The 55,906-nt window shown below is 62.4% G+C and carries 63 protein-coding genes and 1 tRNA gene (2 of these 64 cut by a window edge); 52 read left to right on the top strand and 12 right to left on the bottom strand.

All coding sequences use genetic code 11. From position 1 onward, the window contains the following. Positions 1-730 carry the 5' portion of an A/G-specific adenine glycosylase gene (locus VT84_RS03495; protein WP_082838527.1) on the bottom strand. It extends 464 nt beyond the left edge of the window, so the window shows 730 of its 1,194 coding nt (coding positions 1-730); the start codon lies at positions 728-730; its stop codon lies beyond the left edge, outside the window. Between the two features lie 103 nt (positions 731-833). Continuing rightward, positions 834-1,628, bottom strand: coding sequence for an FHA domain-containing protein (locus VT84_RS03490; protein ID WP_052553407.1), 795 nt, complete (start codon positions 1,626-1,628; stop codon positions 834-836). Positions 1,629-2,020: 392 nt separating this feature from the next. On the opposite strand from VT84_RS03490, the gene VT84_RS03485 reads away from it, so the two are divergent. Beyond that, a complete protein-coding gene (locus VT84_RS03485) occupies positions 2,021-3,391 on the top strand; it encodes an extracellular solute-binding protein (RefSeq protein WP_162271575.1) in 1,371 nt (456 codons plus the stop codon). A 250-nt stretch (positions 3,392-3,641) separates the two neighbouring features. On the opposite strand, the gene VT84_RS38055 is transcribed toward VT84_RS03485, so the two are convergent. Further along, on the bottom strand, positions 3,642-5,066 hold the full coding sequence (locus VT84_RS38055; RefSeq protein WP_157469158.1) for a hypothetical protein: 1,425 nt from the start codon (positions 5,064-5,066) through the stop codon (positions 3,642-3,644). Positions 5,067-5,444: 378 nt separating this feature from the next. Here VT84_RS38055 and VT84_RS03475 point away from each other — a divergent pair, with 378 nt between their 5' ends. Continuing rightward, entirely contained in the window at positions 5,445-8,804 is a 3,360-nt protein-coding gene (locus VT84_RS03475) for a S41 family peptidase (protein WP_082838525.1), read from the top strand. A 508-nt stretch (positions 8,805-9,312) separates the two neighbouring features. On the opposite strand, the gene VT84_RS03470 is transcribed toward VT84_RS03475, so the two are convergent. Further along, positions 9,313-9,399 (bottom strand) — tRNA-Ser (locus VT84_RS03470). Between the two features lie 167 nt (positions 9,400-9,566). Between VT84_RS03470 and VT84_RS03465 the strand changes: the two genes are divergently transcribed. Then, positions 9,567-10,796, top strand: coding sequence for a tyrosine-type recombinase/integrase (locus VT84_RS03465; RefSeq protein ID WP_082838524.1), 1,230 nt, complete (start codon positions 9,567-9,569; stop codon positions 10,794-10,796). 56 nt (positions 10,797-10,852) lie between these two features. Beyond that, the gene (locus VT84_RS03460) at positions 10,853-11,110 is read left to right on the top strand and encodes a helix-turn-helix domain-containing protein (protein ID WP_082838523.1); all 258 of its coding nucleotides are present in this window, start codon (positions 10,853-10,855) and stop codon (positions 11,108-11,110) included. Here the strand turns inward: VT84_RS03460 and VT84_RS03455 are convergent. Further along, positions 11,107-11,499, bottom strand: coding sequence for a hypothetical protein (locus VT84_RS03455; RefSeq protein WP_082838522.1), 393 nt, complete (start codon positions 11,497-11,499; stop codon positions 11,107-11,109). The genes VT84_RS03460 and VT84_RS03455 overlap by 4 nt on opposite strands. An 856-nt stretch (positions 11,500-12,355) precedes the next feature. On the opposite strand from VT84_RS03455, the gene VT84_RS03450 reads away from it, so the two are divergent. The 13 genes from VT84_RS03450 (at position 12,356) to VT84_RS03395 (ending at position 20,925) form a co-directional block, all read left to right on the top strand. Continuing rightward, positions 12,356-12,637: a hypothetical protein gene (locus VT84_RS03450; protein WP_082838521.1), complete on the top strand. Its 282-nt coding sequence runs from the start codon at positions 12,356-12,358 to the stop codon at positions 12,635-12,637. Positions 12,638-12,682: 45 nt separating this feature from the next. Further along, positions 12,683-13,030, top strand: coding sequence for a hypothetical protein (locus VT84_RS03445; protein WP_082838520.1), 348 nt, complete (start codon positions 12,683-12,685; stop codon positions 13,028-13,030). A 40-nt stretch (positions 13,031-13,070) separates the two neighbouring features. Next, a complete protein-coding gene (gene bet / locus VT84_RS03440; protein WP_082838519.1) occupies positions 13,071-14,153 on the top strand; it encodes a phage recombination protein Bet in 1,083 nt (360 codons plus the stop codon). A 75-nt stretch (positions 14,154-14,228) separates the two neighbouring features. Beyond that, entirely contained in the window at positions 14,229-15,125 is an 897-nt protein-coding gene (locus tag VT84_RS03435; protein WP_082838518.1) for a DUF6551 family protein, read from the top strand. Positions 15,126-15,174: 49 nt separating this feature from the next. After that, positions 15,175-16,101: a ParB N-terminal domain-containing protein gene (locus VT84_RS03430; RefSeq protein WP_162271574.1), complete on the top strand. Its 927-nt coding sequence runs from the start codon at positions 15,175-15,177 to the stop codon at positions 16,099-16,101. A gap of 152 nt (positions 16,102-16,253) precedes the next feature. Then, on the top strand, positions 16,254-17,072 hold the full coding sequence (locus VT84_RS39925) for a hypothetical protein (protein WP_204249710.1): 819 nt from the start codon (positions 16,254-16,256) through the stop codon (positions 17,070-17,072). A 157-nt stretch (positions 17,073-17,229) separates the two neighbouring features. Beyond that, positions 17,230-17,985: a hypothetical protein gene (locus tag VT84_RS03420; protein WP_157469156.1), complete on the top strand. Its 756-nt coding sequence runs from the start codon at positions 17,230-17,232 to the stop codon at positions 17,983-17,985. A 130-nt stretch (positions 17,986-18,115) separates the two neighbouring features. Next, a complete protein-coding gene (locus tag VT84_RS03415) occupies positions 18,116-19,135 on the top strand; it encodes a hypothetical protein (RefSeq protein WP_082838514.1) in 1,020 nt (339 codons plus the stop codon). Continuing rightward, the gene (locus VT84_RS03410) at positions 19,086-19,439 is read left to right on the top strand and encodes a DUF1064 domain-containing protein (protein ID WP_082838513.1); all 354 of its coding nucleotides are present in this window, start codon (positions 19,086-19,088) and stop codon (positions 19,437-19,439) included. Before VT84_RS03415 ends, VT84_RS03410 begins: the two co-directional genes overlap by 50 nt. A 2-nt stretch (positions 19,440-19,441) precedes the next feature. Continuing rightward, the gene (locus tag VT84_RS03405; RefSeq protein ID WP_082838512.1) at positions 19,442-19,951 is read left to right on the top strand and encodes a sigma-70 family RNA polymerase sigma factor; all 510 of its coding nucleotides are present in this window, start codon (positions 19,442-19,444) and stop codon (positions 19,949-19,951) included. Positions 19,952-20,204: 253 nt separating this feature from the next. Next, the gene (locus VT84_RS03400; protein ID WP_239465897.1) at positions 20,205-20,471 is read left to right on the top strand and encodes an HNH endonuclease; all 267 of its coding nucleotides are present in this window, start codon (positions 20,205-20,207) and stop codon (positions 20,469-20,471) included. After that, positions 20,468-20,629, top strand: a complete 162-nt coding sequence (locus tag VT84_RS38045) for a hypothetical protein (protein WP_157469155.1) — start codon at positions 20,468-20,470, stop codon at positions 20,627-20,629. The genes VT84_RS03400 and VT84_RS38045 overlap by 4 nt, the downstream gene beginning before the upstream one ends. 83 nt (positions 20,630-20,712) lie before the next feature. Further along, entirely contained in the window at positions 20,713-20,925 is a 213-nt protein-coding gene (locus VT84_RS03395) for a hypothetical protein (RefSeq protein WP_082838510.1), read from the top strand. A gap of 455 nt (positions 20,926-21,380) precedes the next feature. Here VT84_RS03395 and VT84_RS03390 read toward each other — a convergent pair whose 3' ends face one another. From VT84_RS03390 to VT84_RS03380, 3 genes are all read right to left on the bottom strand, one after another. Then, complete coding sequence (locus VT84_RS03390) at positions 21,381-21,755, bottom strand: helix-turn-helix domain-containing protein (protein ID WP_082838509.1); 375 nt, start codon at positions 21,753-21,755, stop codon at positions 21,381-21,383. Between the two features lie 56 nt (positions 21,756-21,811). After that, positions 21,812-22,285 carry a hypothetical protein gene (locus VT84_RS03385; RefSeq protein WP_082838508.1) on the bottom strand — a complete coding sequence of 158 codons (474 nt, stop codon included), beginning with the start codon at positions 22,283-22,285 and terminating at the stop codon, positions 21,812-21,814. A 562-nt stretch (positions 22,286-22,847) separates the two neighbouring features. Next, the gene (locus tag VT84_RS03380; RefSeq protein ID WP_082838507.1) at positions 22,848-23,162 is read right to left on the bottom strand and encodes a hypothetical protein; all 315 of its coding nucleotides are present in this window, start codon (positions 23,160-23,162) and stop codon (positions 22,848-22,850) included. A gap of 659 nt (positions 23,163-23,821) precedes the next feature. Here VT84_RS03380 and VT84_RS03375 point away from each other — a divergent pair. The 33 genes from VT84_RS03375 to VT84_RS03230 all read left to right on the top strand — a co-directional run bounded on the left by VT84_RS03375 (position 23,822) and on the right by VT84_RS03230 (position 49,141). Continuing rightward, positions 23,822-24,832 carry a hypothetical protein gene (locus tag VT84_RS03375; protein ID WP_082838506.1) on the top strand — a complete coding sequence of 337 codons (1,011 nt, stop codon included), beginning with the start codon at positions 23,822-23,824 and terminating at the stop codon, positions 24,830-24,832. Between the two features lie 12 nt (positions 24,833-24,844). Further along, a complete protein-coding gene (locus VT84_RS03370; RefSeq protein ID WP_082838505.1) occupies positions 24,845-25,372 on the top strand; it encodes a phage terminase small subunit P27 family in 528 nt (175 codons plus the stop codon). Positions 25,373-25,452: 80 nt separating this feature from the next. Next, positions 25,453-27,216: a terminase large subunit gene (locus VT84_RS03365; RefSeq protein ID WP_162271572.1), complete on the top strand. Its 1,764-nt coding sequence runs from the start codon at positions 25,453-25,455 to the stop codon at positions 27,214-27,216. Then, a complete protein-coding gene (locus tag VT84_RS03360; protein ID WP_082838503.1) occupies positions 27,217-28,509 on the top strand; it encodes a phage portal protein in 1,293 nt (430 codons plus the stop codon). After that, a complete protein-coding gene (locus tag VT84_RS38040) occupies positions 28,506-29,177 on the top strand; it encodes an HK97 family phage prohead protease (RefSeq protein WP_204249709.1) in 672 nt (223 codons plus the stop codon). The genes VT84_RS03360 and VT84_RS38040 overlap by 4 nt, the downstream gene beginning before the upstream one ends. Before the next feature lie 114 nt (positions 29,178-29,291). Beyond that, the gene (locus VT84_RS03350; RefSeq protein WP_082838501.1) at positions 29,292-30,680 is read left to right on the top strand and encodes a phage major capsid protein; all 1,389 of its coding nucleotides are present in this window, start codon (positions 29,292-29,294) and stop codon (positions 30,678-30,680) included. Between the two features lie 153 nt (positions 30,681-30,833). Then, a complete protein-coding gene (locus tag VT84_RS03345) occupies positions 30,834-31,163 on the top strand; it encodes a hypothetical protein (protein ID WP_157469153.1) in 330 nt (109 codons plus the stop codon). A 37-nt stretch (positions 31,164-31,200) separates the two neighbouring features. Continuing rightward, on the top strand, positions 31,201-31,479 hold the full coding sequence (locus VT84_RS03340) for a hypothetical protein (RefSeq protein WP_082838499.1): 279 nt from the start codon (positions 31,201-31,203) through the stop codon (positions 31,477-31,479). Positions 31,480-31,488: 9 nt separating this feature from the next. Next, positions 31,489-31,866 carry a hypothetical protein gene (locus VT84_RS03335; RefSeq protein ID WP_082838498.1) on the top strand — a complete coding sequence of 126 codons (378 nt, stop codon included), beginning with the start codon at positions 31,489-31,491 and terminating at the stop codon, positions 31,864-31,866. A gap of 2 nt (positions 31,867-31,868) precedes the next feature. After that, positions 31,869-33,239, top strand: coding sequence for a hypothetical protein (locus VT84_RS03330; protein WP_082838497.1), 1,371 nt, complete (start codon positions 31,869-31,871; stop codon positions 33,237-33,239). 3 nt (positions 33,240-33,242) lie between these two features. After that, positions 33,243-33,701: a hypothetical protein gene (locus VT84_RS03325; protein ID WP_157469151.1), complete on the top strand. Its 459-nt coding sequence runs from the start codon at positions 33,243-33,245 to the stop codon at positions 33,699-33,701. 3 nt (positions 33,702-33,704) lie between these two features. Further along, positions 33,705-34,196 (top strand): hypothetical protein, encoded by a 492-nt coding sequence (locus VT84_RS03320; RefSeq protein ID WP_082838495.1) that lies wholly within the window; start codon positions 33,705-33,707, stop codon positions 34,194-34,196. Beyond that, positions 34,193-34,510 (top strand): hypothetical protein, encoded by a 318-nt coding sequence (locus VT84_RS03315; protein ID WP_082838494.1) that lies wholly within the window; start codon positions 34,193-34,195, stop codon positions 34,508-34,510. The genes VT84_RS03320 and VT84_RS03315 overlap by 4 nt, the downstream gene beginning before the upstream one ends. After that, on the top strand, positions 34,507-35,073 hold the full coding sequence (locus VT84_RS03310; RefSeq protein ID WP_082838493.1) for a hypothetical protein: 567 nt from the start codon (positions 34,507-34,509) through the stop codon (positions 35,071-35,073). The genes VT84_RS03315 and VT84_RS03310 overlap by 4 nt, the downstream gene beginning before the upstream one ends. Next, positions 35,070-35,210: a hypothetical protein gene (locus tag VT84_RS38035; RefSeq protein ID WP_157469149.1), complete on the top strand. Its 141-nt coding sequence runs from the start codon at positions 35,070-35,072 to the stop codon at positions 35,208-35,210. The genes VT84_RS03310 and VT84_RS38035 overlap by 4 nt, the downstream gene beginning before the upstream one ends. Positions 35,211-35,219: 9 nt before the next feature. After that, the gene (locus tag VT84_RS03305; protein ID WP_082838492.1) at positions 35,220-35,567 is read left to right on the top strand and encodes a head-tail adaptor protein; all 348 of its coding nucleotides are present in this window, start codon (positions 35,220-35,222) and stop codon (positions 35,565-35,567) included. Between the two features lie 9 nt (positions 35,568-35,576). Further along, on the top strand, positions 35,577-36,122 hold the full coding sequence (locus tag VT84_RS03300) for an HK97-gp10 family putative phage morphogenesis protein (protein ID WP_082838491.1): 546 nt from the start codon (positions 35,577-35,579) through the stop codon (positions 36,120-36,122). Continuing rightward, complete coding sequence (locus tag VT84_RS03295) at positions 36,122-36,532, top strand: DUF3168 domain-containing protein (RefSeq protein WP_082838490.1); 411 nt, start codon at positions 36,122-36,124, stop codon at positions 36,530-36,532. Before VT84_RS03300 ends, VT84_RS03295 begins: the two co-directional genes overlap by 1 nt. 26 nt (positions 36,533-36,558) lie before the next feature. Further along, positions 36,559-36,969: a hypothetical protein gene (locus tag VT84_RS03290; RefSeq protein WP_082838489.1), complete on the top strand. Its 411-nt coding sequence runs from the start codon at positions 36,559-36,561 to the stop codon at positions 36,967-36,969. A gap of 53 nt (positions 36,970-37,022) precedes the next feature. Next, on the top strand, positions 37,023-37,352 hold the full coding sequence (locus tag VT84_RS03285; protein WP_082838488.1) for a hypothetical protein: 330 nt from the start codon (positions 37,023-37,025) through the stop codon (positions 37,350-37,352). 47 nt (positions 37,353-37,399) lie between these two features. Further along, on the top strand, positions 37,400-37,633 hold the full coding sequence (locus VT84_RS03280; protein ID WP_082838487.1) for a hypothetical protein: 234 nt from the start codon (positions 37,400-37,402) through the stop codon (positions 37,631-37,633). Beyond that, positions 37,633-39,000: a hypothetical protein gene (locus VT84_RS03275; RefSeq protein ID WP_082838486.1), complete on the top strand. Its 1,368-nt coding sequence runs from the start codon at positions 37,633-37,635 to the stop codon at positions 38,998-39,000. The genes VT84_RS03280 and VT84_RS03275 overlap by 1 nt, the downstream gene beginning before the upstream one ends. Further along, positions 39,000-39,977 (top strand): hypothetical protein, encoded by a 978-nt coding sequence (locus tag VT84_RS03270; protein WP_082838485.1) that lies wholly within the window; start codon positions 39,000-39,002, stop codon positions 39,975-39,977. The genes VT84_RS03275 and VT84_RS03270 overlap by 1 nt, the downstream gene beginning before the upstream one ends. 1 nt (position 39,978) lies before the next feature. Then, positions 39,979-41,337, top strand: a complete 1,359-nt coding sequence (locus VT84_RS03265) for a hypothetical protein (protein ID WP_082838484.1) — start codon at positions 39,979-39,981, stop codon at positions 41,335-41,337. Between the two features lie 72 nt (positions 41,338-41,409). After that, positions 41,410-43,005, top strand: coding sequence for a hypothetical protein (locus tag VT84_RS03260; protein ID WP_082838483.1), 1,596 nt, complete (start codon positions 41,410-41,412; stop codon positions 43,003-43,005). 2 nt (positions 43,006-43,007) lie between these two features. Beyond that, on the top strand, positions 43,008-43,310 hold the full coding sequence (locus VT84_RS03255) for a hypothetical protein (protein WP_082838482.1): 303 nt from the start codon (positions 43,008-43,010) through the stop codon (positions 43,308-43,310). Positions 43,311-43,394: 84 nt separating this feature from the next. Then, the gene (locus VT84_RS03250) at positions 43,395-44,246 is read left to right on the top strand and encodes a hypothetical protein (protein WP_082838481.1); all 852 of its coding nucleotides are present in this window, start codon (positions 43,395-43,397) and stop codon (positions 44,244-44,246) included. Between the two features lie 29 nt (positions 44,247-44,275). Beyond that, positions 44,276-45,046 (top strand): dATP/dGTP diphosphohydrolase domain-containing protein, encoded by a 771-nt coding sequence (locus tag VT84_RS03245; protein ID WP_082838480.1) that lies wholly within the window; start codon positions 44,276-44,278, stop codon positions 45,044-45,046. Positions 45,047-45,133: 87 nt separating this feature from the next. Next, positions 45,134-45,547 carry a GNAT family N-acetyltransferase gene (locus tag VT84_RS03240; protein ID WP_082838479.1) on the top strand — a complete coding sequence of 138 codons (414 nt, stop codon included), beginning with the start codon at positions 45,134-45,136 and terminating at the stop codon, positions 45,545-45,547. 246 nt (positions 45,548-45,793) lie between these two features. After that, positions 45,794-46,567 carry a hypothetical protein gene (locus VT84_RS38030; RefSeq protein ID WP_157469147.1) on the top strand — a complete coding sequence of 258 codons (774 nt, stop codon included), beginning with the start codon at positions 45,794-45,796 and terminating at the stop codon, positions 46,565-46,567. Beyond that, the gene (locus VT84_RS38025) at positions 46,546-47,181 is read left to right on the top strand and encodes an RNA polymerase sigma factor (protein WP_157469145.1); all 636 of its coding nucleotides are present in this window, start codon (positions 46,546-46,548) and stop codon (positions 47,179-47,181) included. Before VT84_RS38030 ends, VT84_RS38025 begins: the two co-directional genes overlap by 22 nt. Before the next feature lie 147 nt (positions 47,182-47,328). Next, complete coding sequence (locus VT84_RS38020; protein WP_157469143.1) at positions 47,329-47,544, top strand: hypothetical protein; 216 nt, start codon at positions 47,329-47,331, stop codon at positions 47,542-47,544. A gap of 607 nt (positions 47,545-48,151) precedes the next feature. Then, positions 48,152-49,141: a DUF1559 domain-containing protein gene (locus VT84_RS03230; RefSeq protein ID WP_082838477.1), complete on the top strand. Its 990-nt coding sequence runs from the start codon at positions 48,152-48,154 to the stop codon at positions 49,139-49,141. A gap of 31 nt (positions 49,142-49,172) precedes the next feature. Here the strand turns inward: VT84_RS03230 and VT84_RS03225 are convergent, their stop codons facing one another. From VT84_RS03225 to VT84_RS03215, 3 genes are all read right to left on the bottom strand, one after another. Further along, positions 49,173-50,162 carry a CoA transferase subunit A gene (locus VT84_RS03225; protein WP_052553418.1) on the bottom strand — a complete coding sequence of 330 codons (990 nt, stop codon included), beginning with the start codon at positions 50,160-50,162 and terminating at the stop codon, positions 49,173-49,175. Positions 50,163-50,293: 131 nt separating this feature from the next. Continuing rightward, a complete protein-coding gene (locus VT84_RS03220) occupies positions 50,294-50,728 on the bottom strand; it encodes a TPR end-of-group domain-containing protein (protein WP_052553420.1) in 435 nt (144 codons plus the stop codon). Positions 50,729-50,861: 133 nt separating this feature from the next. After that, positions 50,862-51,638 carry a PPC domain-containing protein gene (locus VT84_RS03215; protein WP_162271571.1) on the bottom strand — a complete coding sequence of 259 codons (777 nt, stop codon included), beginning with the start codon at positions 51,636-51,638 and terminating at the stop codon, positions 50,862-50,864. Positions 51,639-52,229: 591 nt separating this feature from the next. On the opposite strand from VT84_RS03215, the gene VT84_RS03210 reads away from it, so the two are divergent. After that, entirely contained in the window at positions 52,230-52,913 is a 684-nt protein-coding gene (locus VT84_RS03210; protein ID WP_052553425.1) for a 2OG-Fe(II) oxygenase, read from the top strand. Positions 52,914-52,939: 26 nt separating this feature from the next. Here VT84_RS03210 and VT84_RS38015 read toward each other — a convergent pair whose 3' ends face one another. Beyond that, positions 52,940-53,116, bottom strand: a complete 177-nt coding sequence (locus tag VT84_RS38015) for a hypothetical protein (RefSeq protein ID WP_157469141.1) — start codon at positions 53,114-53,116, stop codon at positions 52,940-52,942. Between the two features lie 469 nt (positions 53,117-53,585). Here VT84_RS38015 and VT84_RS03200 point away from each other — a divergent pair, with 469 nt between their 5' ends. Continuing rightward, positions 53,586-55,906 carry the 5' portion of a pilus assembly protein TadG-related protein gene (locus tag VT84_RS03200; protein ID WP_162271570.1) on the top strand. 631 nt of this gene lie beyond the right edge of the window, so the window shows 2,321 of its 2,952 coding nt (coding positions 1-2,321); it begins with the start codon at positions 53,586-53,588; its stop codon lies beyond the right edge, outside the window.

Below are 55,906 nucleotides of genomic sequence, written 5' to 3'. Positions count from 1 at the left end.
CGATGCAGTTTGCTGAAACCGGGCACGTGTCGCACGCGGGCGCGGTGGGAGTGCAGATCAGGGCGCCGAGTTCCATCAGCGACTGATTGAAGTCTCCCGCGCGCTTTTGAGGCAATACAGCCTCGGCCGCTCCCCACACCCACACTTTCCCCTCGCCCTCGCGTGGGTCTTTGCGGTAACCGAAGATCCGCGCGAGTACACGCAGGCTGTTCGCCTCGACGATCGGGAGCGGGCGGTCGAACGCCTGCGACAGCACCGCGCCGAGAATGTACCGCCCCACGCCGGGCAGCGACTCCCACACCGCGGGATCGTCGGGAAGCTGGTGATCTGCACCCGCCCCGCCTTTTTCAGATGCCGGAAGGTGGTTCGCCACCAGTTCTTTTGCGGCCGCGTGCAGGTGCCGGGCGCGCCGGTAATAGCCCAGCCCCTCCCACAACTTCAGCACCCGCTGCTCGTCGGCTGCCGCCAGCGCGCGGACGTTCGGCAGCGCGGCCATGAAGCGCTCGAAGTACGGCACCACAGCCGCGACGGTCGTTTGTTGGAGCATGACCTCGCTGATCCAAACGCGGTAGGCGTCGCGCGGGGCCGTGAGTTGGCCCGTCGCATCGCGGCGCCAGGGGAGGTCGCGTTGGTGGGCGTCGAACCAGTTGAGGAGTTTGGTGCGAAGGCCGGTGAGCGTGCGGCCGGACCAGCCTTCGGGGAGTTCCCAGTTCCGCGTTCCGCGTTCCAAGTTAGGCCGGGGGTGGAGGGAAAGCCGCACGAGTTTGAAGTGAGTAGCACTGGCGCCACTCGCTTCAAACTCGCGATGAGAAACGGTGATCGAAAACGTGAGGCTACTTGGGGCGGCGCATGTACTGGCGAAGGAGGTCGTTGGCCGCGTTCGTCATGTCTTCGCGGCTCTGGACTTTCTTCGGATCTTTCTTCTCTTCGACTTTCGAGCCTTCGCCAGTGCCCGCGAGCGGGGACGGCATCTCCATTACGGTGCTCCCTTCGGGAACGTTACCGTTGCCGTCGTCGTCCATTCCGAGCAGCATCGCCGCGATGCGGTCGTGATCGTCGTCGCTCGTCGTTTCCGAGGACGTTGTGAGCGCCGGCGATTCTTTCGAGGGGGGCTTGGGTGCCGGCGTTTCCTTCGACGGTGCGGGCTTGGTCGCCGGGACCGACTTGGGCGCGCCCGGGGCCGTTACGCCCGACTTCGCCGGGGCCGGGGTGGTGTCGCGGACCGGGGCTTTCGGGGCCGTGGCCGCGGTCGCGGCTTTCACCGCGGCGAGGGCCGCCGCCGTTTCCGCCGAACCGCCCGGCAGCGGGGTGCCATCGGTTTGAGGGGCGTTTCTCGCAATGCGCACGCGAAAGTCGAGGGGGCCAACTTGCAGCGCGGCGCCGTCCTGGATCTCGACTTCCTTCGACTGGATCAGTTCGTAGTTGACCAGGGTGCCGTTCGTGCTGCCGCAGTCCTTGACGTACACTTTCCCGTCACGGATCAGCACCGCGCAGTGAACCTTGCTGATCGCGGGACTGGCCGGGCGAAGGTGGCACTGTTGGTCACGGCCAATGAGGAACTGCGCGCCTGTGAGTGGAATCGCGCGCCCCTCGTGAGCTCCCGCCGCAACGACCAAACTCACCTTCATATTTTGTCCGCCTTCGCCGTTAGTCCGCCCGGTACGGGACGGGGGTGAAGAGCCGCGGAAGGGGGAAGCGCCAAACGGCACGACAAATGTCGTGCTCGCGTCTGTTGCTGCCGACTTGCCGTCAACCCTCGCTGGGCTACGCTCAGATTGTGCGAGCCACTACGAGTCGCTGATGGGTTTATCGGTTAACCCTGGTGGCTGTGATCGTTATTCTACGTTATTGGGCGAGTGCGATGCAACAGCCAGTTCACCCGATTCCGCGCAACCGGCACAAGTTTCACGCCGTTGCCACAATTGCGTCAATTTTGGGCCTCGCCGCGGGCATTATATCCCTAAGTGGGTGTGGTGATGCGCCGCCCACCACAAATGAGAAACCTAAACCCCACGACGGCGTGAAGTTAACGTTCAGTTGCCCGGACGCCGCGTTCGCCGGCGCGATCGAGCCGATGGTCCGCTCGTGGGAAGCGCGAACCGGCGCCAAAGTGGCGCTCACGCGCGACGCCATGACGCCGACCGATTACGCCGACCTCGCGGTCATTTCCGCGGGGCAACTCGGGGAGTGGGCCGAACCGGGGCACCTGGTGGCGCTCCCGACCAAGTTCCGCGGGGGCGATCACCCGCTCCAGTGGTTCGGGTTCCTGACGGACTCGGCCGACCGCCTCGCCGAGTGGGGCGCGAAAACCCAAGCGATCCCGCTCACCGGCGACGGTTACCTCGTGGTGTACCGGGCGGACCGGTTCGGGGATCAGGCAACCAGCCTCGATTTCGTGAACCAGTTCCGGCGCCCGCTCGCGCCGCCCGCGACGTGGCAAGAATTCGCCGCTGTCGCCGAGTTCTTCGCCAAGCGCGACAAGAAACCGAGCCTCCCGCCGCTTTCGACCGATCCCGCCCGGGCGCTCGACTTCTTTTCGCGCGTCGCGTCGTCAATGGACCGGCCCGCGTTCAGCGAAAAGGATCTGGACGGCCCGAAGAACACCGAGCGCATGGCGTTTCAGTTCGCCATGCAGACCGGCGCCCCGCGGCTCAAGGCGCCCGGCTTCGAGGCCGCCGCCGAGTGGTTCGCGGGCCTGCACGCGACGGGGGGCCTGCCCGTGGGCGGTTCGGACGATCCCGTCGCCGCACTCACCGAGAACCGGGCGGTCCTCGCGCTCGTGTCACTCGACCAACTCGCCCGGTTCCCGCGTGAGAACGGCGCCGTTCCCGCGCGGTTCGGACTGGCGAGCGTACCCGGTTCGTCCCGGTACTTCGACTCGGCGAAGAGCACGCACATCGACGTCCCGGCACCGGGCACCAACTATGTCCCGCACTTCTCCGGCGGGCGCCTCGGCGTGGTTCGCGCGCGCTGCACGACGCCCGAGGTCGCGTTCGACCTACTCGCCGAACTCGGCGGACCGGCCCGCAGTGCCGAACTGATTAGCACACCGGGGCTTGGCGCCGGACCGACCCGCAGCGCCCATTTGACCCCCGATCACATTTTGCTCTGGCTCGGCTACGGGTTCGACGCCGAGCGCTCGAAGACCCTTCAAGACGCACTGCGGCACTACGTCGGCCAAACGGTGAAGAACCCGACTTACGGGCTCCGCGGCCCGGACCGCGCGGCTCTGACCGAAGCGGGCGGAAGCGCGATCCGGAAGCTCGGTACGGGGGCCAAACCGGGCGACGTGCTGACCGAGGCGATCAATGCGTGGAACGCGATCGACGCCAAAGCTCCCGACAAGGCCACTCTCGTGCAGTGGCGCAAACGGGCGGCCGGTTTGAACTAGGTCCGCGTCGGATTGCCCGTGATAAATTGATGCGTTTGGCCCGTACCACGAACACAAAACACAAGCTTTCAACACACGAACCGCGGTGGATTGCACACGGTGAAGTGCTTGGATCTGTAGCCGTGAGCGAACTCGGGCATTTTGTGTTCCGGGGCTCGGTACTTTGGAGGTAACCGCTCGCGGGCTACACTTTGAAACGACGCGGCCCGCCGATCATTCGGCGGGCCGCGTCGTTTCAGGGGCTTACGTGTCAGTTTTTCCTATTCCACGAGTTACCGCCTTTGCGATCGCCGCCTTTCTCGCCTCCTCCTCGGTCGCTTCGATCGCTCTTCTCACCACCCTTGGGGCCGCCCGGCCCCATGCCGCTACTGCCCGGCCCAAACCCACCGGGGCCGAAGCCACCGGGGCCGAAGCCACCCGGCCCTCGTCCCGGCATTTTCGGTTCGTTACCACCGGCCACCGATCCGATGCCCCAATTCGCGGGGCGGGTGCCGTTTTCTTCGTAGTTCGCGATCTTCGCGTCGATGCTCTGTTGGCGGGTGAACCGCAGGTACTCGTCGGCGGTTATGAACCCGTCGTTGTTAAGGTCCATGTTCATGAAATCTTGGATGTCTTTGCCGGCCTTGCGCCACTCGTAGAGGCCGATCTGTCCGTCCTTGTCCGTATCGTCTTGCTCGAACCACGACGGAAGATCCTTCGGCAACTTGCCGTAGCGCATCGCGATCGGCTTCTCTTCTTCGGTTTCTCGCTTCTCGAATTGGCGCTGGTCCCCACCGCCCCAACTGTTCTCGCCACCGCCCCATCCGCCAAAACTGCCCCCGAAACCACCGGGGCCACCGCCCCAGTTGCCCGGGCCACCCGGACCCATACCGCCGGGGCCGCGCCCCGGACCGCCGCCGTTACCCGCGGACGCCGCGCGTGCCGCTTCGTTCGCGGCGTGATACTCGAGGTACTGGGCTTTCGACATGGTGCCGCTCTCGGGCAGCGGTCGGCCGCCCATGCGTTCGGTCATGTTTTTCAGGAAGTCGCGCGTTTGCGGGGGGATCGCGCCGAGATCAACGGTGTCGCCGGTGCTGTTCGTGAGTCGTTGGAGCATCGACCAGCCACGTTCGGGGTCTATTCCGCGGCCCATTCCGCCGCCGCCACCTGGCCCGCCGCCCGGCCCCATACTACCGGGGCCACCGCCCGCACCCGGGAACCCGCCACCGTTACCACGGTCGCGTCCGCCACCCGGCCCCGTGCCACCGCCAGAGCCACCCGGGAACCCACCACCGGGAAAACCTCCGCTACCGGGGAACCCGCCACCGCCCGGTCCCATGCCACCACCCTGGAATCCACCGCCTCCCGCACCGGGGAACCCGCCACCACCGCCTTGGAAGCCGCCGCCGTTACCGCGATCGCGACCTCCTCCACCGGGGCCGCCTTGGAAGCCACTACCTCCCGCGCCGGGGAAGCCCCCACCCTGGAAGCCACCGCCCCCGGCACCGGGGAACCCGCCACCGCCCCCGGCACCGGGGAACCCGCCACCGCCCGGGAAGCCGCCGCCACCGCCGTTATCCCGCCCGAAACCACCCTTTCCGCCCTTACCACCGCCGGGTTGAGCTGGTGTGGGGGTCGGGTCGAGGAGGACGATCAGACCGAGCATGCCGGAAAACGCGAGCCACTTCTTCCACATGGCGATACCCCAAAAATGGGCAGCATATGTCAATGGTGATACTAACCCTAAGTGCCCCAACAAGTCACGGGGCATTCGCGAAAGTCTCACCTTACTTTCAGAAATGAATGTGCCCGTTTTTGTGTTTGGTCAACGAGCGCAATGTGTACTTGTTAAACGCCAAAGCCGGCGCATCGGAGACAACACGCGCCACCAAATCTCGTGTGTGAGCTTGGGCGACCTCGTCCGTCATTCCTTTTTGAACCCGTCGCACCGGTCGGGTAAAGTGGATTATGAATTCCGCGTGACCGGCGCGTGAAGCCGAAAACCCGCCTCGAATCAACTGAGCGGCGTTCGGAATCTGCCAATTATCCTTCTTTTGCCAGGGCCATTTACCCCATGCGCACGCACTTCTGCGCCCCGATCTTCGGCGAAGGAAATAGAACCCGGGGACCGCGAACGGTACCCGCCCCGCGCACCCTCGTTCGGTTCCTGCTGCCGCTCGCGCTGCTCTTGTCCGCGTCGGTCGCGTCGGGCCAGGAGCCGATCCGGTTCGCCCGTACCCCCGACATCTCGCCCGACGGCAAGACGATCGCGTTCAGCTACCTCGGCGACATCTGGACCGTCGAGGCCATCGGTGGCGTCGCCCGGCCGGTCACGATGCACGAGGCCCACGACGTCAACCCGATGTTCAGCCCGGACGGGAAGTGGATCGCGTTCAGCTCGAACCGGTTCGGCCAGTACGACGTGTTCGTCGTTTCCGCGGTGGGCGGGAAGCCGAAGCGCCTCACGTTCGACCACGCGCCCGACATGGTGACGGGGTGGGCGCCGGACGGGAAGAGCGTGGTCTTCACCTCGCCGCGCTCGACCGCGTACCCGTCCAACTCTGAGTGCTTCACGGTGTCAGTGGAGAGCGGCGCCGAGCGGAAACTGAACCTGTTCGAGGCCAAAGAAGCGCACTTCTCGCCCTCCGGGAACGTGGTCGCGTTCGTGCGCGGGCCGGGCACGTGGTACCGGCGCGGGTACCGCGGGTCGAGCAACGACGACATTTGGGTGAGTGAGGTGGACGGCAAGAGTCCGCGGCGCGTCACCACGTTCGACGGGCAGGACAGTTACCCGATGTTCAGCCCGGACGCGCGGAAGCTCTACTACGTCACCGAGAACGGCAGCAGGTCCGGGTGCGCGAACCTCGTGTGCCAGCCGCTCTCGTCCGACTTCACCCCGGCGGGTCCGACCAGGCGACTCACGACGCACGAGGACGACACGGTGCGCCACGCCCGTGTTTCCGGCAACGGCGAGTGGATCGTGTACGAGTGCGGCGCGGACCTGTGGGTCGCCTACACGCAGGGCGACCGGTCCCCGCGCAAGCTCGCCATTGAAGTGAACGCCGACGACAAGTCGAACACCGAGCGCACGGTCACCCTCACCCGCGACGCGACCGAGTACGCGCTCTCGCCCGACGAGAACCACGCGGTGCTCGTGATCCACGGGCAATTGTTCCTGACGAAGATTCCCGGCGGTGGGAAATGCACGCGCCTCACCGAGCACGCATTCGCCGACAGCAACCCGACGTGGTCGCCCGACGGCAAAAAGATCCTCTTCGCCTCCGATCGCGGGGGCACCACGGACCTGTACGTGCTCGAAGCGGACGACGCCGAGCACCCCGAACTGACCAGGGCTCACAAGTTCAAAACGACCCGGCTCACGAACACCGGGTCCGAAGAGATCAGCGCGACGTTCAGCCCGAAGGGAGATCAGATCGCGTTCATCCGCGAGGGGAAGCTCTGGCTGATGAAGCCCGATGGGAGCAACCAGCGGGTGCTCGTGAGCGCCCAGAAGGTACTCGATTACGACTGGGGACCGGACGGGAAACACGTCGCGTACTGCCGGATGGATGGTTCGTTTTCGGCGGAAATTTACATCTCCGCGACCGACGGCACCGGCGCGCCCGTAAACGTGTCCCGGCACGCCACGTTCAACAGCGACGTGTCCTGGAGCCAGACGAACGGGAAGCTCGCGTTCGTGGGCCAGCGCCGGAACGCATACGGCGTTCACGTCGTCTCGCTCCAGAAGCCGCTCGCCGACGGCAGCACCCGGCCGCCCGCGGACCAGATCGACTGGGAAGACCTGCACCTCCGCGTCGAGCGCCCCACGAACATGAGCGCCGAGTACGGCACCGTCTCGCCCGACGGAACCCAGGTCGCGTTCCGCTCGCTGTCCAACGGCGACGACCTGTGGATCGTGAGCAGCAACGGCGCGCTCCTCACGCGCATGACGTCCGGCGGGCAGGTGCCGAGCTGGATCAAGTGGTCGAAGAAGACGTCGTTCGGGACGGTGTACTTCCTCAACGGGTCTGGGGAGCTGCGGTTCGTTCGCACCGGGTTCGGGTTTAACTCGACCAGTGGAGGGCCGCCCGAACCGAGCAAGGTCGCGTTCTCGGCGAAGATGACGATCAAGCGCGACGAAGAGTTCGCCGAGATGTTCGCGCAGTGCTGGCGGGCGCTCTCGGACAATTTCTACGACTCCAAGCACCACGGCGCGGACTGGTCCGCGGTGCGGAGCAAGTTTCTCCCGCTCGTTGCCCACACCGCGACCCGCGAAGACCTCTACGCGCTCGTCAGCCTGATGCTCGGCGAGCTGAACGCTTCGCACCTCGGCATCAGCGGGAAGATGCCGACGCCGGACGAGTGGACCGCGGACCTCGGGCTGATCTTCGACGACACCTACCGCGGACCGGGGCTCAAGATCACCGAAGTGCTCAAGCGCGGCCCGGCCGACAAGCGCGGGATGAACATCAAACCGGGCGACATCGTGCTCTCGATCGATCGCACGGAACTGACCAACAACGTGAACGTCTCGAAGCTGCTCAACAACAAGATCGGGGAGGGCGTGCAACTCGAAATCGCCAGTGACCCGAGAGACGCGAAGACGAAGCGCCGGATCGAGATCGTCGCGGCGAGCCGCACCCGCATTTCGCAACTCATGTACGAGCGCTGGGTGCAACAGAACGCCGACGCGGTCGCGAAAGTCAGCGACGGCAAGGTCGGCTACATCCACATCCCGAGCATGGACGAACCGGGGCTGGATACGTTCGTCCGCGCTTTGTACTCCGACCACTTCGACAAAGAGGCGCTGGTCATCGACGTGCGGTTCAACGGGGGCGGGTTCACGCACGACCAAGTGCTGAACTACCTCGCGGGGAAGGAGCACACGTTCTTCAAGCAGCGCGACGGCGGCGAGGGACTTGTACTTCGCAGTGCCGACCGGAAGTGGACGAAGCCGATGGTGGTCATGGCCAACAACCGGTCGTACTCCGACGCGGAAATCTTCCCGCACGCCTTCCGCGCTTTGGGGTTGGGTAAGGTCGTTGGTCAGGCGACCGGCGGGTTCGTGATCGGCACCGGCAGCACGCGGCTCATCGACGGCTCGTCGTTCCGGCTCCCGCGGATCGGGGTCTACACGAACAAGGGCATCAACATGGAGAAACAGGGCGTGCAGCCGGACGTGCCCGTTGAAGTCACCCCCGACGACTGGGCGAAGGGCATCGACGGCCAGTTGCTCAAGGCCGTCGACGTCGTGGCTCGGGACGTCCGGGAGTGGAAGAGGACCAAAACCGGCCTCGCGGGTACGCCCGCGCCGAGTGCGCCGCCGGCCACCGCGCCGGCTCAAGTGCCGGTCGCGCCGATGCCACACGACTCGACTCCACCTCCTGCACCCAGCAACCGGCCAACAACGCTCATTCCGATGGCGGAGGAGTAGGCGCAATCTGGTACCGGCGAACGGTCGGCACTCGCCGACGTTCCCGGCGCCACTGGCCGGCTTGCACACCGTTAGTGAGCCACTGGAGAGGCGGGTTCTCGGCGGTGGAGGAGTTGTATTAAGCACCGACCTCGGTATTGCACCGGACCGGGCAGTCTGATCAAATCTGCTTCTCGTTGCGCACCGCGTGCCGTCGCCGCGCATTTGGAGTCGCGGCCGGTGAGTTATTGTCTCCGGATTGCTCGTGTTGATGTGGCGGGCAGTCACGGGCACCCAATCGCGCTCATTTTGATTGCCCGGGATCTTATCGCCGCACGGCCCGGAAAGTGGCACGAACGTGAACCCGTCCGGGTTCCCAACAGCGCGGCACCTGGCTCGCCGATTCGTTTCTAAAACCTACCGCCCACCGAGTGAGTCCGGCAAGCGAACTGTGCTGTTCGACACCGGAAGCGACCCGAATGCGATTTGATCTCGTTCGTGCCGTGCAGTTACTCGTTGAGATTTGCAGCGGAAGGGCAGGGATTCGAACCCTGGAACACCTTTCGGTGTTGCCGGTTTTCAAGACCGGTGCAATCGACCACTCTGCCACCCTTCCAAACGCTTGAATTTCCAGCCCTTTCTACTCACATCGCGGTTTCGGCCATTTTCGCTATACTACCGTTTGTACTACCTGAAGGCTAATTCGCGGTAGTAGAGTTGCCCGTGACGGATGCGACCCGGCACGAGCGGCGACACCTGAACCCTTATAAGCAGAGGTGACGCATGTCACAGTCTAGCGGTTCGCGCGCGTCCCGAAAAGCAGTCAGCCCAAAGAAGCCTTACGCGGACTTCCCTCTGTCCCCGCACCGGTCTGGGATGTGGCAAAAGAAGATCCGCGGGAAGATCCATTACTTCGGCCGGTGGGGACAACTCGTTGACGGCGTTCTCACACGGGTCGAGGGCGACGGCTGGAAAGAGGCGCTCGCGCAATACAAGCGCGTCGCAGACGACCTCCACGCGGGCCGCACGCCGCGGGTGCGAAAGGACGGTGAACTTACCGTTGCGGACCTATGCAACCGGTTCCTCACAGCGAAGCTCCGGAAGGTCGAGGCGGGGGAGTTGAGTACCGTTTTGTTCGCCGATTACAGAACGATTACCGACCTACTTACTGAGGCGTTCGGCACTGGCCGCCCCATCGACGATCTCGCGGCCGACGACTTCGCGGATCTGCGTGCGCGCATGGCAAAGAAATGGGGGCCGGTCCGACTCGGCAACAGCATCACGCGCGTTAAGAGCGTATTCAAATTCGGGTACGAAACTGGCGCGATGGAGCGCCCCGTTCGGTACGGGCCGGAGTTCGTGAAGCCGGACAAATCCGTTCTCCGACGCCACAAAGCGAAGATGCCGGTGAAGATGTTCGAGGCGAACGAGGTCCGTTCTCTAATTGATGGGACGGATGTGGTAAAGCCCGACGCGACCATTCGTGCGATGATCCTTCTGGGCGTGAACTGTGGGTTTGGTAATACGGACTGCGCCGAGTTACCAACCGGCGCCGTGAATCTCAATACGGGATGGATCGACTTTCCGCGCCCAAAGACGGGTATCGCTCGGCGCTGTCCGCTCTGGCCTGAAACAGTTGCTGCACTTCGGACCGCATTCGCGGAGCGGCCGAAGTCGAAAAGTCCGGCGGACGCTGGGCGCGCGTTCCTCACAATGCGGGGAACACCGTTCGCTGAACAAACCGAGCGAGGCAACAAAAAAGATCTGGTCGGCGTTCGGTTCACAACCCTGATCCGCGCTCTCGGCTTACACCGCCCGCGAGTCGGCTTTTACTCGTTGCGCCACGTCTTCGAGACAATAGCCGGCGACTCAAAGGATCAGGTCGCGGTCGACATAGTAATGGGACACAGCGATCCTTCAATGGCGAGCGCGTACCGTGAACGGATTGACGACGTGCGGCTTCGTGCCGTGGCCGATCACGTCCGCGCGTGGGTGTGGCCGGCTGCCAGCTGATTGGATTTTTGTGAAGCGACCGGGTACATATCGACTCACGCCAGTGAGGATCAATCATGTTCACGGTCGCAGACCTGCAAAAGCGCTACATGGTGACCGCGAATACCGTTTTGGGTTGGATCAGAAACGGCGACTTGAAAGCTATCAACGTGGGCCGAACGGCGGCGCGGCAAAAGGCGCGGTGGCGCATCACGCAAGCCGCACTTGAAGCGTTCGAGCAGTCCCGCACCCCTTCGCCACCCCCAGCGCCTTCACCACGCCGTCGGAAGTCACCCGCCGACGTAATCGAGTTTTACAAAGTGGGTTCGCGCTAGTCTTCAAAGTCGGGCTGCACCAGAACTTTGTGGCGACAGTGCTTACACACATTGGCCGCCGCGCTGATTAGCTCATCACAATACGGGCAGTGAACCCGATCGCCGACAACCGGATAGAGCAGAAGGATTAGTAACCCGATCACGCCAAAGAGCAGCCCCAGAATCCCTCCCGCGTCAGCGCCGATAGATCGCACCCGACCCATCTGGCTGCCGATGTAGGCCGGAACCGCGAACCAAGCAATAACCAGCACGAAGATAGCTGCGTAGAGTGGATTTCCAGCAAGAGGTATCGCGATCCCAGAAATAATCGTCAGGAGGATAGAAACTAACACCATCTTTGCAATCTTAGCGCCCTTCGAGTTGTTCGATTTGCGGTCAGCCCGGCCCATCACTACACCCCAGAGCCGGTTTGCGCTGGATGTCGCGCTTTTACCGGCGCATCCACTTTTGGCAACTAAGTTGACAATTTAGGCCATACGGGTGATACTTCCTTCATCCAACTGAACGTCCGTTTAGAAGGCTCGCGACGAATCATGCCCGCCATTGCCTACGCGCTCGAAGCTCCCGCCTGTTTGGTTTTCGATGGCCGAAAAGCCGATGTTGGAGCGACAGTGTATCGCGCCCTTGCCCTACTCGCAAACAAGGGTGGATCTGCGCCCATTACGGAGATTTGCCAAGATGTGTGGAATGTGCCGGAAGTGGCCCGCCGAAGCGTTCACAGTCTCGTTCACCGAGTCAACGAAAAGCTCGACGCGGTAGGCTGTGACCTGCGCTGTGCGGTTGACGGGCCGGAAATGCGGCTCTACTGACTTTCTGTTGAATCATCGGGCTGTGTGGGCGACTGCTCTTGACGAAGCTTGATTTGGTCTGGTTCGTCGGCCGGAGGGTACCCAGACTCGCGAAGGAACTTCCTTACGGCTTTGTCAACGAGTGCTGCGCCTTCGTACCGCTCTGGTGGCGAGAGGCTTTGATTGAATGCGTTCGCGGCTGCGATGAGTTCCGCTGAAGGCCGATACGAAACCGTATTCGGGAACTCATCCTTACTTTTCCTTTTCCCCATAGTGCGCAACATCTTAAACCTCGCCTCATTGGTGTCAACTAGCTGCCAATGGCTTTCCCGGTAACGTACCTTCGGCAGAAACTTAATGAATCTTAAAGATTCTTATTGAATCTCTAAGATTCTCAACGATACTTAAAGCGTCACCGCTTCATTCAGCACGCAACGCATTAATAGGAGCATCCTCAATGGATGAATCTCTCAAGGAATCCGTGCGCAATTTGCTCAAGCGCACTGTTCGCCTGTTGAAACGCATCACGCTCATTCCGGCGGACAAGCCGGGTCAACTAATCCCCGCGCTCGCGCCGGCGGACCTTTGGCGCATGGCGCCCGCGCTCATCGACGATACGCGCAGACTCGCGGAACAGGTCGGCTACATCCCGACCGATCCCGAAGAACTCACGCAGATCGCAGGCATTGCACGCGCGATTGACGAGCAGCACGCGCCTACTTCCAGCGCCGTCGTGTAACTCCGCACTCAAACGCCCGCACCAACCAAACAGGGAACTCAACCAATGGATAAGCCACTCCCAGAACTCGGCGCCGAACCTCGCGAACTGGCGGCAGCGCCGGAACTCATGATCGACCTCGCGCTCTCGCTCGCCCCTCGGCGGCTCTGCGTTGCATCGGCGCTGCTGACACTGCTCGGCGGCTACTCGCGCGACAAGGTGCAAAGCATCTTCGCGGAGATCAAGAAGGTTCAGGCTGAACTCGCGAACCCGAACCGAGAGTTCGGCGACCTCCTCTACTCCGCTCGCGATCTCCTCGCCGCAGTCGCGAAGTTGGAGAACGCGGTGTTCACGCTCGTGATCGCACGCATCAAACACGGGCGCGCGATCGTCCCGCGCACCATGTCGGCCTGATTCAACCAACCAACCCACGAGTGACACGAGGGATTCACCAATGACGACGGCGGTTGCGAGGATCGAAGACAGCGCGTTGACGGGGGATAAGGTCGCGCTCCTCCGGCGCACGCTCTGCCCCGACCTCAATAACGACGAGATGGAACTGTTCGCGGCCGTGTGCAACCGAACGAAGCTCGATCCGTTCGCGAAGCAAATCTACGGCATGAAGCGCAAAGGCAAGCTCACCATCCAGACGGGTATCGACGGCTTCCGCGTGATCGCGGTCCGGACCGGCGAATTGGACGGACAGGAAGGGCCGTTCTGGTGCGGCAAGGATGGCGCCTGGAAGGACGTCTGGGTTGAGCAAGGTCCGCCCGTCGCGGCGAAGGTAATCGTGTGGCGCAAGGGCTGCTCGCGAGCCTTCACGGGTATCGCGAAGTTCGCCGAGTACGCGGAGTATTACAACGGGCAACTCTCCCATATGTGGGGGAAGATGTCGGCGAACCAAATCGCCAAGTGTGCCGAAGCGCTCGCGCTTCGCAAGGCGTTCCCGGCTGACCTCTCCGGACTCTACACGGAAGAGGAGATGGCGCAAGCGGGCGAACCGGATGCGCCCGTGACTCAATCGCAACCCGCGCCCGCGGCGCAGCAGCCGCAACTGCCGGCCGCGAAGACCTCCGCGCCGGCCCCTCAAACCGAGTCGGCCGACGATCGCGTTCGGCGCCAACAGAAGCTCGGCAACCCGCTCAACGATTCCCTAGCGATCAAAGAACTAGGGATGCGGAAGGGCTTCACCCTCGCGCGGATCTACGAGGGGTTGAACACGAAGTTCAAGGCCGCTTACACGCCCACAACCCCGTGGGGCGATGTAAGCAAGACGCACCGCGAGGCGGCCGTGAAGCAACTCGAAGCCATGCCAGACCTCAACAGCGCGATAGACCTCGAAACCCTCGTGAAGCGAGTTGCGACCGCGACGAAGGCGACGCCGGAGCACGTGTTCCTGAAGTACGCAATCGCGGCCGAACTTCACGAGTGCGTCACGGCGCCGGAACACATGACCAAAGACCAACTCGAAAAGGCATGCAACTCGTTCCGGGCGAAGCTCGATTCGCTCGCGGATGTGCCGGACAACGCCGAGTAGTCGTTCCCGAACAACCCGCGGGTGCGTGTACCCGCGGGACATCTTGCACCGCAACAAGAAACAGGATCTTGAATCATGGTCACGAAGAGCGTTCAGTCGACCCTGCTCGATGATGAAATCATGGTCCCCAACGGCGGCGGGACTGTCAAAAAGGTGGACGCATACGACTGGAAGACTATCGACAAGCCCGGCCGATTCACGAACCTGGATAAGCGACTCATCTCGATCGACCACGCCTACCAGCGCGACAGCGTTGTCGAGGCAAGAGTGAATCGGATCGCGGCCGAATTGTCGTGGGTGAAATTCGGAACCATTACCGTCATCCGTAGGCAGGATGGAACCTACTGGTGCATCGACGGTCAACACCGCCTGTTGGCCGCGCTCAAACGGAGCGACATCCCCCGCGTTCCGTGCATGGTGTTCAACGCCTTTAGTCGCGTGCAGGAAGCCGAAGGCTTCCTGGGGATCAACATGGACCGTGGCGCGGTCAAGATGTTCGACAAGTTCAATGGGCTGATGGCTGCCAATGACCCCGTCGCGGTCGCGATGAAAGAGATGGTCGAGGGTAGCGGCTACAAGATCGCAAAAGGTGCCGCGAACAAGACGGTTCAGTGCGTCGGGGCGATCTACTCCGCGGTGGATGCGGACGAGCGCGCGGCCTACGTCGCGTGGAAGCTCTGCGTTGACCTCTACGCCGGACAGCAGCCCCTTGATCGCGTCTTCCTGGGTCTGTTCACACTTGAGCGGGCGTTGAAAAAGCGCGATGCGACCCGCAGCCTCGACGACGTTGACAATCGGAAGATTCTTCTGAAGGCCGGTTCCATCGCAATTGACAAATCCATTCGCGACCTTTCTGCCGGTCTGGGCATCGGCGGGCGCAGGGCATACGGGGCCGGCGTCGCGAAGCTAATCAACGAAAAGCGCCGGTCTGGAAAAGTCCCTTCACTCCTCGCGGGCACCGATCATGAGTGAGACTCGAAACGTGGCCGATATTACCGTCCCGTCCAGCGCACGGGACGGCTTGAACATCCTGCATTTGGTCGGCTCGATCGAGAGGGTTGGCCTACTGCACCCGGTTGTCCTTAACACTCGGAACGAATTGATCGCGGGGCGCCGGCGGTTGGCCGCGGTCAAATCAATGGGGTGGAAGAAAGTTCCCGTTCGGGTGGTCAGGAGCCTGGATGATGCGGCGCTGGCGCTGCTCGCCGAACGCGACGAGAACACCTGCCGAGAGAGACTCACTCACGAGGAGATGATTGAGATCGGCGCTAAGCTCGAAGCCCTCGAAGGTCCGGCGGCTAAGAAACGGCAGGGCTCCCGCACGGATAAACCTTCCGGCAAATTACCGGAAGGTTCCGCCGGTGACACTCGCGATAAGGTGGCCGGGGCGCTCGGGGTCAGCGGGAAGACCTACGAGAAGATGAAACAGGTTGCTGGGGCTGCGCGGAAAGAGCCGGAGAAGTTCGGCGACTTGCCCGCGCTGATGGATACCAAGTCGGTCGATGCCGCACACCGCGCGTTGCGGGAGCGGCAGAAGCCAAATCCGGAGGCCAAAGCCGATGTGGGCGATGCAAGATCTGGAGAACCGAGTTCGGTTGCTGGAGGAACAAAACCAGATCCAGAAAGAGCAACTCGAAGTGCTCCACGAGTCGGTGGAGTTGTTGAAGCTGATCGCGTCGAGGAGCGGCAGCAAGCCGCGCCGCAAGCCGTCGAGCCGCCCGCCCCGCAACGCGATGCTGAACCCGCCCGGCCTGATCCGGCGGTAGCAGATCGGGAGCAAGATCGGCGGCAGTCGATCATTACGGCGGGCAAACTAGTTATGGAAGCGATCAAGTGGGTGAACGCGGCGAGCGAGTGCCGAAAGACCCGAACTTTGGACGTGGTGAATGGGCAACTGAATGCCGCGCTCGCGAACCTGATCGGTGAGGATTCCGGATGCGAGAGTTAGGTATCGACAACCGCTGATCGGCCTGGGGCGTGCGACGATCGCACGTCTCGCCGGGTTCGACTCCCGGCCGGCGGCCTTCCCTTTTCTTCAGTGGATGTCAGCAGCAAGCGCACGGCGTTAGGGAACCGTGCGCACTTGTCGGAGTGGAACTAGTGCCAAGCCGATTGTTGCGCGAAGGGATCTTGGATTCCGCGGCCGTTAATTCGCTCTCGCTCCCGGCAGAGGTCTTCTACCGGCGACTCATGAGCGTTGTTGACGACTTCGGACGATTCGACGGGCGCCCTGCTGTTCTCCGGGGCCGGTTGTACGCTTTGAAACTCGACACGGTACGCGAGGCAGACATTACCCGCTGGATCGCCGAGTGCGAGAAGGTCGGATTGATCTCCCTCTACACGGTCGATTCCAAACCCTACATCCTGTTCGAGAAGCTCGGCACCCCTCGCGCGAAAGAGTCCAAGTTCCCGGGACCGGGGCAGGCGGACAAGGGCGCTAAGGCCGCGCCTCAAATTACATCTGTAAACGCCTGCGAGCAGATGAAAACAGATGTACCGGATTCGTATTCGGGTACGGATTCGTATTCGGGTGCGGATTCGTTCTCTTGCTCGGAGTTGGACAAGCCAACTCGCGAGCCGGACGAACCGCCGGTGATGACGTTCCCGTGTGCCGGTTCCGGTCCGCGGGAATGGTGTCTCACTCAAAGCAAGCTCACCGAATGGTCGAACGCCTTCCCCGGCGTCGATGTGCTCGCGGAGTGCCGTAAGGCGCGCCAGTGGCTCATCGACAACCCGCGCAAGTGCAAGACGCATTCCGGCATGGCTCGCTTCCTCGGCTCTTGGCTCGGACGAGCGCAGGACAGCGGACGGGCCGCGACCTCTCGACAACCCAACCTCTTCAGTCTCGACCACGGGGGGCGGCGAGAGTCTCGCGTTCTCGCGCAAGTGGCCGAAGCGCTGTCACAGCCCCCGGAGTAATTCCCAAATGCCGAGTATCGCACAGAGTCACGCCGTCCACGGGCGGCCGTGGAAGTTCGTCACGTTCATTGCGCACGCGGACGAGATGGGTGAAGCAAAGATCACCACCGAATCGCCACCGATTCCCACGCGGTCGAATCTCGCGCCCGTCGCGAACGTGAAGAAGGCGAACGAAGTGTTCACCCCTGAGCAGTTGCTTCAACGGCTCGACGCTTACGCCGCGCGCGCCGTTCTCGATCTTCCGCTGTTTCACGATGGCCCGCCCGATGTGCCCGTTCTCGTGTATCCGCGGCGCCAGCGGAATGGGGTGCTTAAGCCCGTCGCTCAAACCCTTCAGTGCTTTGCGTGCGACGACGCCGTAGTAGCTCAGTCGGCCGCAGAGAGGGCTGGAAGGTGCGCTCCCTCGCAGGGGACGCGAACGAGTCAGAAGCGTACTGCCCGACCTGTTTTGATCGTTACGGATGGGGGGACGAAGACAATGGGGAGTGAGATTCAAAAGCAAGCGCCGCGGGCGCCGGCCAAAGTCGGAAGCGACTGGCAATCGTTGGCGGGGCGACAGGATTTCAACCCGCTCACGGCGGTTCCGCAGGAGTGTCGGCAGGCTGTCGCAAAGCTCTGGATGTGCAACGAGCATCTGTTTGCCAGTTCGCTTGCAATTTGCGCAACGATACGGGTATACCTCGAAGAACAGAAAGTCACACCAGAAGACATCGAAAGAATCGTCTCGCGGCTACTCAAACCCGACCTGCGCGCCGGGCACAAATTTGCTTCCGACGTCATCGCGGATCTATCGCGAATGGTCGGAGAGGCAGCAAAGCACAACGAATCGCTCGCGCGATTGGAAGCCATGAAACAACCGGTCGTGAACATTGCCGAAACTCTGAAGCTCGGCGACCTGTTCAGGACTGATTGAGAAACGGGGCGGGAGATGGCGAACGCGCGGCTGATGGTGGCGGCTGCGCGACGACTGGCTTGAAAGCGGCCCGGTCGGATCTCTCGCCCCGCGATTCACGCCACCAACTTACCACCGAGGACGACGAACCATGCAGCCCGAACAGCACGAAATCGACCGGCTTCACGACGACGGCAACCCGCACGTTGAGGCGTCAATTACCGTGGCGGCCGAACCGGAACCACAACAGCAGGCAGAGCCGGAGCCGGACTTCAGCGAGTACGACGCCGATACGGTCAAGCTCGTGATGGAAGCCGAACGGGAGGTCGGCACGTGCGAACGCGAGTGGAACACGCTGAAAGCGGATGCGGCCGAAGCCAAGAAGATCCTCGACGCGCGAATCTCCGATCTCCGCAAGCTGATCCGCGACCGCGAAGAGATGCGAGGTAAGCGCCCCGAAGTAACACTCCTCGACTTCATCCCGGCGCCGGAGAAGTGGCGCGAGCTACCGGTTGACTCACTCAACGTGGATAAGGGGATTCTCGCTCACCTGAGCTTCGAGCAGATTCCGAACCTGGGCGTTCTCTGGGATGAGATCACCAGTTTCAATTCGGCGGATGGTGCCCCATACGGCCTCGCGCTCGGCGACGTGGCGACGATCCGAATGGCGATCGCGGATCTTCAGGACGCAGAGAAAGGCGCGAAACCTCAAGTGGACGTGACCGAGAGCCTTTGGCGCGAGTACCCGATTGTTCGCTGGAATCGGTTCGGGATCAGCGCCAAGGACATCGAGAAGCTGGAGGCCGGCGGGGTTAAGCGCGAGTCTCAACCGATGCCGATTCGCACAGTTGGCGACCTCTCGAACTTCTCGACTCCGACCGCGAACGGGTACTCGCGGAAGTACGCGGACATCAAGGGAATCGGCGAGGCGGGCGCGGATCGGATCAGCGAAGCGGAAATGCGATTCTGGTCATGGTGGAACGCGGGCGGCGACAAAGAGTTCGCGCGGGAACGAGGGCTGATCCGTGGGGATGAGACTACCGCCGGAACTGGAAGCGATAGTGCTGGCGTCGTCAGTCCCAGCGAAGCGTTCGGCCCGCAAGGTCTCGCCTCCCCCGGTGATGCGGAGTTCAATCCGCCCGCCTCAGTCGGAAACGAGATCCCGTTCTAAGTACCGCAACTCGAAGTGTGAGGTTGACGGCGTTCAGTTCGATTCGCGCAAGGAAGCGGCGCGGTGGGGCGAACTGAGAACGCGAGAGGCGGCCGGAGCAATAGTCGCGCTCCGGCGCCAAGTCCGAATACCCATCATCGTTAACGGTACGCGGGTCTGTGCATACGTCGCGGACTTCGTGTACATCGCGGGCGGCCGGCGCGTGGTCGAGGATGTGAAATCAGCGTTCACGCGCAAGCTGCCCGTGTATCGGCTCAAAAAGAAACTGCTCGCGGCGCTGGGTGTGGAAATCAACGAGGTGTGACAGTGAACATTCCCGAACCAGACATGAAGGCGGCGTGCGATTGGTCGATGGGGTACGCGCGGAAGCGCGCACGCGGTAGCAGCGAGGTCGAGGAAGTCTTGATCGACGCGGCAACCGACGCGCTCATGTGGGCGCGCACCAACTGCAAGAACGCGACCACGTTCATCGCGCTCGCGAAGTCGGCCGTTCGGCGCTGGTTCGGGCGCGCCTTGCACCGTCACAAATTGAAGAAGAACAATCGGCCCGGCTTTGGTGGACTGCCGGAGCAGGTCGAGGGCCGCCGGGAGAAGCCGACCAAGCCCATGATGATCGAGGAGCTTCCCGACGACATCGCGTTCGTCGTCCGGCTCTACATGGTGGACGCTTACACCTGTCGTGAAATCAGCCTGCTCACCGGTCAGAGCCACGACACGGTAAACCGCAAGTTGCACCGCGCGGCAGAACTGCTTTCCCCCGGACGTCTCAAGCCGTCACGCGGGAACGGGGAAAAGCGCCTGTCCGCGGGGTGGTGAGGGCTTCAGATGGAATCGAAGGTTGAGGAGCGGGTTGCCACCGAACAGCCCGCTTGTTCGCGGTGTCCGGCGTTCATCTGGACAGAAGAGAGCATCAGAACGGGACTGTGCCACGGGTGCTGTTCTCCGGGACCAACAATCCGAATCGGGTCAGAATAGGACGTCGGAGGTGTGAGCGGGAAAGGCTGTTTGCATTATGCCTTCACGCTTCCCTGTCCTGAACACCCGACCCAAATCCGCGACTGTGGACGGCATGCGCCCCAGCGCGGCGAAACGTGGATACGACCGGCGTTGGCAGCGAACGCGGCTGCTGAAGCTGTCGCAACATCCGTTCTGCGAAGACTGCGAAATCATCGGGATTGTGAGCGCGGCGGGAGAGGTCGACCACATCGACGGCAAAGGTCCGCTCGGTGAACGTGGTCACGACCTCACGAACCTGCGCGCGCTCTGCAAGTCCTGTCACTCCAAGAAGACCGCCCGCGAAGACGGCGGGTTGGGCCACAGAAAGGCGACCACATGAGTGCAGTAGCGATGATGCCCCTTCCCCCCGACGACGGTGATAGCGATGGTGGAGTGCGGAACCCTCACCGAGTCGCTCTTAAAGAGGGTGTCCAACTCGCAACCTGTCTCGGCGTCTGGGCAATCTTCCTGTTCCTCGTGTTCTACTTCCTGCTCTGATCTGCTCATCCGCGGCGTGGTGTCGGCGAAAGTGATCGCTGACACCATCTTCCTCATCTGGCTCTTATCCCGGTGGTGAACCAATGGAATCGCGCAACGATCGAGCATCGGCACTGGCGGTGCAAGCGCTCGCAACAGTGGCAGCGGCCGAACGGGAGTTGAAGAACGAGTACGGCTCGAACCGGAAGGCGCGGCGTGCGCTCGCGGCAGCAACACGACGTGACAATCGGCGAATGGTGAAGCTCCGGAGCGAAGCGGCCCGACTCGACGAGAAGATTCGACATTTAGCTAAGTGACATCCGTCAAAGTGTCGGGGCGGGATACCCCTCCGGATTCTCTGAGGTGAGGTCCGGAAGACCCTTCCGCCCTGACGCAAAAACTCGCGCAAGTATCCAGAGGCATGGGAGGGGGGGATCGTGAGTCGTTCGGTCGAAAACCGCGCGTGTGCCCGGTGCGCCCGCCCGATCGTCCGTGTTCCCGCTCGCGGCCCCCTCCCGACCTACTGTTCACACTCGTGCCGTTGAGCTGCGGGGCACAAGCGCGACAGTGACCGGCGCCGGGGTGAGTGTTCCGCGCTCTTGTGCGAGGGGTGCGGGACTGGGTTCAAGGGGGTGAAGCGGAAGAACCGATTCTGTTCGACCGCGTGCGGGCAACGGCTGCGGCGATGTCCGCACGTGTGAACTCAATCGCAAGAAATGAACAGAGCGAGCCAGGGCGCCCTGGCTCGCTCTGTTCATAGTCCAATCCGTTTCTAAGCAATGACGTCAGTCGGGTTCTTCTTGGAGTGCGTTGCTTCTTTCAGCCTCTCCAAATAATGCGTGGGGTCGCGGCGGATCTCATCCATGAACCGGCACGCCATCTTATTGGGCTCACTGAGCCCCTGCTCCCAGTGGCGGACGGTCTTGACTGAAACCCCAAGAAACTTGGCAAAAAGGGGCTGGCTGACGCAAAGGGCTTGGCGCGTCGCCTTAACCTTTTCCGGGGTGTACGACTCGGGGCGCAGATCGAGAACGACTTTTCGGCAGGTGAACTGCTTGCCGAGGTTATTTCCCGCTTTGAGAGCCGAAACAAATTCGGTAAGCCCCTCTACAATTTCATCCGCAATAGTGTGTTTAGTTTTCCCCACGGCACCCCTCCTAATTTCTTTCCGACTCTTCTTCCTTTCGTTCACGCTAGCTCCCCTTAGCGTTCCGCGCCATCATCCGTTTCACACTCTTCCTCCGAACGTGGTCCCGCTCGATACGGCCGGCTCGCCAATTCCTTATGAGCTTCAGCAATGAGCTTGCGAATCGCTTGCTTGGACTTGGGCGGAAGCGTATCCATTTCGTTCTTCGGGTAGATCAAGACCAACAGAACTGTTGCGAACTCCTCGAAGTAGACGTAGCAAACGCGAAAGCCGGCACTCTTTCCCTTCTCATTCCGCCCGCATCGCATTTTACGGAGACCACCTGTCTCCCGGATCACCGGATTCCCCTTCGGGCTGAGCATAATCAGCGCTTGGAGAAAGGACTTGTCACTATCATCAAGCCCCAACTCTTCCCAGCGCCGTGAGAAGTGAGGTAGCTCGATAAAGAGTAAAAGGTCTTCCGGACTGAACCAGTGGGGCGGGTATTTAAGAACCGCCTCCGTTCGTTTCGCGGAACGCTTTTGTGCCATAAGCGGCCCTTCCTGTCCACTCGAACGGTTCCAAGAGTGGCAGGGGAAATGTATACTATCTGTTAGTACCTTTCAAGGTGAAACTTGATCGAATCAAAGCGCTCCGGTTCTGACTCGATCGCCATCTCCGGGATCAAGGCGCGACCGAAAAGACGCTAGAGCGGCCCTGCGGGTTCGGGTTGCCCGAACCCGTCTCCCGGGCACCCGCGCTACTTGGTTCGCGTCTTGGTATTTGTTGACCAAAGTGCGTTCGGTCACTCCTGCCCTATCCATAGCTGCGTTGCTCGATCGCAGGTCGTCGTTCTAACCACCATGTGAAACGAGGGGTTCAACCTCCCCGTTTTTATCGCAAATGGCAAAGCGGTGCATGCCTCCATATCGCACCAGTGCACGTACACGGGCCGATCACCCTTCACCGGCTCCCAGGCGTCCGAAGGCGAGTTCGCACAACAGGCACGCGGGTGTGGGAAGAAGTGCCGCAGAAAAGCGTGGGATAACGAGCGCGGGCCGAGGAGCAATTCCACGGCCCGTGGTTCGCTGACGAGCTGTTGCGGCGAAATGTCTACGTCGCGTCCGACGATCCTTTAAGAAACTCGGCAACTCGCTCTAACGCGAAAGCCTCATAATCCTCTCGGGTCAGCCCCTTAATCTTGGGGTCGATCTCCTGATGATCTCGGACCTTAAGCTCGCCAGCGGAATCGACGTCGATATCAACACGTGCTTTCCAGTGCGCAACCGGGCGCTCAGTTCCACCCGGCCAAATCGACTGCTGGGGTTCGCGTGGAACGAACTCTAACCAAAATCCACCGCTCCCGTTCTCCTTTGGACTGTGCCCGCTGAAACCGTTCACAAGAATTCGGCGCTTCTCAGCGTCCATTGGTCGTCCTCCTGACTGCAAAGAAGGCAACGAAGCGGAAGTGCTTCTTAAATTGCCAACAACAGTCAAAAGGATATTACAGCTAGCATTTCGCTATCGCGATGTCCGTTGGCTTTTTGACGGGTTTAGTGGTTTAGTTCTTTGATGCCCCTGACAGGCGTCAAGGCGCGGAGGGTTCATGGCGCATCCGGACGAACCGTGTCGTCCGGTTCGTAGGCGGCCCCGCGACCCACCGGATAACCGCTTACCGTGTGAAACATTAGGCCCGTTCGCACCCGCGTTCGCGCCCGCGCACGTGAGCGCAGTCGAATGCGATAGCTAGCGAGAGAACGGGACTGGAGGCGCGGCCTCGTCTCGGCGGCTGTTTGCGTAAGAGTTTGCGTCCCAATCTGTTCCGCTGTCGGATGCTGAAGCTGGCCCCTTAACAACGTCCGCGTTCCGACGTGCGCACCCGCTGGCGACACCCTGCTGCCTCGCGCGGCCCTCCAGGTCGTAATCATTCTCATCCGCCCCTCCTGAATTCCTACTTGAATCAGTTATGGACACTTAGCTCACTGTTTAGGTTCGCTATTCGCGGCATTCTACGCGGGTGCCGCGGCTCTTTGAATTTTGTGTTGTCGTGTTCAGGACATCCGCGCCCTGAACACGACACATTCCCGATGACTCGGCGCGTCGCCGCGAACATCTTCGGGGGCCAAATGGCTGAAGCAACCTACACGCGCTCCGCTGAAACGTCGCTGCTCAAAACCGTGAACACGCTCGCCGGTGGTCAACTCATCCAGTTGCCGACCGGCGAGGCCGCGTTTCTTGATTCCAAAGATCCGCTCGCGGCCGGCGCGTACTCGGAGAACTTTCGCACGAGCGGGAAAGCCACGGTGCAGAAACAAACGGGCATTGTGTTGCTCGCCGGACAGGAAGCGTTCTGGGACCACTCCGCGAACGCGCTAACTAATCTCCCGGTGAACGATCGCGACTTCGCGGCGGGCGTTGTGGTCGATGACGCAAGTTCGCTCCAAACGTCAGCGGTAGTCGATCTGAACAAGCGCCCGCGCTACAAGATTGACGCCGTTCATGGCCCGGCGCTGTCCACGACGGTTGGCACACCGGCGGCCGGCGGGTTTGGGCGCGCGCTGTCGATCGGGAGTGCGGTGAAACTCCTGCTCAGTTCGACGACCGAAGCGCAAAAGGTTGATCTCCTCTCTGTGGATGGAATGACACCGGGCGCCAAGTGGATTCTCGAAGCGATGATCCGCGTTGTCTCGAACAGCGCGGGTGCGGCGCCGGACCTCAACATCGGTGTCGCGAACGGGACTCACGCCAGCGATGCGGACGCGATTACACAAGCCGCTTTCTTCCACATCGACGGCGCGGCACTGGATGTCCGCGCGGCGAGTCGTGACGGGACAACCACAGTCGCGATCACGGACACAACGGTTGACTTCGCGGTTGGTTCGGCAGTCGCGAACCGGGTATTGCTCCAAATCGACGGGCGCGACCTCACGAACGTGAAGCTGTACGTGAACGGCGTGCAAGTGCTGAGCGGGACGACGTTCCGGCTCGATAACGCAACCGGCCCACTGTTCGCGCTTGCGCACCTCGAAAAGTCCAGCGCAGCCGACGTGTTCGAGGTGGACATTGACGCGCTGCGCGTCGTCACATCGGAGCAGTAAGCGGAGTGAATCATGGGTGCGCGTGGCCCGAAACCGAAGAATCCCGCACTGAAGCTGCTCGCCGGTAATCCCGGCAAGCGGCCGGTGCAACGGTCGCGCAGCGGGCGCATCCGCAAGGGCGCACCCGTTCGCCCGCCGGAACTGACCGGCGAAGCAGCGGCCGAATGGGATTGGCAAGTTGCCGCGTTGACGGAGGCGGGAACGCTGGCCGTGACTGATCGCGGCATTCTCGCGGCGTACTGTCTCGCGGTCGCGGACCTGCTCGCGGCGCGGGACGCGATCAACCGTCACGGGCGCTGGGTCGAACAGCCCGTGCAGAACTCGAAGGGCGCCGTTCTCGGTTCTCGGTTCGTGGAGCATCCGGCCGTGAAGCTCCAAGCAGATGCGTCGCGGCGCATCGAAAAGTTGGGTTCGGCTCTGGGGCTTAATCCGTCCGCGCGTTCTCGACTGGAAGGGGACGCGGCGCAAGTGGAGTCCGCCCCGGATAACAAAGTTGCGGCAATCCGCGACCGCATCCAGGCGGCGCGAAATGGGGGCTGATCCTATGGGCGCCAACTTCACAGTTGTGGCTTGTTTCCTGATGGCTTGCGTGTCGCTTGTGCTAGTTGTGGGGTTCATCTGTGACGCCAGCACTCAACGAGAATGCAAAGCCTGTAAACGGCGAAGGGAACACGACTGCGACTGATCCCGTCACGTCCTATGCCCGCGATGTCGTCGCGGGTCGCATCGTTACCGGTCAACTCGTCAAACTCGCCTGTCAACGTCACCTCAACGACCTCGAAACCGCAAGTGCCCGCGGCTTGCGGTTCGACCTGTCCGAAGCTCTCGCCGCGATCGACTTTTGGGAAATATGCCCACACCTGAAGGGGCGCGCCGCAAAGCGCGGCGAGACGCTCAAACTGGAGGGCTGGCAGCGGTTCATCATCGGCAGCGTGTACGGCTGGAAGCGCGCGGACGGGTCGCGCCGGTTCCGGGTAGCGTGGGTCGAAGTGGCGAGAAAGAACGGCAAGTCCACCCTGCTCTACCCCGCGGGATTGTTCGCGCTCGCGCTGGATGGTGAAGAGGGCGCAGAAGTGTATTCCGTCGCAACGAAGCGCGATCAAGCCCGCCTCGTGTTCGACCTCGCGAAGCGCGCCGTCACGCGCAACCCCGACCTCGCGGAGATGATTCAGCCGTTCGCGTTCTCCCTCACGTGCGCTGAGTCGTTCGGCAAGTTCGAGGCGGTATCGAGCGACGCGGACACCCTCGACGGTCTGAACCCGTCCGCGGCGCTGTGCGACGAGATTCACAAGTGGCCGCACCGGTCCCTTTGGGATGTGATCGAAACGGGCATGGGTGCCCGCGAACAGCCGTTGATGTGGGCGATCACGACGGCCGGCGAGGACGGCGGCGAGGACGTGTACGGCCAGGAGCACGATTACACGGTGCAGGTGTTGGAAGGCGTTGTGCAGGACGACGCGCGATTCGGCTACATCGCGTGCATCGACCCGGAAGACGATTGGACCGACCCGAAGGTGGTCGTGAAGGCGAACCCGAATCTCGGCGTGTCGGTGTTCGCTCCGGAGATCGCAGCGCAGGTGGAGCGCGGGAAGCGGATCCCCGCGTTCGCCAATGAGGTGAAGCGCCTCCGGTTGGGTCGGAGAACGCAAGACGGCGAAGCGGCGATCCCCCTGAACCTGTGGGATGCGGCGCGCGAACTGAAACTGACACGCGACGCGCTGAAGGGGCTACCCTGTTGGAGCGCGTTGGACCTCGCGAACACGAGCGACTTCGCGGCGTTGTGCCATCTGTTCCCTCTCACCGAGGATCTCGAACCCGCGCCCGAACCGGAGCGACCGGGCGTGTGGGCGTACATTTGGCGATTGTGGATTCCGGAGGAAACGGAGAACCCGATCGGTATCCGCCTGCGTGAGATCGCGGAACCGTGGATCGCGGACGGATGGGTTCAGGTCACGGCCGGAACAGGTGTTGACCCTACCGCGATTGAAGCCGACGTGATTGCGGATACGCAGTTCTTCGACCTCCGCGGGTTGGCGTTCGACCCGTTCAACGCGCAGACCGTCGCGAACCGCTTCGCTCTCGAAGGGATTCAGGTGTTCCAGTTCCCGCAACGGTTATCGAGTTTTTCAGAACCCACGAAACTGTTCCTCGACGATCTTGCGGCCGGGCGCACGAGGCACAACGGGAACGCGGCCGCCCGGTGGATGGCGCGCAATGTCGTGCTCAACGGGAACGGCGCCGGACACCGGATGCCCTCACGGAAAAGATCATCTCAGAAGATCGACGGCATCGTTGCCGCGATCATGGCGCGCGGGCTGGCCGCGGTCAAAGGCGGCGAGAGTGGCGGGCGGTTCTACGAAACCAACGGCGTCGAGGTGGTTTGAATGAGCGCTGAGAATCCGGCCGTCCCGCTCTCCTCAATCGCGGACGACTCCGACCTTTACGACGCGCTCACGGCCGGGGGTAAGTCCGGCTCCGGCGTTCGCGTCACCGTTGGGAAGACGCTGGGGCTGAGCGCGGTTTGGCGCGGGGTGAACCTGATCGCGGGCGACATCGGGCGCCATGCGTTTGGCGTTTACAAGTACGTGGACGCGAGCGGAGAAGCGAAGGTTCCGGACCGGCTCCACCCGGCCGCCCGCGTTCTCCGAAAGCCCAACGACTACATGACGCCGTTCACGTTCCGGCAGACGTTGCAAGCGCACGCGCTGCTGAGCGGGAACGGCTACGCCTACATCCTCCGCTCTAAAGAGGACGGCGCCCCACTCCAACTGCTCCCGCTCGATCCCGAACGCACGTGGCCGGTTCGGTATAACGGCGAGCTTTGGTACGTGACCGAATCTTGCGCGCCCGTTCCCGGAAAGCGGCGCGGGGCGCGGAATTGGGTCAAGATGCCCTCTACCGACGTGCTGCACATCAAGGGACTTGGATCAGACGGGCTGTGCGGGTACCCGGTTATCAAGATCCTCCGCGAGACGATCGGCGGCGCGATTGCGGCGCGCGACTACGGCGGCCGGTACTTCCGGAATGATGCTTCGCCCGGTGTCGTGATTGAGGTGCCGGCCGGGATGCCGGATAAGGCGATTGAGAACCTGAAAAAGACGTGGGGCGCACTCCACCGGGGGTTCCGCAACGCGCACGAAATCGCGATTCTGCGAGACGGCGTGAAGCTCGCAACCTACTCGAAAGCATCGGCCCGCGACGCGCAAATGTTGGAGAGTCGTTCGTTCGACGCGCGCGAAGTCGCGAACATTCTCGGCGTCCCGGCTCACAAGGTCGGTGACCCCTCGCGAACGGCTTACAACTCGTTGGAATCCGAGAACGCGGGATACCGCGAAGACACCTTGAACAACTGGTTCGTCGTCTGGGAGCAGGAGTGCGACGCCAAGCTCTTAACCGAGGAGCAGAAGGCGAGCGAAACCCACTGCCACCGGTTCGACCCGCAGCCGTTCGCGGGCGTCCCGCTCGCGCAACTCGCCGCGTTCTGCTCCACGATGTTCAACATCGGCTCCATGAATCAGGACGAGACCCGCGGCATCTTCAACATGAACCCGCTCCCGAACGGCGCGGGCAAGCGCTACATGGTGCCGGTCAACCTCGCACCCGTTCCGGCGCCCGTGGCGCAACCCGATCCGGCGCCAGACTCGAACCAGCAACCCGGTACCGAGGGCAACCCGTGAGTGAGATTCACCGTCGATACCTGCCGAAATGCGCCCGCAAGCCCGAACTGCTCACGCGGTCCGATGGTGCCCTGCCGCTCATCGCGGGATACGCGGCCGTGTTCTACCGCGCCGACGACCCCGCGACCGAATACGAGATGTGGGCGGCGGACAGTTACGGGCCGCGCGTGGTGGAACGGATCATGCCGCGCGCGTTCGACAAGGCGATTAAAGAGGATGACGTTCGGGGACTTTTCAACCACGATTCCGCCGTTGTTCTGGGTCGGTCCGGTGCCGGAACGCTTCGGCTCTCGGTGGATTCGGTCGGGCTGCGATACGAGATCGACCCGCCCGACACGCAGGCGGCCCGCGACCTCATCAAGTCGCTTCAGCGCGGGGACATTTCCGGAAGCTCGTTCGCGTTCTACCCGCGCGACACCTCGCGCCGCGACGTGGCCGCGATCGACGGGAAGCCGGCAGAACTGGTAATCGAGCGAAACGACCTGCAGTTGTTCGACGTGGGGCCAGTCACGTTCCCGGCTTACACGGGTGCCAGCGCCGGTGTTCGCTCCGGCGAACTCGCGGCCGTTCGCGCCGAAGTCGATCGGTGGCGCGCGTCCGCGGATGCCGACGCCGTTGCGGTCGCGCTCGCGCTCATGTCGATGGAGGAAAACGAAAACGGCGAGTAGGACACGGACGGGGTGAACTGGATACGGATGGGGTAGCGCATATCCCGTCCCGCGACCGGCGGAACGGGGACTGATACCCCCGGCTTCCGCCGGTGCCATTTCCAGGGACACACCATGTCGAAAGCGTTCCAACTGAAGGATCTTCGTGAGAAGCGCGGCAAGGTCCGGAAGGAACTTGAAGCGATGGGATCGAAGCTGAAGACCGAAGCTCGCGCCATGAGCGCGGACGAGCGCGCGGCGTTCGACAAACTGCAAAAGGATTGGACCTCACTCGGCGACGCTTACCGCACGGCGGAGGCCGATATCCAGGCAATCGACGACCTGTTGGGTCAGGACAGCGGCAGCGACAACACCGACCCGAACGCGAACGGCGGCCAGAATAGCAACCGCCAACCGGGGCGCGAGAACCGCGACACTCGCCCGGCTCCCCGCGAACGGCGCAACGACCGCAACGCAGATGAAGCGATCGAACTGCGCAAGGTCGCGTTTCAGGCGTGGGCGCGCACGCAACACGAACTGCCCATGACTCGCGAACAGAAGGTGGCGTGCAAGCGCACCGGCCTGAACCCGCGCGCGAAGGTGTTCCAGTTCCGGTTCGGCGGGCCGAAGTCGTTGCTCAAACGGGCGCTGGGCGTCGGTACGTCGTCGCTCGGTGGCGCGACTGTGGCGCCCGACTTCGCCTATGAGATGGAAAAGGCACTGGTCGACTTCTCGAACGTGCGCGGTGTCGTCGGCCAGTTCACCACCGACACCGGCGTGGACCTACCCTACCCCACCGAGGACGACACGGGCAACGAAGGCGCGCAACTCGGTGAGAGTGAGGAGACGGATTTCGAGGACGACAACTTCGGGTCGGTGACGTTCAAGGGGTTCAAGTTCACCTCGAAGGGGATCTTGATCTCCAACGAACTGCTGAACGATTCCGCGTTCGACCTCGAATCGCACATCGGGGAACAGATCGGGAACCGTATCGGGCGCGTTCAGGGGCGCAAGTTCACGGTGGGGAGCGGCACCGGCGAGCCGGAAGGGATCGTCACGGCGGCGTCACTCGGCATCACCGCGGCTGCGGCGGCCGCGTTCACGGCCGACGAACTCACCCGGCTCGCGTTCTCGGTTGATCGTGCGTACCGGTCCGATTCGTCGTGCGGGTACATGATGCACGATTCAGCCGTCGCTTACGCGCTGCTCCTCAAGGACACGCAAGGGCGCCCGCTGCTCCGCGACAGCTACCGCGACGGTATCGCGACGCTGGTGTGTAACGGCTTCACCGTGAACACGAACCAGTACATGGACGCGCTGCCGGCGGGTGTTCCGGTCACGGCGAAAAAGCACGTCCTGTTCGGCGCGATGTCGAAACACAAGATCCGCGACGTGGGCGTGGTTCGCGTGCGCCGGCTCGATGAGCGGTACGCGGAGAAGGATCAGGTCGGATTCGTCGGGTTCGCTCGCGGCGACTCGCGGTGTGTGAACAAGAAAGCCATCAAGTACCTGCTCCAAGCGTAACCGTTGTTGGCGCGCCCGGCCGGATGGACTCTGTTCCCTTCGGCCGGGCATTTTGCGGCGAGGCCGGTGCCTGGAAGCGGCTCATTACCGACTTCACGGTTGTTCGACTCAACCCGCCGCGACTCCCTCTCAACTGTCCTCAAGGGTGTCCACATGCCGTTCTTAGCGAACAAAGGTCCGGTCCCCAGAGCTGTGGCGGCGGCCGGTTCGACCCAAGCTGACGCGGCCGCGCTGATCGGCGGCGCGCTGAACATCGTGACCGGTGCCGACGCGACGAAGGGCGTTCTTCTACCGGTGGCCGCCGCGGGCGACGTCGTTCGCGTGTACTCGCAGGCCGCGACGAACATCCTGAAGGTTTACCCGCGAACCGGTGGTGCGATCAACGAAGGGGCCGCGAACGCGAGCGTTAGCGCGGTGGCCCGTAAGCCCGCGATCTTCGAGTGTCTCGACGGCACCAACTGGAGTTACCTACAGGGCGCGTAAGCGATCCGTCCTGACTCGTTCTTGAAAGGGGGAAGGTGTGACACTCGCACAAGCTCAGCACCTTCTCGCCGAACTGGTGCGTCTCAAGTCGGATGTGGAGCGGTATCAGCGCGCTATGGGTGCTCTCGGTTCGGTGCCGGAGGTCCGCACCAGCGCTCACGACAAGATTGCGAACCTCGCGTACCACGCGCACCGGAGCTACGCGAGTCTCGAATACCGGCTGGCGCGGCTGCTGTCGGGGCAAATGGAACACCCCTCGTGTTCGCCCGCGCCGTCCATGCCGTCCGCTCTGGGTGCCACGATGCCCCGAATCTGAGGTCGAGCCATGATCGAGAACGCGCCCCTGTTGAGGTTCACGAACGAGAGCATCCGCACCACTGCGGACCTGCTCGCGGGACTATTGACCGTGCCGACCGCCGTTCTTGACGCGGTGGTTGGGCAGGGGCTTGCGGCGACGCTCGGAACGAATAACGCGGCCCTGCTTCGGGAGGCGCCTTGGGAAGCCAGCGACTACACCGCGCTCGGAGCGGCGCAAGGTATCGCTGGGAGTGATGACAGCGCGCGAGTGGTACTGACGAATCACGATGTAATCGCACTCCTGCGCGTGCTCGTAGTGGTACGGCAGATGATCCAAGCGAACGACCAGTTGGGACCGCTCGTGCGGAAGATCGCGGTCAACCCCCGTTCTTATCCGGTGGCGTAATCATGGCGTTCAACGCGAACACGGTGTGGGAAGTGCGCGTCGACGGGGACGACAGCAACGGCGGGAGCTTCAACACGAACGCTCTGGGGACCGGGAACACGGACTACTCCCAGCAGGCGGCGCCCCAGATCGCGGTGACCGATGCCGTGACGAACGCCTCGACGACCATCACGAGCGCCACGGCGAACTTCCCCGCGAACTGCGTGGGCAACGGGATCTGCATTGAGGGCGGGACCGGGGCCATCACGCGCCGGTACGTGCAGATCCTCTCGCGCACGAGCGCCACGACGGTCGTCGTGGACGCGGCTACGGGGCTGACGACCGGGACCGGTGCGACCCTGAAAATGGGCGGCGCGCTGGCGTCCCCGGGCGGCGCGTTCAACAGCTTGCTCGTGTCCGGAAACGTCGTCTTTTACAAGTACAACGCGCTCCCGTTCGTCATCACCTCAACCACGCAAGGGGCGACGGGCGGGCGCATCTCGCCCACAAACGGCGTGTCCTATTCGGGCTACGACACCACGCGCCGGTTGCGGAATTGGGACGCGAACCGCCCGACGATCCAACTCGACGCGAGCCTGTCCACCACGAACATCGTGTCGAGTACGAGTTACGCCCTGATCGAGAGCGTGATTCTCGACGGGAACAACATCACACTCGGAACCGGGTGCGCGCACCGCGGCTCGACGTGGCGGTGCCGGTTCCAGAACTTCACGAACGGTGGGGTGACGGACGGCGCGGCGACGGGCATCACCGAGGCCGCGTTCTGTGAGTTCACGGGCAACTCGGGGGCCGCGGCGGCGCAGGTGTACCACGGGATCGGGTGCGTGGCGTGGAACAACAGCGCGACCCCGTTTCAGTTCGTAGCGAGCGCGCGGGACTGCATCTCGTTCGGCAACACGGGTGTGAACACGGACGGGTTCTCGGCGAGCCGGAAGTTCTGGAACTGTATCGCCTACGGGAACGCGCGGAACGGGTTCAACCTATCGAGCGCGGCCGAGAGCGCGGCTTACAACTGCATCTCCGAAGCGAATCTGGTGAGCGGGTACGTGGGCAACTCCGCGCTCCCGTTCGTGGTCAACTGCGCGGACTTCGGGAATTCGTCCGGGCGCAGCGGCGGGAACATCCGAGACCTGGACCCGATCAACCTGAGCGCGTCGGCGTTCGTGAACGCGGCGGGCGGGGACTTCCGGCTCAACGCGACCGCGGGGGCCGGCGCCCTGTTGCGCGCGCTGGCGCTGCCGGTGACGTTCCCGGGCGGGGCCGGTGCGAACTACCGGGACATCGGACCAATTCAGCACCAAGACAGTGGCGGCGGGAATTCGGGCGGCCCCGTTCGCATACTCGCGCCCAACACTTGGCACCTTGTGGGGTAACTGATGGCTGGTCTCGTATTGCATGTGAACAGCGGCGAAGTCGCGCTGGCCGCGAGTGCCGCGAAGACCGTGTTGCAAATCAAAGCGCCCGCGAACCAACGAGTGTTGGTCAAGTCGCTGAGATTGTTCGGGAAGGCTGCGGCCGGCGGCACAGGCGTGCCGGTCAAGGTGCGCGCTACGAGATCGACGGCGAACTTCGGCACGCTCTCCGGGGCGACGTCCGGGAAGAACGATTCGAGCGATAGCGAGACGATCCAGACCACGTGCGGTGCGAACGCGACTGTCGAGCCGACCACTCCGACCGACACAGGGTTGTTGTGGGAAGTGCCGGACCAATCGGGCGTTATCGAATTCTTGCCGCCCGGAATGGAGATCCGCATTCCGGGGGGAACGGCGCTAAACATTGAATGCACCTCGACGGGAACGCCGACTGTCGCAGTTCAAGCGACCTACGAAGAGTAACCCGTGCCGACGATCATCACCGGAATCCGGCGCCGCAAGCCGTTCGTTGGGACTCCCCAGCGAGCGGCTAACGTCGTTTCGGCCCGACCACCGGTGCGAACGCTCGTCGCCTCGCAGGTCCGACGCGCGCAGGTCGGTCGCGCGCAGGTCGGGCGTCCCTCGAAGCTCGCGGTTCAAGTCGTCGCCAAACGCCCGCCCGTTGTACTCGTGGCCGCACCCCGGCGCCCGCCCCGGTTCGCGGGATCGGCCACGGTTGGCCGCCCGGCGAAAGCGAAAGCCTCGAAGCGCGCCCCGTCCATTCTGGTGGCTCACGTTCGTCGCGTTCTCCCGTTCTTCGGGCGCGCGATTCTGCTCCGAATCCCGATTGCGGCCGACGCGGAACCGTCCACGGGCGGCGCCGCGGTGACGGCCAGCGCGACCGTTCGCCCGCGCGTCACTGCCTACGTAACTGTCCGACCGCGCGTGAGCGCGACCGCAACCGTGAGGCCGCAATGATTAAGAAGCTGTTCATCGGTTGCGACATGGAGGTTCCCTATGAAGGGGCATTCGCGAACGGGAATTACATCAACGATGCGACCGTGACATACACGCTCAGGGATCGCGCCGGCGCGCCCGTCGCAGGCGGCTCCGGCTCCTGCCCTTACGTTGCGGAGTCGAATGGTGATTATCTGGGTGTGATCGAATCCACCGTCACGGCGCTGTGCGCGAACCGCCAGAAGTACACGCTCCTGATCGTCATGAGCGCGCCTAACGACGTGAACGATACCCGCGTCATTGAGCTTCAACCGGCATACCGAGGTGAGGAATGATCGGCGTGCAAGTGGTGACCGGCCCGACCGTCGAACCCCTCACACTCGAAGAGGTAAAGGGGCGGCTGCGGATCACGATCGCGGACGAGGATACCGACCTCGAAATGCTCCAAACGGAGTGCCGGGCGCTGTGCGAAGCCGAGTGCCATCGCGCATTCCTCACGACCACGTTCAACCTGACACTCGACGACTTCCCGCGGTGCGACCCGACGATTCGGGTTCCGCGCCCGCCGTTACAGTCGGTCGTGAGTGTGAAATACTTCGACGCGACGGGTACGGAACAGACGATCGACCCGGCGGCTTATTGGGTCGCGACCGCGAGCGAACCGGGGCGCATTGTTCCGGTTGCGGGGTACTGGCCCGCGGTGCAGTGCGGACGGCCCGATGTCGTGACGGTTCAGTTCGTGGCCGGGTACGCGACGCCGAGCGATGTGCCGGCGCAAGCGAAAAAGGCGATCCTCGTGACGATGGCCGAACGGCGCGAGAACCCGACCGGTGAGGTTGGAATTCCGCCCGCGGCCCGGCGCGCCCTCGACACCCTTGAATTTGGAGACGTGCGGTGAACCAGATCGAACAGGTTCAGGACCGTGCGGCGGTTACCGGTCTCTCGTTCGCGGTGTGGGTGGTGGCGCCCGCCGCGGTCGCGCTCCTCGCCTTCGTGCAGTGGTTCGACAGGTCTGGATTCTGGTACTTCCGGTGAGGGTTGGCGATGCCTCGAATCGGTGAATACCGCGACAAAATTGCGATCTTGTCGCGCGTTCTGGCCGCCCCAGACGAGGACGGTGAACCGGTCGAATCGTGGCCCGACCCGCGGCCCGCGCAAGAGCATTGGGCGCGGATCGAGGCGCCGAGCGGCGATGAATCGAACCAGACCCCGCGCGGCTCCGACAACAGTGCCGTTCTCCGATTCCGACACCTTGTGAAGCTCGCCGCGGTGGATCGGGTGCGGATCAAAGAGACTGGCGACGTGTACGCCGTCGTGGGCATCTGGCGCGAACGGGCCGAAAGCGGCGGCTGGCAAACCGTGTGCGCGCTTGCCGCACCTCTCATCCCGTAACGGTGTCTAATGGCCCGGCCGATCCGCGCTCAGGTCTTCACTTCGTTCCCGGGACTTCAGGCGATCGAACGCACCGCGAAGAAACGGCAAATCACGATGAAGGCGGTGAAGGCCGGCGCGAAGCCGGTGCAACAGTCGGCGAAGGTGCGGGCGCCTCGACGGAAGAAGTCGGGCGCGCTCAAACAGTCTCTCGGCGTGAAAGCGAAAAAGGGAACGCGCGGCCAAACGCTCGCGTTCGCGGTAATCGGGGCGCGCAGAAAAGTCGAGAAAGTGTACAAGGGCAAGAAGACGATACCCGCCTATTACGCGCACCTCGTCGAAAAGGGAACGAAGCCGCACAGCCTGCGGAGCCGGAAGCGTTCTCTGTTTCAAAAGGTCCGCGACTACCTCACGAAGAAACGACGATGGCACCCGGGCGCGAAGGCGCAACCGTTCTTGGGGCCGGCGCTCGATAGTCAGCGCAACGAAGTGTCCAAGATCATGCTCGAAACGCTCGGCGCCGAGATTCGCCGCGTTCTCTCGCAACAGGCGATCAAGAAAGCAAAGGGGGCGTAATGGCTGCCGCAACCGCAGAAATCGCCGTGGTCGCGAAGCTGAAGGCCGGCGCGACCGCGGCCGAAGATCGCGTCAATCCGCAGGTGAACACGTCCGAACCCGTGTTGCCGTTCATCACCGTGACCCGACAGGGCGTGCAACCGAGGTCCGGACTCGACGGGAGAACGCGCGCGCTGCTCGCCGTGACGATCGGCGTGGAGTGTTACGCGACCACGCAGAAGCGCGCCCGCGAACTGTCCACACAGGTTCGCGCGTTGCTCGCGCCAGAGAACGGGCCGTGGCGCGACCTCGACAACGGTGTACAGGGATGTTTCTGGCAGGACTGCACGGAAGAGATCGCGGACGATGCGGCACAGGACACGCCGCGCCTGTGGCGGGACACCTATCTCGTGTGGCACTTCCCGACGTAGCGCGGGCGCTAACGAGCAGGTGACGAATGCCGGTAATCGGTCTCGGCGCAAAGATCGAAGTGGACGACGGCGCGAGCAATGCGTTCGTCGAAATCGTGGACGTGATGAACCTGACGACTCCCGAACCCGAAATGGGATCGGCCGAATCTAAGCGGCTCAATCAGGCCGCCGACAAGACGATTCGGATGATTCCGACAATGCTCTCCCCCGGCGAGTTCCAGTTCCAGTACGAGTTCAGTGCCGCGAAAAAATCGCGCCTCGATACCCTCCTGGGCGCGCCGAAGAACTTCAAAATCACGCTCATCTCGGACGGCAGCCCGACGACTTGGGTGCGCACGGCGCCCGGCTTCATCAAGTCGAACAAACTCGATCAGGTCGAACCGGACGGAATTCAAACGGTTACCTGCGTGGTCACGGTTAGCGGACCTGTCAGCTAACCCGCGCCGCAGCCGATTCTCACAACCCCCACCACTCACTCTCGGAACCGGTCATGACCAAAGAAGACTTGATTGCCGCGCTAAAAAAGAAGCCCATTACCGTCACCGTGGGCGACGTCGAGGTGTTCGTGAAGCCCCTGACGGTCGCGGAGAAAGAGAAGTTCGCCGCGTGGCGCAAGGATAACCCCGGTCCGATTGGCGTGGTCGGGCGCCTGCTCGCGGCGTCCCTCTGCGACGAGTCGGGGGCGCTCCTGTTCGCCGGCCCGGAAGAGGTCGCGGACCTCGACGGCGCGTTGGCTGAACAGGTGTGGGATCGCGTGATCGAGATCAGCGGAATGGGGGCCGACCCAAAAAAAGCGTCTTCGCCGAGTGGCCAAGCCTGAGCTTCCTGTGTCGGCTGGCGCTCGCGTTCCGGCGCCCGCTGGCCGATGTGTTCGACCTCTCGGCGGCGGAACTGGACATCTGGCGCCAGTGGTACGAGGAGCGAGGATTCCCAGACGATCGGGCCGAATGGGGGCGCGCAATCGGGGCGTCCTACACCGGTGCCGTATGGGGTGGAAAAGCAAAGCCCGCGGAATTGATCCCGCGCACGCGACAGCGACAGGTTGACGACGTGGCCGGCGTTAAGGCGTGGTTCGAGCAGTTCAGCAACACGGGGGCGTGATGTCAAATCAGACCATCGGCACCGGCGCAGTTGTCCTCACGGCCGATGCCGATGGGCTACTGAAGGGGTTGAAGAAGGCCGAGAAGGATACCGAGTCGTGGGCGGATCGAACCGGAAAGAAGATTAACGGCGCTGCCGAATCGCTCGAAAAATTCAACAAGGTGCCGGGACTGCTCGGGTTGGGCGTGACCGGCGCGATTGCGGGTGTTGGCGCCGCGATCGGGGCCGCGTTCTTGAGTTCCGCTCTGCGCGCCGAGCAGTTCAATAAGGCTGTAGAGCGATCGATCGAACTGAACGAAAAACTCGCGAAGGTAATGGACCGGCGCGCAGAGGAGAACGCGGTGCGGCTCGATGCGGAGAGCGCGTCGCCGGGCGATCGGCTGACGGAGATAGAGCGACAGTTGCGCGGCCTGGACGCAGAGGTCGGCGCGGCCGAGATCAACAAAAAGCGCCTCGAATCTGACCTGGAAATGCAAAAATTCTGGGGCAAGAGATCTGACCCCAATACCCTTCAGGGCGCGGCATACAACGCGCAATTGGGACTCGTTTGGCTATTGGGCCAATTGGAGGACCATCAGAAGCCGTTCGAGGACAACCTTAAGGCCGCGGACGAGCGGCTCCAAAAGGCGCTAGAACTGCGAACGCAACTCAACAAAGAGCGAGACAGGATCATCGATCCCGAGCGGGATATCGCGAAGGTCAGCGAGATTAACCAACTTACCGAAGCCTTCAAAATCCAGGCCGCAACCATCGGTAAAGCCGAGAACGCGGCGAAAGCCCTCGAACTGCAACTGCGCGGTTTCTCAGAAGGCCAGATTCACCGCTTCAAGGTCGAGGCGGACAAAGCCGAGAAGCTCGCGGAGGGGTTCAACAAGGTCGCGGACGCGGTCGGCGGCGCAGCGATGTTCCTGGGGGGCGCTCCGGCAGAGGAGTTCAAACAGGTAACTGACGCGCTCAAGAAGCAGGCCGACACGATCGGGTTCACGGCGGACCAAATCCAAATCTACGACCTGCGCATGAAGGGTTGGGCGGAACGGCAGTTGGACGAGGTCAAGAAGCTGCAACAGGGTGCAAACCTTCTGGGCAACCTTAACGCCCTGGGCGGGGCAATCGCGAACGGGGTCAAGGACACCAAGCTGGAACTGAGCGGCCCGTACCTTACGGGTGCGGCGCTGTCCCGTTCCACCGAGGCGTACAGCGCGGTGGCGAACTTTCGCGCACAGAACGCGGTGGCCGGACTCGGGATGTCGGACAATCCCGTTCAGATCGCGAAAGAGGAATTAAAGATATCCAAGGAGCAGATTCGTAAGCTCCAAAAGCTCATTGACATTCTCGACACAACCCAAGTCCTGAAGGTAATCACCTAATGAGCGTCGTCAGCGTCAACAAGACTTACGAGGGGCGCGGCGGAACCGACACGATCTCCAAACAGCGCGAGTACCACGAGGTGTGGGAGGTCTACACCAACAACCATCTCGACGATGAAGAGGTGGCGGGCGCCGCGCCCGGACTTCCGCGCCTGGGGCAACCGCACGCGAAATTCCCGTTCGCGCTGTGCGTCTCCGTGAACGCGGAACAATCCGACGACAACCCGTGTCACTGGTCGATCAACATTCGTTATGACTCGAACATTCCGCTCCCGAACGGGTTGGAGCCGGGCGTCACTGACACCGGCTTGCCGGGCGGCGCGGGGCCGGGCGGGGAGCTTCAGTCACCGGCCGCTATCCCGGACAACCCGCTGCTCCGGCCGCCGGTGTGGTCGGTCTCCTTCGTGAAGACGACGGAGCCGGCCACGAAGTGGTACGAGGACGTTGGTAGTGACACGTTGGCTACCACCACTTCGGCGATCCGCAATAGCGCCAAGATGCCGTTCGACCCGCCCATCACGATCGAGGTTTCGCGCCCCGTTGTGCGAATCACGTTCCCGGTGCCGAACATCAGTCTCCCGTTCCTGCTGAGGCTGGAGAACGCCGTCAACGATCGGCTGTGGCGCGGCTACCCGAAGTGGACGTGCAAGGTAGACGGAGTGACCGCGGCGAACAAGTACGAGAACGGAATTGCCTACGTCGAGTTGTCCATTGATATCTCGATCCGGCGCGAAACGTGGCTACTCGAAGTGCTCGATCAGGGGCTGTACACACTCGATGAGGTGAGGCAGGTCGATGGTGTCTCGGTCAAGCTGGAGTTGCGGCAGATAAGGGACTCGATCGGGGGGATCGCGACCGAACCCCAACTCCTCGACGGCAAGGGGAAGCGGCTGGCTGCCGACGCGACCCCCAAGTTCTTCCGCGGTCTGCCCACCAATTTGCGGCTCGAAAACTTCACCGACCTCTTGGGGTTCTGATATGAGCGAGGACGTGTACGGGCTGAGCGCGCGCGCGGCCGATCGACTCGAACAACTACTGAACCAGTCGGACGGTGGCGGGCGCTCGTCTCGGCGCGCGTCTGGTTCCGGGCGCATCCAAATGGTGAAGTGTCTCTCCGCAACGGCGGCCGGCGCGACGGGCGTTCTCTCGGAGTGCTATCCGGCTCAGGTTGTGTTCCCTTCGGGGAGTAAACAACTCCCTGCCGAAACTGGCGGACTCGTTCTCCTCACCGTAATCGGAAGCGACGGCAACGCGGCGGCGGCGGTTGCGGATCAAACATACCTGTGCATCGTGGCCGGAGACGCGGTAGGGGACGAGTCCGGTTCCGGGTCAGCGCAGGTTGCGGCGCGCCCGCGGGCATTCGCTATTGCTGGTTCACCGGCCGCGCCCTCGAACTGGATGAATTCTGTCAGGCTCGTGACGACCACGGCGCTACCGGCGAATACTTACAGCAATGGATCGTCCGGCGTCGGCGCGACGTTGACGGCAAACGCCAACGGGATCTTCCCGTTTACCGACGGGTTTACCGTCAACACGGGCGACGACCTCTTGATAGCCGCAGAGGGGACTGCGTCGAGGAACGGGGTTTACACGGTTACGGACGCGGGAAGCCCATCGACTCCGTGGATTTTGACCCGTCGAGCGGACAACGACGAGTCGGCCGAATTCGTGGGCAAGATCGTTCCGGTTCGGCTGGGGACGGTTAGCGCCAATACCCTTTGGCACTACACCAACTACGCTCCGCCGACGATGGGTTCGACGGCAATTACTATCCACCGTGTGAGCGGTGACGTGAACGGCCCCACGGCAAGCGTCACCGATAGCACGCTGGCACTATTTGACGGGACGAGCGGCCGGTTCATCAAGGCTTCCATCTTCTATGTGAACTCTACCTCTCTCCGTTCGGTGGCGAATTTCAGCGGCGGTACGCCGATGGCCGAATTGGGGGCCGTCTTCGGTTCGAGCTACCTCGCGCTCCGGAACGATTACATCGGTCAACAGACAACCGCGCAACTCTCGTGCGGACAGTATCCGGGTGTAATGCTCCAATCGCCCGGCGCGGGGCTGGTCGGACTGGAGTCGATTCTTGGCGAGCCGAATATTCGCACTTACGACGGCGGCGGCTTACTGTTGAACTGCGCGTTCTCAATTGGCGGTTCGACCCGAAACCCGCGGTACTCCGTCAACCAGTACCAATCGGGCGGCGGGATTCTCAGACACAACGGCATCAACACCACGTTCACGGTTAAGCGCGGTGGAGTCGATCACGTCGTGACGGTGGTCGGCGGGATTGTGGTCGGCATCAACGTCGGTACGGACGCCGCGATTATCGAGTAGTCGGCTTACAGGACATCGGACCGCACCACGGGACAGTTGCACGCAGGAACGTGTAACCCCGTGGGTGACTCAATGCGAAAACTCCTGTCTCTGGCGGCGCTGGTCATTCTGTCCGGCGCCGTTCTCGCTTTCGATCCGCGGCCCGAACCGATCTCTCCGGACGGTACGCGCGCGGTAATCGATCTCCCGACCTCTCAGCACATGCGTAACACGGGCGGGATCGACCGCTTCGGCCGTCCCGGAATGGGCGCCGGTCTGTGCGTGTTCACGAGCATCGAGCACGCGGCGCGGTGGCAGAACGTCGTTGAACTGTACGGCCTGCAAAAGTACATGACCACGCGCGAGGGGGGCGGGTGGCCGCAAAAGGTTGACGCCGTTCTCGCCGCGTTCGCGAAATCAAAGGGTGTGCCGGTCCCGGCCTACATCCAGCACACCGGGGGCGATGATTCGTTCCTCGAACTCGCGCTAAAGACCGATCGCATCGTGTGCGTGACCTACGCGGGAAACGACGACTTCTACCGTGGGCCGATCGCGCACATGGTGAACCTTGCGCACCTGGATTCGAGTCGGGCCGCAATCATTGACAACAACCGGCCCGGCGTGTGGGTATGGATGACGCGCTCCGAATTTCTCGCACGGTGGCGCGACAATGACGGTGGTTGGGCGATCGCGTTCCTTGCCGATCCTCCCCCGCCCGCGCCGGATGCGCCCCGCTCGTTCAACGCTGGCCCGTGTGGATGCGGCGAGTTCTGCACCTGCGAGAAGGGTGATTGCCCCGGCAAGTGCCCGGTGGTGTTCGGTCAAAATTGCCCGAACGGTCGGTGCGGTATCCCGTCTGCGCCCGTCGCAATCCCCAGCAGTTGCCCCGGTGGTCGGTGTGGAATCCCTTCGACGCCCGCGATCGAACCCGACAACGGCGCGGGCCGGTGGATCGAGGACGTGAGCGGCCGAGAGTGGGGCTACTGGAAGAACGGCCGGCGCATTGCTGCCGCGTTCGCTGACGGTCGTGTCGAGGGCACGAACGAACACGGAATGGCGAACGGGAAGCCGATCAGCCCGCCTGCCGCGTTGCCGGATGGGGTAAAGGCGAAGGGCGTGCCGGCCGCGGTCGAGAACCACGGCGTCCACACGGACAAGATTCATGCGCACCCGGCCTACAGCATTAACGGCGTTCCCGCAACGAAGGAAGAGGCGCACTCGATCTTGACCCGCGGCGACGGGTTGCGCGACGACTCCGACCGGTGGCACCTCACGGCAGTTGGCGACTCGGCGTTCCGCGAACGGTTCAAGGCTGACGTTGCCGCACTGCCGGCTGCCGTTCGCGCGAAGCTGCTCGTGCAAAGCTACGGGCCGTCGGATTGGCCGGTCGCTTCTTACAAGCTCGCGAACGGCGTGACGCTCCGCAAGCCGTCCCCGGCGCGCACGGCGGCCGATGTGGGGGCTGTGAGCGTGGACGGGTACAGCGCCTCGAAGCTCGGCGAACTGCTCGCGGCGAAGGGCGGGCCGAACTACGTCGAACCGCCTCCGGCGCCGCCCGCGCCGCCTGTCGACCCGAAAACCCCGGACGTGAAGCCGGCACCGGACACGCCGAAGCCGGACAACACACTCTTGTATGTGATCCTCGCGGCAGTCGCGGGGTGGATCATGGGCCGCTTCCGAAAGGATTAATCGTGGACCTCCTGCAATTGCTTACTCCCTTGATTAGCGGCACAGGGCCGTATGGCGCGCTGATCGGCGCTGGCGTCGTGCTACTCGTGAACTGGCTGCGCACGCGGAACGTTCTCCCATCCGCTCCGGCGACTCCGACCGATCCGCGGCAACCGCTCCTGAACGCGCTGCTCGCGATCCTCGCGCCGACCCAACCGGCCGCACCGGTGAAACAGCCCGATTCCGTGGCGCCCGCAGTTCCCGCGATCCCGGACGAGCACAAGCGCCCGCTGCTCGATGCGCTGCTGAAGGCGTTGGGGCGCTAGTGTCCTTGAGATGGTTTTGAGAAATCGGTAATCTCGCCTTCTGTATCGTCTGTACAGAAGGCGTTTTCATTTCCAGGGGGCGCAATGCCTGTCGCGAAGGTACGCACATTCAAGCGCAAAAGATCACAGAAAGTCGCGCTCCCGGTCGCAAAGCACGAGTCGGAAGCGAAGTCGCTCGGCTTGCCGACGCCACACGCCGAGAACTACGAACCGTTCAGGATCGACACACCGGGGCGCTGGCTGATCCTGAGCGACATTCACGCACCGTACCACGATCGCACTACGTTGGAACTGGCCGTCCGGGAAGCTAAGCGGCGTGGCGTGGTCGGCGTTCTCCTGAACGGTGACACTCTCGACAGTCACGAGATTAGCAGCCACGACAAAGACCCGTCCGCACCGCGATACGTGGAAGAGGTCGAGGTCGGGCGCAAACTGCTCGCCTGGATTCGCGACCAGTTCCCTAACGCACGACTCGTTTTGAAGGAAGGCAACCACGAAGAACGGCTCTCACGCTACATCATCCAGCGCGCCCCGGCGCTGTTCGGGCTGGAGGGTATCGACCTGCCCGGACTGTTGCACTTCAAGGACTTCGGCGCTGAGTGGGTCAACGATAAGCGCGTGATCTCGCTCGGTAAGCTCTGTGTCGTTCACGGCCACGAGTACCGCGGCGGCGGTGGGGTGATGCCGGCCCGCTGGCTGTATCTCCGCACGCGCTACGTCGCGATGTGCGGCCACTTCCACCGTTCGAGCGAGTACGGCGACCGGGACATTCGCGGCAAGGAAGAACGCGCGTGGTCGCTCGGGTGCGCGTGCTACCTGTTCCCACGCTACATGCCCCTCAATTCATGGAACCACGGGTGCGCGTTCGTCGAGGTTTCGAGCAGTGGCGGTTTCAGCGTCGAGAACAAGCGCGTTCACGACGGCGAGTTAGTGTGATCGGTTTTTGACTCACGAGGGCTTCAAGCATGGCAGTAACCGGCTACAACGCTTCGCTCACGATCGAAGGCGTCGGCAAAGACGCGCCAACCACAACCAACGAACACGGCGGCAAACAATCCGATTCTCCGTACCGCGCGGATCTGCTCCCCGCTCACGCGCTGCTCGCGATCGCGGCCGTTATGAAGGGTGGCGCTGACAAGTACGGTGCCGACAACTGGCACAAGATCCCGGCCGAAGAGAACGTGAATCACGCGCTAGTTCACCTGCTCGCCCGACGTGCCGGTGACACTTCCGACGATCACCTCGAACACGCGGCGACTCGCATCCTTTTCGCTCTCGATCAGGTGCGCAGCGGACGTGACGCGAAACTCCGCGCGGCAAGCGCGGAGAACGGCGGCGCAAAGCGCATTTACATCGCCGGTCCGATCACAAAGGGCGATCTCGTCGACAACATCAATCAGGCGTCGCAGGCGTTCGAGCGGCTGACGCTCGCGGGCCTCAACCCGTTTTGTCCGCACTGGTCATGCTTCAGTGGGCCGGCTACTCGCGAGGTCATCACGACCGACGACGGCGGGCAGTACACAGCCGTTGTTGCGCCCGCTGGCGCCCAACCAACGAGCTTGACGCACGCGGACTGGCTTCGGGTCGACCTCGCATACGTGGCGGTGTGTGACGCTGTGTTCCGCTTGCCGGGTGAATCAAAGGGCGCGGATCAGGAAACGGCGTTCGCACGAGAGAATGGAATCCCGGTGTTCGAGGACCAAGCCGAACTGATGCGCTGGGCGCTCGGGGCTTAATGTGCTGGCGAACTGATCGGGGCTTGCCCGCGTGCGCGTCGGATTGCTGGCGCGCGACGCGGGCACTTCCTTTGTGTGAGGTGGAGAATGATCCGCGAAGCGACTCCGAGCGATCTGGCGGCAGTGCTGGAGATTGCGGCGGACGGGTTCAAGGGAGAGGACCGGATCGGCCCGGCATGGCTGATTCGGAAGCTCGCGCAGCCGGGAACGACGCTTCACGTTGAGTCGCTCGGCGCCGACTGTGTTCGCGGATTCGTCCTGATTGAGAGATACCGTCCCGGTGAATTGGTGCGCCTCATCGCGGTTGCCCCGTCACACCGGCGTCAGGGAGTGGGCCGCGCGTTGCTCGGCAAACTCCGAGCGCCGGCGTCGGCCTGGGTACGCGCCGAGAACATGGCCTCCCGCGCGATGTTCGAGAACGCGAGTTGGAACCTCGCGACCCGACCGACCCGGCGTAAAGGTGAATGGGTGTATTTCACCCGCTTGCGGTCCCCTTCATAAGTGCGTTTGCCACATCAAGTCGTCACTTCAAATTCTCTCCCCCAAGTCGAACGTACTCGATGCGCATGGGCGATTGAATAATTGAAACTCCGCAATTCCAACGCCTCCCCAAGTCGAAATTAGAGCCGGGGAGTTCGCATTTCGCTCGCATTCAGGCGCGCAGTCGGATACGATACGATCCAATAATTCAGATATTAACGACTGTTGTCATTCACGCCATCTTGCAATTGGATTCTGTGTGCGACCATGAAGGCCGTTCTTGTCTACGGGGTTGCCCCCGGAGTTGTAGCAGTCGTATATGCATCAATACTTGTATTCGATTTTGATTGGAGAATAAGGCTCCTGTCGACAGTGTTTCTTATTTTTTCAACGATCGCCTATTTCTCTTATTCTTATTTCACGAATTACGATCGTCGAGCTAGAAGACATGCAGCCTTCTTTTTCTTCTTCAGTGGTTCCGGACTGGCCCTCCGCGCCGCCAGTGGATTCGCCCTCGACTTAGGGCTTGTTACATCGCCTGAGAAAATTCCTTTTCTTCCAGAATTGAGAACAAGCGTCAAACTCGAAACAAGCTGGATCTCCGATATTTTTCTAATCACACTATCTTATCTAATGTTTAGATTTGGCCACAACATACTAATGTCAATACCAATATGCACAGATACGACTGAAGAGGGCGCAGTGAATACACGACCAAACTCGCAAGTAAATGCCACTGACTGGGATCGTTTCTGCACCATCCGCGGGTATCTTCTGTACGTAATCAACCTCGTGGATACCGGAGAGCAAAAACGCACTCAGGAAATGCGTGAAATGCTGATCGAAGTGCTGGTGAATGATAACCGGCAATACGCAGAGCACTTCGAGCTTGACGAACTCAGAGCTAAGCAACTTCTTTTTCAGGCTCTAAAAGAATTCAGATCGCATCACAAACATTTATTTGAAGTTCATGGAAAAATGCTACCAAACCTGCAGAAGGTTGATCGGAGGTTAGCAACATGGACGAAGACACACAAATAACACTTACAGAAGAGCTAAAATCCCTCATGGAAGGAAAACCACTTAGGGCACTTCAACATCTCCTAGGATTTATCTCCGACTGCATGTCAGATAATAATTCAATCCGATCGCTTCGCCTTCATGACCGCGCCGAGGCGACCCAGCGTGTTTTTGCGAAATTACTAGCATCTTTCCCCAACAAATCAGAAAGAACAAAAAAACAGCAAGAAAGATCATTTGATTCAATCAATCAATTCAAATCATTTATTAATGTTGTTGCAAACAGAGTTTGCATGGATCTGTTCAGTGAATCGCATCGCAGCCGAGATTTCAGCTCGGTCGAATCGGAAATTGCCTCTAAGCCGCCTCCGCGATTTCCAAATCCACATGCCCTGCAACTCATCAAGAGCCTCATTGATTCGCTGCCGAGCAAAGAAGATATAACGATGGTTAAAATGAAATTTGGGCGATCTGCAGGAGGAGAGGAATTTGGGGAGGGGCTCTCTGTAGGGGAAATCGCAGGAGCCCTTCAGCGATCTCCAGCGAGTGTCAGCGTCAGGCTTTATCGCGCGATGAATTTCATTAGAGAAAAATTAAAAAAAATAGGTTACGACACGCAAGACCTTTGGATTTAACGACTTAAATCAGCCATTCAGCCGATCGCTTTGTTTATATTCGCGAATATTTTAGGGGAACTTGCAAGATTTGCGTTCGAGGCGGTTGTAAGAGGTGCTTGCAATGTCTGTGTCCCAAAGACATAGACAAGATCAGAGGAGGCTACTATGACACTTACGCAAAATATCGCCCCGCAATGGAAAGAAGAATTCCTGAGTTTTTTGCGTGGAGATCCCGTGAGCGAGGGCTTTCTTGCTTACTGCGAAAGCGATCTTAACTGCCAAAAGGCCCTTGACGAAGCAGTTGAGCAGCTTTTCAGCTCCATCTCTTCACTGGTGGAGATGACCGAACACGCACCAAACGTACCTTTGTCAAAGACTTAGCGTAATGATTGGGCCAAAACTCAACTGCAAAAATGACTGATAAGAGGATTGGGGCGGCAGGGCAATATTGCCCTGCCGCCCCAATCCTCTTATCAGTTGCCCCAGAGGGGAAGTTTGAGCCAGAGAGAAGTCCGCTATCTTCGCTTCTTCGTAGTTCTCCTTCACTCCACATGCTTATTTCCTGTGGTAGTATGTACTACCGCAGGGGACCGTTTTGAAGCAACAAGAGCCATTTTGCAAGCAGATATGGAACGAACGAATCCCTGGAAATCCCAGGGGTTTATGACTTTTTAAAAAGCCTCGCAAAAATTCATCTTTTGCATTTCAAGACCGGTGCAATCGACCACTCTGCCACCCTTCCAAATACTCGCAGCGCCCTTTATGCAAAGGGGACGCCTGACACAGTTTAGCGGTTCGCGCGCGTCTCGAAAAGCACCAACCGAATCGAAGAAACGGGACCGGGTCGGAACAACGCGGTGAGTTTGACGCGCATCCGGGCTCGGCGGTTCCGAACCAGAAATCTCCCGACTTTGAGAGTGGACCGCCCCGCCCCCGAAAGGGATGATAAAACAAGCCCGAGCACATCGGCCCGACTCGCGAGACTCACATGCAGCTTGTTCGTCGCGCGTTTACACTCATTGAGTTGCTGGTGGTGATCGCGATTATAGCGATCCTGATTGGGCTTTTGCTCTCGGCCGTACAGAAAGTGCGCGAAGCGGCTGCACGGCTCAAGTGCCAGAACAACCTCAAACAACTCGGGCTCGCGGCCCACGCCCATCACGACGCTTACGAGCGGTTCCCCGGCGGAATTCAGACCGGCCCACGGACCTCGTCATTGTTCGTCGAGTTGCTCCCGTTCATCGAGCAAACCCCGCTGTACCAGCAATGGGACTTTGTGAACCCGGGGACGAACTTTTCCGGTTCCCCGATGCGTGCCGGGACGGTGCTGTCCGTTTATGTGTGCCCGTCGCAAACGATGCAACACGGCGGAGGTTCGCCCGCGCTCAGCAATTACGGCGGGAACGGCGGCACCATTGCGTTCCCGCCCTCGCGGGCCACGGTCGACGGCATGTTCCACACCACCGGCCCGGCGTCCGAACCGCGTGCGAACCAGACCGGCGTGCGCATTACGGACGTGACCGACGGCACAGCGAACACGCTCCTCTTCGGCGAACGGGTCATCGGCGACCCGGCGCTGGACTCGTTCCTGGACGCGCCGGCCGGGGTCATCACCCCGACGCCCTCACCGGCGATCCAACCGAGCGCGAACTACTGTTTGTGGGCCGCGCCCCCCGGACCGAACGCGGCGGGCAGTCTCCTCTGCAGTGAAGCCGCGATCGGCTACCGGCACGGCACCGTATGGACGCCCCCTCCCCCGCCGCTCCCGGGGTTCCCACCAACCCCACCGCCACCGGTGCCGTGGGACGGTCTCAAGCTCCAGTGGTGGGCGCGGATCGGGGCCTACGGGAGCCTTCACAACGGCGGCGCGAACACCACTTTCACGGACGGTAGCGTCCGGTTCCTCAGTAACTCCACGACGCTCTCGGCGCTGCGCGGGTTCGGCACGCGAAACGGTAACGAAGTGATTATCGAGTAGGGCACCGCGCGGAAGAAACCGGCGCCGACCTTCACTTCCCCAGGTGCAGTAGAAGTTCCCGCTGTCGGAGCGCCTGTAATCTGTGCAGCCCGCCGCACAGGTCGAGGTACTCGGTAAAGTCTCGCACGCCGAAGATGTGGTCCTCGAGGAACTGCGAGAACGCGGCCGGGTCTTTCTCGACGTCCATCCACAACTTCAGGTGGTCCTCGTCCGAGAAGTATTCGCCCGGCATGTTACCCGGGTAGCTCCCGAACGGCACTTCGCACACCGCGTCGACGCACAAAAAGGGGATCTGCGTGCGGTGCGGGTTCCGGCGCATCTCGTCGTGCGGGACCAGGCGCTCGCACGAAATAATGACGCGCTTGGACGCCCGCGCGAGGTCGATGTCGGCCACGGACGTGCCCGTGAACCGGCAGTTCCCGTAGCGATCGGCCTCGTGAACGTGGATCGCGGCCACATCGGGGTACAGCGCGGGAACGGCCGCGAGTTTCTCACCGGTAAAGGGACAGGTGATGACCTTCGCCGGGCAGTTCCCGAGCGTGTCCGTGCCCAACAGCGAGCGCGCCGGGACGAACGGAACGCCCATCGCGGCGGCCGTGTAGCGCAGCGCGAGCGTGTAGTTCGACCACTCCGCGACTTGCAGGGCGCCCGATTCCATGACGCGCCGGGCGTGCGGCGACAGCCCGCGTGCCTCCAAACCGACGACGTAAGCCGCGTCCACACGGGCGAGCGTCTGCCCGCGCCCGGTAAGGTTCCCGGCGCAAAGAATCTGGAAGTCGTGTGTAGCGGTGTGGCCGGAGAACCCGAGGTGCTGCTTCCGCTGGCGCAGGATCTCGTGACAAACGGCCGTCGGGATGCGGTTCGCCCCGAACCCGCCCGTGGCGAAGTAGTCGCCGTCGCGCACGAACCGCGCGACGGCCTCGGACACGGTCATGACCTTATCGACCAGACCGCGCGGCTTGGCGGCAAACGCGGCCCGGGCGTCGTCGGACGCGGGAGAGGTAAAGAGAGGAGCGGCCATGCAAATGAAGGGGTGAAAGTGTGGTCGGGTGACGGGTGAAAAAGACAGAGGGACAATATCATGCCCCGGGCCGCTTGTCACCCCTTCGCCCGCTCACACTTTCACCCCTTCTCTTCCGGGGCCTTTATTCGCTACTGCCCCTCGTATTCCTTCACCAACTTGCGGAACCGCGGGTCTTTGCGAATGGAGTCGAGGTCGTGGTCCTCGCGCATGAACTCGAAGTCGCGGTACCCGAGTTCAACGGCCTGGCGGAGCGCCGTCAGGGCCTTTTCGCGCTGTTTGAGGAGCGCGTACCGGCACGCGAGGTTGTAGTGTGCGGTCGGGTCGTGCGGCCGGACCGTGACGAGTTGCCGGTCCACGGCGAGGCCGTCCTGCAACCGGCCCTTCATGGTCAGGTTGCACGCCTGTGCGCGGAGCACGTCGGCGAAGTCGGGCACTGAAGACAGGACTTTCCCAAAGAACTCGAGTTCAAAATCGAGTTGCGTTCGCTCGGCAAGGAGCCCGAGAATCGAACCGGGTGGAAACGAATTGGCTGGCGTCGGACTCGGGCGCTTGGGGTGCGGCATGAACGTCCCCCGGCGAAGGTGCGCGGTAGTGAGAGGACAACTACCACGCTTACCGAATTATACCCCGCTACCCAGAGCGTGCAAACGCAGAGTCAACGGGATATTCGGTTCGCGTTCGGGTTGTAGCGGCGTTTCACTCGGCCTTCACGACGAGACGATAACCGAAGTTAGCGCCGCCGAGGTCGTGTGCGTCGATGAGGGCGACGAAATACGCCCCGTCCTTCGGAAGGGTAACGGTCAAAATCGGATCTGATGAACCGTTCACATCGTCGGCGGAGTCGATCACCTTGTGGTCGGCATCATAAAGTGTGAGGAACCCGTCGACGGGCGAGCCGAAGCGTGCGGCCTGGACCTCGATGCGCACTTTCGTGCCTTTTTTACCCTCGAACTTGAACACATCAACGTCTTTCTCCCCTTTGATCGTCCCTTCCACCGCGCACGGAACCGGCAGCGCTTGTGCTGTATCGAACCCGTCGTTGTCCTCTTTCTCGGCAACCGCGGGGAGGTCGTCGCGAACGAGTAGCGTGTAAGCGTTCGAGTCGCCCCCGCCGTTCACCGCGGTGAGCTTCACGGCACCGGGTTTGACGTCTTTGGGGAGGTCGAGGTCGAGGTCTATTTCCGAATCGCCGACGCGCTCGCCCGGGTAGTTATTCGGCACGCCCACGGCCTTCGCGCCGAGCACTTTGACCTTTGCGCCCTCGGCGCCGGCGACCTTCACCTCTTTCACCGCGGCGAGGTTCTTCCCACGGAGCACGAGTTTCTGCTTCTCGCCCGGCTTCGCGACGAGTGGTATCGCGTAAAGCACCTTCGGCGCGGGTTCTTTCTTCGCGTCGGGTTGTTTCTTGTCTTGCGACGACGCGAGCGAACCCACAGCGAGCGAAATGACGACGAGGCAGAAGACGCGGTACACGGGAGCACCTGGGTGGTGAGCGTTGGGAGGAGGGCTCTGGTGGTTGGTCACATTATTGGGATTAAGGCGCGTTCGAGAAAGGTGCAGAGTCTCATCCACCCGCCAGGCAGCCCTGCGGCAGCGGAGTTCATTCACGGAGATGATCTCACTTGCGCGTGTGCTCGCCATAAAATTTCACATATCAAGAGTTTCCATGCACACACGTGGTTGACCACGCCCGCGATTGCCGCTTGTGCCAAGCGCTCCGGCAAGGGTTTCCCCTCTTGGCGCCGGCGCCAAAGTTCGCTCAAATGCTCGCGGCTAAGTGCCCGCCCGGTGACGGGGCGACAGGCCGCGCATATCGGCCACCGTCATGGGTTCCGGCGTGAGTACCCGGCGGTCCCGCACGGGAACTGCTCCCGGCCGCAACCGCGCCAGTCCGAGCGCTTCTACACCTTGGAGCGGCTCGGGCCTCTGCCCGACGGCCGGGCACAAGGGATGACCCAGCCGATTTCACATCGCGAGCGCCCCCGCACACCCGTCTTTATCCGGTTGCCCACTCGACAGTAGAATTCCGGGGAACCGTTATTCGGACGCCACCGGAGCCGCACCGTGGACGATTTCATCGAGATCTACGACGACGCCCTCGACGCGACGCTGTGCGAGGAGATCGTCGCCGCGTTCGAGCGCAGCGGGCGCAAGGCGCGCGGGCGCACCGGGGGCGGCGTCGATGTGACCAAAAAAGACAGTCTCGATCTGAACATTTCCACCGACCCCGAGTTCGCCGCCCTCCACGCTCGGGTGCTCGACGCGACGCTCCAGTACCTCGTGCGGTACGCGCTGAAGTACCAGACCATGCTCGTCGGGAGCATCGCGGCGTCCGGAACGGACCCGGCGACCGGGAAGCCCGTCGCCCTGACCGCGGGCCAGTTGACCGAACTCCAGGCCGGTCAGTTGATGATGAAGCTCTACCGGCCGGGGCAGATCAGCGCGCAGAAGTACCTGAAGGGCGTCGGCGGCTACCACCACTGGCACTCAGAAATTTACCCGCGCGACGCCGCCTGCGAGACGCTCCACCGCGTGCTGCTGTTCATGTTTTATCTGAACACTGTCGCGGACGGTGGGGAGACGGCGTTCTACCACCAGAACCGAACCATTCGCCCCCAGCGCGGCCGCATGGTCATCGCCCCGGCCGGGTTCACGCACACGCACAAGGGGTGCGTTCCGCTGTCGGGCGACAAGTGGATCTTGACTTCGTGGGTGATGTTTAACCGGGCCGAATCGCTGTACGGCTGAGAGCGGTTGCGCCCCGGTTGCACCAACTACCGCTTACCGCCGGGCGGGACGCTCCCGCCGTTGCCCTCGGGCGCCGGTGGGGCCTCTTGAACTTTCCAACCCTTCAATTCTTCGTACCGGAACTGCTTCGCGTCCACACCACGGGCGCCCAGCTCCAGTTCCACGAAACTCCACACCTCGGTATCGCCGCTCGGCTTTAACATGCGCACTTGAGCCGGCAGGTACGCGCGCTTCGGGACCGTGGAGCGCCAACAGCAGGCGCGCGAACTCGCGCTGGTCCTTGCCCAGGCGCGGTTTGATGTCCAGGTAAATATAGTCTTCGTCGGTTTTGTACGAATTGACGTCGAACCGCGCCTTCACGTCTTGGGCCTCCATCCCGCCGAGGAAATCGATCATCAGGTTGTCCGCACCGGCAGTGCCCTTTTTCCAAAGTTCATGTCGTGGATCGAGCACAGTGCAACCGGTGTACTATTTTCGCCCTGCGCGAATTGAACCTGCACTTGCCCGTGGGAAGTTAATCGACTGTCCGAATCTCCCACGTTCGCCCGGTTCACGTCTCAGAATCCGCGCTTTGTTGTGCGGCGCGCCCGGCGCCCCGGTCGGGCGTGAACTATGGTGCCCACATCTGATAATGCCTCAATGGGCCGCGCCTGCGGTCGGGAGCGCCACGTTATGAGAATCGCGAATTCCGGACACCGAACGGACCGGCGCGGGTCCATATTGCCGATGCTGGGGGTCTGTCTCATCGGTCTGTTCGGGTTCGTCGCACTGGCGGTGGACCTCGGCATGCTGGCGGTGGCGCGGACCCAGAGCCAGAACGCGGCCGACGTCGCCGCGCTGGTGGGCACGCGGACGCTGAACAACAAAGACGGGGTGCTTTACAACAACCTCCCGGCGGCGGTCGCGGCGACCAAGAGTTCGACGACGGGTAACCCGTACCTGAGCGGGAACTTCTCCAGCAGCCAAATTACCAAGGTCGAAGCGGGCCAGTATCTGTACAACCCGACGACCCAGACGTTCCAGGTGAGCAGCTGGTCGACCGTGACCTCCGGCGCGGGGTCGAGCCCGACCACCGGGTCGTGGACCGCGCTGCGGGTCACCATCAGCGTGCCGCAGCCCACGTACTTCATGCGGGTCTTCGGTGTGACCTCGATGCCCACCGGAGCCACGGCCACCGCGGTCTACCGCCCGCGCGACATCGCGTTCGTGCTCGACATGACCGGGTCGATGGGGTACAGCAGCACGTTCAACAACAACAGTCAGTCGATGAACCCGGACCCGCTGGTGCCGGTCGCGGGCCACTACACGTCCCGCCAGAGCGTCCTCATCGCCTCAACGAACCTTGCCAACGGCAGCGGCGAAGCGATCCCGCGGAACAACTACAGCATCGCCACCCCCGGTGGCCCGCCGATCATCCGCAACTTCTACTTCGACCCGACCAACATTAACTCCCCCGGGACGGTCGCCTACCCGCTCACGACGAAGGCCGACGGCAGCCCGAACCTCTTAAATGCGTTCCACCGCTGGTCCCCGGCGGAGAGCGGCGCCGACTCGACCAACTACGTCGCCCCAACGTACACTTGGGACAACTACAACCCGATGCACAAGGGGAACGAGTCGCCCCCCCGGGGTCCGACTCCGGCCCCGAGCTTCTACGCCTCGATGACGGATGCCAACGGGATCACGTACTCCGGCGACCGGTGGCGCCGGGGCGACGGCAAGATCGACAAGACGGAAACGACGTGGTCCACGGGCACCACCGCGACGCGGGCCGCGTACCACGCCGCCGACCTCTTGGGGTACGGCACGGGTACGAACCCGCCGTCCGCGTCGCCGTCGTTCGCGAACGGCTGGCTCGACTTCCGCGACCCGCTCTGGGAGACCTACGGATACGACCTCGATATCAACAAGTACCGGACCGCGCGCGGCTCGGGCGGCCCGATGAACCCGGTCACCTACTTGGCCGTCAACGGCCTCGGCATCCTGGACAACATTCTGGTGCCCACCGCAGACCGGTTCGTGGGTTACTCGATGGGGCCGGGATACTGGGGTAAAACGTTCTACATCTGGCCGCCCGACCCGCGCGCACCGGTCGGCAACCCGGGCGACGCGCTCTACCAGGCCGGCGACTGGCGCCAGCGGTACTTCTACAACAAGAGCGGCGGGGCACTCAACTCGCAGGGCGACAACAACTCGTCCAACGGGAACGGGTCCGGTAACGTCGACGCCATCAACGAAGTCATCTTGAACACCGGCACGTCGGGGCAAACGCTCACCGCGACGAGCGGAACCCAGGTAAACTACACGGCCATTCTGAAGTGGATCAAGAGTGGCCCCCAGGTGCTCCCGCCGAACCTGCGGGCGGGCCGGGTGCTGTACTACTCGTCCATCCCGGACGACGTGAATACCGCGAACGGCACCACCCAGGAGAAGTTCGACAAGGGGTTCTGGAAGAGCTACATCGATTTCGTACTCGGGATCGGGAGCTACACCGGCACCGGGAACCTGTACGGCGGGGCCGACAGTTGGTCCGTCAATACGGCCTCGGTCACGACCTCGGACCTCACCGCCTACAACAAGTTTTCCTGGGAACTCGTCGCCGGCTCGCGCCCGTACATGCGGTACACCGACAGCCCGCGGCGCCCGCGCCTGCACATGTGGTTCGGGCCGCTGAGCATGGTCAACTTCCTCACGCTCGGGGACGTGTCCTCGTCCATCGGGAACTGGCTCCCCGGGACATCCAACGAGGCCCACTGCTGGCAGCTCAAGGCCGGGATGAACTCGGTACTCGATGACGTGAAGAACAACCACCCGAACGACTTCGCCGGGCTCGTGTTCTTCGCGGCCTCGCAGCACAACGGGGTCCGCTGGCCGCTCGGTCAGAACTACCAGGCTCTCAAGAACGCCCTGTTCTACCCGAAGCAGTTGCTCACGACGATCAACGGCGGGAATGTTACGACCGAGGTCCGCCCGTACACGACGTCCTCGCTGAC

The sequence above is a fragment of the Gemmata sp. SH-PL17 genome (assembly GCF_001610855.1).
GTDB classification, from domain to species: domain Bacteria; phylum Planctomycetota; class Planctomycetia; order Gemmatales; family Gemmataceae; genus Gemmata; species Gemmata massiliana.
This window is presented reverse-complemented; position numbering and strand designations above follow the sequence as displayed.

What these genes read in the sequence shown, in the direction of transcription:
- VT84_RS03435 (WP_082838518.1), top strand. Translation starts at nt 14,229, where the DNA reads ATGGTCACGAAGAGCGTTCAGTCGACCCTGCTCGATGATGAAATCATG.
- VT84_RS03290 (WP_082838489.1), top strand. Translation starts at nt 36,559, where the DNA reads ATGCCGGTAATCGGTCTCGGCGCAAAGATCGAAGTGGACGACGGCGCG.
- VT84_RS03315 (WP_082838494.1), top strand. Translation starts at nt 34,193, where the DNA reads ATGATTAAGAAGCTGTTCATCGGTTGCGACATGGAGGTTCCCTATGAA.
- VT84_RS03325 (WP_157469151.1), top strand. Translation starts at nt 33,243, where the DNA reads ATGGCTGGTCTCGTATTGCATGTGAACAGCGGCGAAGTCGCGCTGGCC.
- VT84_RS03475 (WP_082838525.1), top strand. Translation starts at nt 5,445, where the DNA reads ATGCGCACGCACTTCTGCGCCCCGATCTTCGGCGAAGGAAATAGAACC.
- VT84_RS03330 (WP_082838497.1), top strand. Translation starts at nt 31,869, where the DNA reads ATGGCGTTCAACGCGAACACGGTGTGGGAAGTGCGCGTCGACGGGGAC.
- VT84_RS03250 (WP_082838481.1), top strand. Translation starts at nt 43,395, where the DNA reads ATGCCTGTCGCGAAGGTACGCACATTCAAGCGCAAAAGATCACAGAAA.
- VT84_RS03260 (WP_082838483.1), top strand. Translation starts at nt 41,410, where the DNA reads ATGCGAAAACTCCTGTCTCTGGCGGCGCTGGTCATTCTGTCCGGCGCC.
- VT84_RS03375 (WP_082838506.1), top strand. Translation starts at nt 23,822, where the DNA reads ATGACTCGGCGCGTCGCCGCGAACATCTTCGGGGGCCAAATGGCTGAA.
- VT84_RS03385 (WP_082838508.1), bottom strand. Translation starts at nt 22,285, where the DNA reads ATGGCACAAAAGCGTTCCGCGAAACGAACGGAGGCGGTTCTTAAATAC.
- VT84_RS03345 (WP_157469153.1), top strand. Translation starts at nt 30,834, where the DNA reads ATGCCGTTCTTAGCGAACAAAGGTCCGGTCCCCAGAGCTGTGGCGGCG.
- VT84_RS03445 (WP_082838520.1), top strand. Translation starts at nt 12,683, where the DNA reads ATGGATAAGCCACTCCCAGAACTCGGCGCCGAACCTCGCGAACTGGCG.
- VT84_RS03225 (WP_052553418.1), bottom strand. Translation starts at nt 50,162, where the DNA reads ATGGCCGCTCCTCTCTTTACCTCTCCCGCGTCCGACGACGCCCGGGCC.
- VT84_RS03455 (WP_082838522.1), bottom strand. Translation starts at nt 11,499, where the DNA reads ATGGGCCGGGCTGACCGCAAATCGAACAACTCGAAGGGCGCTAAGATT.
- VT84_RS03240 (WP_082838479.1), top strand. Translation starts at nt 45,134, where the DNA reads ATGATCCGCGAAGCGACTCCGAGCGATCTGGCGGCAGTGCTGGAGATT.
- VT84_RS03300 (WP_082838491.1), top strand. Translation starts at nt 35,577, where the DNA reads ATGGCCCGGCCGATCCGCGCTCAGGTCTTCACTTCGTTCCCGGGACTT.
- VT84_RS03410 (WP_082838513.1), top strand. Translation starts at nt 19,086, where the DNA reads ATGCGGAGTTCAATCCGCCCGCCTCAGTCGGAAACGAGATCCCGTTCT.
- VT84_RS03465 (WP_082838524.1), top strand. Translation starts at nt 9,567, where the DNA reads ATGTCACAGTCTAGCGGTTCGCGCGCGTCCCGAAAAGCAGTCAGCCCA.
- VT84_RS03335 (WP_082838498.1), top strand. Translation starts at nt 31,489, where the DNA reads ATGATCGAGAACGCGCCCCTGTTGAGGTTCACGAACGAGAGCATCCGC.
- VT84_RS03350 (WP_082838501.1), top strand. Translation starts at nt 29,292, where the DNA reads ATGTCGAAAGCGTTCCAACTGAAGGATCTTCGTGAGAAGCGCGGCAAG.
- VT84_RS03450 (WP_082838521.1), top strand. Translation starts at nt 12,356, where the DNA reads ATGGATGAATCTCTCAAGGAATCCGTGCGCAATTTGCTCAAGCGCACT.
- VT84_RS38015 (WP_157469141.1), bottom strand. Translation starts at nt 53,116, where the DNA reads ATGTTAAAGCCGAGCGGCGATACCGAGGTGTGGAGTTTCGTGGAACTG.
- VT84_RS03415 (WP_082838514.1), top strand. Translation starts at nt 18,116, where the DNA reads ATGCAGCCCGAACAGCACGAAATCGACCGGCTTCACGACGACGGCAAC.
- VT84_RS03370 (WP_082838505.1), top strand. Translation starts at nt 24,845, where the DNA reads ATGGGTGCGCGTGGCCCGAAACCGAAGAATCCCGCACTGAAGCTGCTC.
- VT84_RS03490 (WP_052553407.1), bottom strand. Translation starts at nt 1,628, where the DNA reads ATGAAGGTGAGTTTGGTCGTTGCGGCGGGAGCTCACGAGGGGCGCGCG.
- VT84_RS38055 (WP_157469158.1), bottom strand. Translation starts at nt 5,066, where the DNA reads ATGTGGAAGAAGTGGCTCGCGTTTTCCGGCATGCTCGGTCTGATCGTC.
- VT84_RS03285 (WP_082838488.1), top strand. Translation starts at nt 37,023, where the DNA reads ATGACCAAAGAAGACTTGATTGCCGCGCTAAAAAAGAAGCCCATTACC.
- VT84_RS03270 (WP_082838485.1), top strand. Translation starts at nt 39,000, where the DNA reads ATGAGCGTCGTCAGCGTCAACAAGACTTACGAGGGGCGCGGCGGAACC.
- VT84_RS38025 (WP_157469145.1), top strand. Translation starts at nt 46,546, where the DNA reads ATGGACGAAGACACACAAATAACACTTACAGAAGAGCTAAAATCCCTC.
- bet (WP_082838519.1), top strand. Translation starts at nt 13,071, where the DNA reads ATGACGACGGCGGTTGCGAGGATCGAAGACAGCGCGTTGACGGGGGAT.
- VT84_RS03400 (WP_239465897.1), top strand. Translation starts at nt 20,205, where the DNA reads ATGCGCCCCAGCGCGGCGAAACGTGGATACGACCGGCGTTGGCAGCGA.
- VT84_RS38045 (WP_157469155.1), top strand. Translation starts at nt 20,468, where the DNA reads ATGAGTGCAGTAGCGATGATGCCCCTTCCCCCCGACGACGGTGATAGC.
- VT84_RS03360 (WP_082838503.1), top strand. Translation starts at nt 27,217, where the DNA reads ATGAGCGCTGAGAATCCGGCCGTCCCGCTCTCCTCAATCGCGGACGAC.
- VT84_RS03295 (WP_082838490.1), top strand. Translation starts at nt 36,122, where the DNA reads ATGGCTGCCGCAACCGCAGAAATCGCCGTGGTCGCGAAGCTGAAGGCC.
- VT84_RS38020 (WP_157469143.1), top strand. Translation starts at nt 47,329, where the DNA reads ATGACACTTACGCAAAATATCGCCCCGCAATGGAAAGAAGAATTCCTG.
- VT84_RS03230 (WP_082838477.1), top strand. Translation starts at nt 48,152, where the DNA reads ATGCAGCTTGTTCGTCGCGCGTTTACACTCATTGAGTTGCTGGTGGTG.
- VT84_RS03275 (WP_082838486.1), top strand. Translation starts at nt 37,633, where the DNA reads ATGTCAAATCAGACCATCGGCACCGGCGCAGTTGTCCTCACGGCCGAT.
- VT84_RS03245 (WP_082838480.1), top strand. Translation starts at nt 44,276, where the DNA reads ATGGCAGTAACCGGCTACAACGCTTCGCTCACGATCGAAGGCGTCGGC.
- VT84_RS03395 (WP_082838510.1), top strand. Translation starts at nt 20,713, where the DNA reads ATGGAATCGCGCAACGATCGAGCATCGGCACTGGCGGTGCAAGCGCTC.
- VT84_RS03265 (WP_082838484.1), top strand. Translation starts at nt 39,979, where the DNA reads ATGAGCGAGGACGTGTACGGGCTGAGCGCGCGCGCGGCCGATCGACTC.
- VT84_RS03310 (WP_082838493.1), top strand. Translation starts at nt 34,507, where the DNA reads ATGATCGGCGTGCAAGTGGTGACCGGCCCGACCGTCGAACCCCTCACA.
- VT84_RS03460 (WP_082838523.1), top strand. Translation starts at nt 10,853, where the DNA reads ATGTTCACGGTCGCAGACCTGCAAAAGCGCTACATGGTGACCGCGAAT.
- VT84_RS03220 (WP_052553420.1), bottom strand. Translation starts at nt 50,728, where the DNA reads ATGCCGCACCCCAAGCGCCCGAGTCCGACGCCAGCCAATTCGTTTCCA.
- VT84_RS03305 (WP_082838492.1), top strand. Translation starts at nt 35,220, where the DNA reads ATGCCTCGAATCGGTGAATACCGCGACAAAATTGCGATCTTGTCGCGC.
- VT84_RS03380 (WP_082838507.1), bottom strand. Translation starts at nt 23,162, where the DNA reads ATGGACGCTGAGAAGCGCCGAATTCTTGTGAACGGTTTCAGCGGGCAC.
- VT84_RS38030 (WP_157469147.1), top strand. Translation starts at nt 45,794, where the DNA reads ATGAAGGCCGTTCTTGTCTACGGGGTTGCCCCCGGAGTTGTAGCAGTC.